Source organism: Aeromonas rivuli (genome assembly GCF_020149575.1).
GTDB lineage: Bacteria > Pseudomonadota > Gammaproteobacteria > Enterobacterales > Aeromonadaceae > Aeromonas > Aeromonas rivuli.
In genome coordinates, this window is sequence record NZ_CP079742.1 from 1,773,401 (window position 1) to 1,829,812 (window position 56,412).

53 protein-coding genes (2 of these 53 only partly in view) are annotated in these 56,412 nt (G+C 60.6%); 39 read left to right on the forward strand and 14 right to left on the reverse strand.

Features of this window, described 5'->3' with window-relative positions; translation table 11 throughout:
• The 4 genes from secD to nlpI form a co-directional block, all read left to right on the forward strand.
• Nucleotides 1-1,026, forward strand: the 3' portion of a protein-coding gene (secD, locus tag KYK33_RS08365; protein WP_224432682.1) for a protein translocase subunit SecD. It extends 828 nt beyond the left edge of the window; 1,026 of the gene's 1,854 nt are visible here — the last part of the coding sequence; its start codon lies off the left edge, out of view; the stop codon is at nucleotides 1,024-1,026.
• Between the two features lie 9 nt (nucleotides 1,027-1,035).
• Nucleotides 1,036-1,983, forward strand: a complete 948-nt coding sequence (gene secF, locus KYK33_RS08370) for a protein translocase subunit SecF (protein WP_042043734.1) — start codon at nucleotides 1,036-1,038, stop codon at nucleotides 1,981-1,983.
• Between the two features lie 187 nt (nucleotides 1,984-2,170).
• Nucleotides 2,171-2,539, forward strand: coding sequence for a rhodanese-like domain-containing protein (locus tag KYK33_RS08375; protein ID WP_224432683.1), 369 nt, complete (start codon nucleotides 2,171-2,173; stop codon nucleotides 2,537-2,539).
• Between the two features lie 90 nt (nucleotides 2,540-2,629).
• Nucleotides 2,630-3,580 (forward strand): lipoprotein NlpI, encoded by a 951-nt coding sequence (gene nlpI, locus KYK33_RS08380; protein WP_306382045.1) that lies wholly within the window; start codon nucleotides 2,630-2,632, stop codon nucleotides 3,578-3,580.
• An 80-nt stretch (nucleotides 3,581-3,660) separates the two neighbouring features.
• Here nlpI and KYK33_RS08385 read toward each other — a convergent pair whose 3' ends face one another.
• Together KYK33_RS08385 and ubiU are read right to left on the reverse strand one after the other, a co-directional pair.
• Nucleotides 3,661-4,533 carry a U32 family peptidase gene (locus KYK33_RS08385; protein ID WP_224432684.1) on the reverse strand — a complete coding sequence of 291 codons (873 nt, stop codon included), beginning with the start codon at nucleotides 4,531-4,533 and terminating at the stop codon, nucleotides 3,661-3,663.
• A gap of 79 nt (nucleotides 4,534-4,612) precedes the next feature.
• Entirely contained in the window at nucleotides 4,613-5,608 is a 996-nt protein-coding gene (gene ubiU, locus KYK33_RS08390; protein ID WP_224432685.1) for a ubiquinone anaerobic biosynthesis protein UbiU, read from the reverse strand.
• 185 nt (nucleotides 5,609-5,793) lie between these two features.
• Here ubiU and ubiT point away from each other — a divergent pair, with 185 nt between their 5' ends.
• Nucleotides 5,794-6,327: a ubiquinone anaerobic biosynthesis accessory factor UbiT gene (gene ubiT, locus KYK33_RS08395; protein ID WP_224432686.1), complete on the forward strand. Its 534-nt coding sequence runs from the start codon at nucleotides 5,794-5,796 to the stop codon at nucleotides 6,325-6,327.
• On the opposite strand, the gene KYK33_RS08400 is transcribed toward ubiT, so the two are convergent.
• Nucleotides 6,280-6,687 (reverse strand): hypothetical protein, encoded by a 408-nt coding sequence (locus KYK33_RS08400; RefSeq protein WP_224432687.1) that lies wholly within the window; start codon nucleotides 6,685-6,687, stop codon nucleotides 6,280-6,282. The two genes, ubiT and KYK33_RS08400, sit on opposite strands and share 48 nt — an antisense overlap.
• A gap of 157 nt (nucleotides 6,688-6,844) precedes the next feature.
• Here KYK33_RS08400 and trmJ point away from each other — a divergent pair, with 157 nt between their 5' ends.
• The 20 genes from trmJ (at nucleotide 6,845) to KYK33_RS08500 (ending at nucleotide 25,879) form a co-directional block, all read left to right on the forward strand.
• Nucleotides 6,845-7,573, forward strand: coding sequence for a tRNA (cytosine(32)/uridine(32)-2'-O)-methyltransferase TrmJ (trmJ, locus tag KYK33_RS08405; protein WP_224432688.1), 729 nt, complete (start codon nucleotides 6,845-6,847; stop codon nucleotides 7,571-7,573).
• A gap of 89 nt (nucleotides 7,574-7,662) precedes the next feature.
• Nucleotides 7,663-8,166, forward strand: coding sequence for a Fe-S cluster assembly transcriptional regulator IscR (gene iscR / locus KYK33_RS08410; RefSeq protein ID WP_042043744.1), 504 nt, complete (start codon nucleotides 7,663-7,665; stop codon nucleotides 8,164-8,166).
• A 52-nt stretch (nucleotides 8,167-8,218) separates the two neighbouring features.
• Entirely contained in the window at nucleotides 8,219-9,433 is a 1,215-nt protein-coding gene (locus KYK33_RS08415) for an IscS subfamily cysteine desulfurase (protein WP_042043745.1), read from the forward strand.
• 43 nt (nucleotides 9,434-9,476) lie between these two features.
• Nucleotides 9,477-9,863 (forward strand): Fe-S cluster assembly scaffold IscU, encoded by a 387-nt coding sequence (gene iscU / locus KYK33_RS08420; protein ID WP_005907033.1) that lies wholly within the window; start codon nucleotides 9,477-9,479, stop codon nucleotides 9,861-9,863.
• 15 nt (nucleotides 9,864-9,878) lie between these two features.
• Nucleotides 9,879-10,202 carry an iron-sulfur cluster assembly protein IscA gene (iscA, locus tag KYK33_RS08425; RefSeq protein WP_005907034.1) on the forward strand — a complete coding sequence of 108 codons (324 nt, stop codon included), beginning with the start codon at nucleotides 9,879-9,881 and terminating at the stop codon, nucleotides 10,200-10,202.
• Between the two features lie 9 nt (nucleotides 10,203-10,211).
• The gene (gene hscB, locus KYK33_RS08430; protein WP_224432689.1) at nucleotides 10,212-10,730 is read left to right on the forward strand and encodes a co-chaperone HscB; all 519 of its coding nucleotides are present in this window, start codon (nucleotides 10,212-10,214) and stop codon (nucleotides 10,728-10,730) included.
• Between the two features lie 28 nt (nucleotides 10,731-10,758).
• Entirely contained in the window at nucleotides 10,759-12,606 is a 1,848-nt protein-coding gene (gene hscA, locus KYK33_RS08435; RefSeq protein WP_224432690.1) for a Fe-S protein assembly chaperone HscA, read from the forward strand.
• Nucleotide 12,607: 1 nt separating this feature from the next.
• Nucleotides 12,608-12,946, forward strand: coding sequence for an ISC system 2Fe-2S type ferredoxin (fdx, locus tag KYK33_RS08440; protein ID WP_005907038.1), 339 nt, complete (start codon nucleotides 12,608-12,610; stop codon nucleotides 12,944-12,946).
• Nucleotides 12,947-13,131: 185 nt separating this feature from the next.
• The gene (pepB, locus tag KYK33_RS08445; protein WP_224432691.1) at nucleotides 13,132-14,421 is read left to right on the forward strand and encodes an aminopeptidase PepB; all 1,290 of its coding nucleotides are present in this window, start codon (nucleotides 13,132-13,134) and stop codon (nucleotides 14,419-14,421) included.
• On the forward strand, nucleotides 14,418-15,701 hold the full coding sequence (pepB, locus tag KYK33_RS08450; protein ID WP_224432692.1) for an aminopeptidase PepB: 1,284 nt from the start codon (nucleotides 14,418-14,420) through the stop codon (nucleotides 15,699-15,701). Before pepB (KYK33_RS08445) ends, pepB (KYK33_RS08450) begins: the two co-directional genes overlap by 4 nt.
• Nucleotides 15,702-16,081: 380 nt before the next feature.
• Nucleotides 16,082-16,510, forward strand: a complete 429-nt coding sequence (gene ndk, locus KYK33_RS08455) for a nucleoside-diphosphate kinase (protein WP_224432693.1) — start codon at nucleotides 16,082-16,084, stop codon at nucleotides 16,508-16,510.
• Nucleotides 16,511-16,681: 171 nt separating this feature from the next.
• Nucleotides 16,682-17,785 carry a bifunctional tRNA (adenosine(37)-C2)-methyltransferase TrmG/ribosomal RNA large subunit methyltransferase RlmN gene (locus KYK33_RS08460; protein ID WP_224432694.1) on the forward strand — a complete coding sequence of 368 codons (1,104 nt, stop codon included), beginning with the start codon at nucleotides 16,682-16,684 and terminating at the stop codon, nucleotides 17,783-17,785.
• Between the two features lie 51 nt (nucleotides 17,786-17,836).
• On the forward strand, nucleotides 17,837-18,589 hold the full coding sequence (pilW, locus tag KYK33_RS08465) for a type IV pilus biogenesis/stability protein PilW (protein ID WP_318010422.1): 753 nt from the start codon (nucleotides 17,837-17,839) through the stop codon (nucleotides 18,587-18,589).
• Nucleotides 18,579-19,505 (forward strand): RodZ domain-containing protein, encoded by a 927-nt coding sequence (locus KYK33_RS08470; RefSeq protein ID WP_224432695.1) that lies wholly within the window; start codon nucleotides 18,579-18,581, stop codon nucleotides 19,503-19,505. Before pilW ends, KYK33_RS08470 begins: the two co-directional genes overlap by 11 nt.
• Before the next feature lie 9 nt (nucleotides 19,506-19,514).
• Complete coding sequence (gene ispG / locus KYK33_RS08475; RefSeq protein ID WP_042043762.1) at nucleotides 19,515-20,630, forward strand: flavodoxin-dependent (E)-4-hydroxy-3-methylbut-2-enyl-diphosphate synthase; 1,116 nt, start codon at nucleotides 19,515-19,517, stop codon at nucleotides 20,628-20,630.
• A 162-nt stretch (nucleotides 20,631-20,792) separates the two neighbouring features.
• A complete protein-coding gene (hisS, locus tag KYK33_RS08480; protein ID WP_224432696.1) occupies nucleotides 20,793-22,070 on the forward strand; it encodes a histidine--tRNA ligase in 1,278 nt (425 codons plus the stop codon).
• Nucleotides 22,071-22,073: 3 nt separating this feature from the next.
• On the forward strand, nucleotides 22,074-22,724 hold the full coding sequence (locus KYK33_RS08485; protein WP_224432697.1) for a YfgM family protein: 651 nt from the start codon (nucleotides 22,074-22,076) through the stop codon (nucleotides 22,722-22,724).
• Nucleotides 22,717-23,910, forward strand: coding sequence for an outer membrane protein assembly factor BamB (gene bamB, locus KYK33_RS08490; RefSeq protein ID WP_042043765.1), 1,194 nt, complete (start codon nucleotides 22,717-22,719; stop codon nucleotides 23,908-23,910). The genes KYK33_RS08485 and bamB overlap by 8 nt, the downstream gene beginning before the upstream one ends.
• Before the next feature lie 74 nt (nucleotides 23,911-23,984).
• Entirely contained in the window at nucleotides 23,985-25,469 is a 1,485-nt protein-coding gene (der, locus tag KYK33_RS08495; RefSeq protein ID WP_042043766.1) for a ribosome biogenesis GTPase Der, read from the forward strand.
• Nucleotides 25,470-25,636: 167 nt separating this feature from the next.
• Nucleotides 25,637-25,879, forward strand: coding sequence for a zinc ribbon domain-containing protein (locus tag KYK33_RS08500; protein WP_042043767.1), 243 nt, complete (start codon nucleotides 25,637-25,639; stop codon nucleotides 25,877-25,879).
• Nucleotides 25,880-26,015: 136 nt separating this feature from the next.
• On the opposite strand, the gene KYK33_RS08505 is transcribed toward KYK33_RS08500, so the two are convergent.
• Nucleotides 26,016-27,392: an amino acid permease gene (locus tag KYK33_RS08505; protein ID WP_224432698.1), complete on the reverse strand. Its 1,377-nt coding sequence runs from the start codon at nucleotides 27,390-27,392 to the stop codon at nucleotides 26,016-26,018.
• A 427-nt stretch (nucleotides 27,393-27,819) separates the two neighbouring features.
• Between KYK33_RS08505 and KYK33_RS08510 the strand changes: the two genes are divergently transcribed.
• Nucleotides 27,820-28,086: a hypothetical protein gene (locus tag KYK33_RS08510; protein ID WP_042043769.1), complete on the forward strand. Its 267-nt coding sequence runs from the start codon at nucleotides 27,820-27,822 to the stop codon at nucleotides 28,084-28,086.
• 129 nt (nucleotides 28,087-28,215) lie between these two features.
• Here KYK33_RS08510 and ppsR read toward each other — a convergent pair whose 3' ends face one another.
• Complete coding sequence (gene ppsR / locus KYK33_RS08515; protein WP_042043770.1) at nucleotides 28,216-29,028, reverse strand: posphoenolpyruvate synthetase regulatory kinase/phosphorylase PpsR; 813 nt, start codon at nucleotides 29,026-29,028, stop codon at nucleotides 28,216-28,218.
• 304 nt (nucleotides 29,029-29,332) lie between these two features.
• Between ppsR and ppsA the strand changes: the two genes are divergently transcribed.
• Nucleotides 29,333-31,705, forward strand: a complete 2,373-nt coding sequence (gene ppsA / locus KYK33_RS08520; RefSeq protein WP_224432699.1) for a phosphoenolpyruvate synthase — start codon at nucleotides 29,333-29,335, stop codon at nucleotides 31,703-31,705.
• Nucleotides 31,706-31,775: 70 nt separating this feature from the next.
• On the opposite strand, the gene KYK33_RS08525 is transcribed toward ppsA, so the two are convergent.
• The 3 genes from KYK33_RS08525 to KYK33_RS08535 form a co-directional block, all read right to left on the reverse strand.
• The gene (locus KYK33_RS08525) at nucleotides 31,776-32,855 is read right to left on the reverse strand and encodes an SGNH/GDSL hydrolase family protein (RefSeq protein WP_224432700.1); all 1,080 of its coding nucleotides are present in this window, start codon (nucleotides 32,853-32,855) and stop codon (nucleotides 31,776-31,778) included.
• Between the two features lie 229 nt (nucleotides 32,856-33,084).
• Nucleotides 33,085-33,294 (reverse strand): hypothetical protein, encoded by a 210-nt coding sequence (locus KYK33_RS08530; RefSeq protein WP_224432701.1) that lies wholly within the window; start codon nucleotides 33,292-33,294, stop codon nucleotides 33,085-33,087.
• Nucleotides 33,295-33,299: 5 nt separating this feature from the next.
• Entirely contained in the window at nucleotides 33,300-33,839 is a 540-nt protein-coding gene (locus tag KYK33_RS08535; protein ID WP_224432702.1) for an isochorismatase family protein, read from the reverse strand.
• 301 nt (nucleotides 33,840-34,140) lie between these two features.
• Here KYK33_RS08535 and KYK33_RS08540 point away from each other — a divergent pair, with 301 nt between their 5' ends.
• Both KYK33_RS08540 and KYK33_RS08545 read left to right on the forward strand, forming a co-directional pair.
• On the forward strand, nucleotides 34,141-34,338 hold the full coding sequence (locus KYK33_RS08540; protein WP_042652500.1) for a hypothetical protein: 198 nt from the start codon (nucleotides 34,141-34,143) through the stop codon (nucleotides 34,336-34,338).
• Nucleotides 34,339-34,767: 429 nt separating this feature from the next.
• A complete protein-coding gene (locus KYK33_RS08545; protein WP_224432703.1) occupies nucleotides 34,768-35,595 on the forward strand; it encodes a MetQ/NlpA family ABC transporter substrate-binding protein in 828 nt (275 codons plus the stop codon).
• Between the two features lie 236 nt (nucleotides 35,596-35,831).
• Here KYK33_RS08545 and KYK33_RS08550 read toward each other — a convergent pair whose 3' ends face one another.
• The gene (locus KYK33_RS08550) at nucleotides 35,832-36,554 is read right to left on the reverse strand and encodes a phosphatase PAP2 family protein (protein WP_224432704.1); all 723 of its coding nucleotides are present in this window, start codon (nucleotides 36,552-36,554) and stop codon (nucleotides 35,832-35,834) included.
• Nucleotides 36,555-36,970: 416 nt separating this feature from the next.
• Here KYK33_RS08550 and KYK33_RS08555 point away from each other — a divergent pair, with 416 nt between their 5' ends.
• The 7 genes from KYK33_RS08555 to dedD all read left to right on the forward strand — a co-directional run bounded on the left by KYK33_RS08555 (nucleotide 36,971) and on the right by dedD (nucleotide 45,499).
• The gene (locus KYK33_RS08555; protein WP_224432705.1) at nucleotides 36,971-38,098 is read left to right on the forward strand and encodes a 4-phosphoerythronate dehydrogenase; all 1,128 of its coding nucleotides are present in this window, start codon (nucleotides 36,971-36,973) and stop codon (nucleotides 38,096-38,098) included.
• A 130-nt stretch (nucleotides 38,099-38,228) separates the two neighbouring features.
• Nucleotides 38,229-39,245, forward strand: coding sequence for an aspartate-semialdehyde dehydrogenase (locus tag KYK33_RS08560; protein WP_042043781.1), 1,017 nt, complete (start codon nucleotides 38,229-38,231; stop codon nucleotides 39,243-39,245).
• Nucleotides 39,246-39,490: 245 nt separating this feature from the next.
• Nucleotides 39,491-41,548: a FimV/HubP family polar landmark protein gene (locus tag KYK33_RS08565; protein ID WP_224432706.1), complete on the forward strand. Its 2,058-nt coding sequence runs from the start codon at nucleotides 39,491-39,493 to the stop codon at nucleotides 41,546-41,548.
• 109 nt (nucleotides 41,549-41,657) lie between these two features.
• Nucleotides 41,658-42,467 (forward strand): tRNA pseudouridine(38-40) synthase TruA, encoded by an 810-nt coding sequence (gene truA / locus KYK33_RS08570; protein ID WP_042043783.1) that lies wholly within the window; start codon nucleotides 41,658-41,660, stop codon nucleotides 42,465-42,467.
• Nucleotides 42,468-42,585: 118 nt separating this feature from the next.
• Nucleotides 42,586-43,449, forward strand: a complete 864-nt coding sequence (gene accD / locus KYK33_RS08575) for an acetyl-CoA carboxylase, carboxyltransferase subunit beta (protein WP_042043785.1) — start codon at nucleotides 42,586-42,588, stop codon at nucleotides 43,447-43,449.
• 2 nt (nucleotides 43,450-43,451) lie between these two features.
• Nucleotides 43,452-44,720, forward strand: coding sequence for a bifunctional tetrahydrofolate synthase/dihydrofolate synthase (folC, locus tag KYK33_RS08580; RefSeq protein WP_224432707.1), 1,269 nt, complete (start codon nucleotides 43,452-43,454; stop codon nucleotides 44,718-44,720).
• Nucleotides 44,721-44,770: 50 nt separating this feature from the next.
• Nucleotides 44,771-45,499, forward strand: coding sequence for a cell division protein DedD (gene dedD / locus KYK33_RS08585; protein ID WP_224432708.1), 729 nt, complete (start codon nucleotides 44,771-44,773; stop codon nucleotides 45,497-45,499).
• Nucleotides 45,500-45,581: 82 nt separating this feature from the next.
• On the opposite strand, the gene KYK33_RS08590 is transcribed toward dedD, so the two are convergent.
• From KYK33_RS08590 to KYK33_RS08605, 4 genes are all read right to left on the reverse strand, one after another.
• Nucleotides 45,582-45,926 (reverse strand): TusE/DsrC/DsvC family sulfur relay protein, encoded by a 345-nt coding sequence (locus tag KYK33_RS08590; protein WP_042043788.1) that lies wholly within the window; start codon nucleotides 45,924-45,926, stop codon nucleotides 45,582-45,584.
• Nucleotides 45,927-45,946: 20 nt separating this feature from the next.
• A complete protein-coding gene (yccS, locus tag KYK33_RS08595; protein ID WP_224432709.1) occupies nucleotides 45,947-48,103 on the reverse strand; it encodes a YccS family putative transporter in 2,157 nt (718 codons plus the stop codon).
• Nucleotides 48,104-48,232: 129 nt separating this feature from the next.
• A complete protein-coding gene (locus KYK33_RS08600) occupies nucleotides 48,233-48,889 on the reverse strand; it encodes a Bax inhibitor-1/YccA family protein (protein ID WP_005904184.1) in 657 nt (218 codons plus the stop codon).
• Between the two features lie 501 nt (nucleotides 48,890-49,390).
• Nucleotides 49,391-50,302 carry a LysR family transcriptional regulator gene (locus KYK33_RS08605; RefSeq protein ID WP_224432710.1) on the reverse strand — a complete coding sequence of 304 codons (912 nt, stop codon included), beginning with the start codon at nucleotides 50,300-50,302 and terminating at the stop codon, nucleotides 49,391-49,393.
• A 172-nt stretch (nucleotides 50,303-50,474) separates the two neighbouring features.
• Between KYK33_RS08605 and KYK33_RS08610 the strand changes: the two genes are divergently transcribed.
• From KYK33_RS08610 to KYK33_RS08620, 3 genes are read left to right on the forward strand one after another with little or no spacing between them, the layout of a single operon-like run.
• Complete coding sequence (locus KYK33_RS08610; protein ID WP_224432711.1) at nucleotides 50,475-52,259, forward strand: DUF1302 domain-containing protein; 1,785 nt, start codon at nucleotides 50,475-50,477, stop codon at nucleotides 52,257-52,259.
• Nucleotides 52,260-52,304: 45 nt separating this feature from the next.
• Nucleotides 52,305-53,714, forward strand: coding sequence for a hypothetical protein (locus KYK33_RS08615; RefSeq protein ID WP_042043793.1), 1,410 nt, complete (start codon nucleotides 52,305-52,307; stop codon nucleotides 53,712-53,714).
• Between the two features lie 19 nt (nucleotides 53,715-53,733).
• Nucleotides 53,734-55,137 carry a coniferyl aldehyde dehydrogenase gene (locus KYK33_RS08620; RefSeq protein WP_224432712.1) on the forward strand — a complete coding sequence of 468 codons (1,404 nt, stop codon included), beginning with the start codon at nucleotides 53,734-53,736 and terminating at the stop codon, nucleotides 55,135-55,137.
• Nucleotides 55,138-55,260: 123 nt separating this feature from the next.
• On the opposite strand, the gene KYK33_RS08625 is transcribed toward KYK33_RS08620, so the two are convergent.
• On the reverse strand, nucleotides 55,261-56,412 hold the 3' portion of the coding sequence (locus KYK33_RS08625) for a GGDEF domain-containing protein (protein WP_224432713.1). It continues 447 nt past the right edge of the window; 1,152 of the gene's 1,599 nt are visible here — the last part of the coding sequence; its start codon lies off the right edge, out of view; it ends in the stop codon at nucleotides 55,261-55,263.

Sequence of the window (56,412 nt, forward strand, 5' to 3'; positions counted from 1 at the left end):
GCCACCGCGACCCTGGAATTCCACATGGTGGATGAGACCGCCGATCCCCAGGCTGCCGCCGATGGCCGGGTACCGCCGAGCTCCAAGGTCTATACCGATCGCAATGGCCGCCCCGTGGTGCTGCAAAAACGCATCATCCTGACCGGTGACCATATTGTCGGTGCCCAGTCGGGCTTCGACGAGTACAGCCGTCCCCAGGTCAACATCAAGCTCGATGGCCAGGGTGGCAACAAGATGGCCAACTTTACCAAGGACAATGTGGGTAAAGGCATGGCCACCGTATTCATCGAATACAAGCCGGTGGGTCAACCCGGTCCGGACGGCAAGCGCAAGTTCCGCAAGCAGGAAGAGGTGATCAACGTCGCGACTATCCAGTCACGGCTGGGAAGCCAGTTCCGCATCACCGGCATAGACAACGCCAACGAAGCCCACAACCTGGCGCTGCTGCTGCGTGCCGGTGCCCTGATTGCGCCCATCCAGATAGTGGAAGAGCGCACTATAGGCCCGAGCCTCGGTCAGCAGAACATCGACAACGGTATGGAAGCCATCGGCTGGGCCATGCTGGTGATAGTGCTGTTCATGGGGATCTACTACCGTGCGTTCGGTTGGGTGGCCAACCTGGCCCTCACCATGAACCTGGTGCTGATCGTCGGCATCATGTCGATGATACCGGGGGCCACCATGACTCTGCCGGGTATCGCCGGTATCGTCTTGACGCTGGGGATGGCGGTGGATGCGAACGTGCTGATCTACGAGCGTATTCGTGAAGAGATCCGCAATGGTCGCGGGGTGCAGCAAGCCATTCACATGGGCTTCGACCGCGCCTTCTCGACTATCGCCGACTCGAACATCACCTCGCTCATCACCTGTGTGATCCTGTTTGGTATCGGCACCGGGGCCATCAAGGGCTTCGCCCTGACCCTGGGTATAGGTCTGACCGCCTCCATGTTTACGGCCATCACGGTATCCCGCGCCATTATCAACCTGGCCTGGGGTGGACGGCGCATCGACAAGCTGCCGATCTAAGGAAGAGACATGTTTCAGATTCTACATTTTGAAAAGCCCATCCCCTTCATGCGCTTTGCCAAGTCGGGAATGGTGTTCTCTGCCTTGCTGACGATACTCGCCCTGTTCTGCCTGTTCGATCGGGGTTTGAACTGGGGGCTGGACTTTACCGGTGGTACCACCATCGAGGTGGGGTTCCAGCAGTCGGTGAGCCTGGACAAGATGCACGAAGCACTGGCAGAGCGGAAGATTGAAGGGGCGACCCTGCAATTCTTCGGTTCCAGCCGTGACGTACTGGTGCGCATGACTCCGAAAGAGGGGGTCAAGGTGGAGCAACAGGGCAACGAAGTCTTGGCAGCTGCGAAGCTGGTTGATGAAGGCGCCATTCTCAAGCGAGTCGAATTCGTCGGCCCTTCGGTGGGTGATGAACTGGCGACAGACGGGGCCTTGGCCATGCTGGCTTCCATCCTCTGTATCCTGGCCTACGTGGCGGTGCGGTTTGAGTGGCGGCTGGCGATGGGGGGTATCCTCTCCCTGGCGCACGATGTCATCATCACCCTCGGCATCTTTGCCTACTTCCAGTACGAGTTCGACTTGACCGTATTGGCGGCCTTGATGACTCTGGTGGGTTACTCCCTGAACGACACCATAGTGGTGTTTGACCGGGTGCGGGAGAACTTCCGCAAGGTGCGCAAAGGAGATACCCCCTACATCATGGATCTCTCCATGACCGAAACCCTGAGCCGGACCATCATCACCTCGGGGCTGACCTTCGTGGTGGTGGTGGCGCTGCTGCTCAAGGGCGGACCCTTGATCCATGGTTTTGCCATCGCCATGGTGATCGGGGTGGCCTTCGGGACCTACTCCTCCATCTATGTGGCGAGTGCCTCCGCCATGTTCTTCGGCATCAAACGGGAGCACATGCTGCCGACCCAAGTCGATAAAGAAGGAGCCGATCTACCAGAGATCATGCCCTGATTGCTGGTCGACAGCCTTGATGAAAGAGAGCGCCTCCGGGCGCTCTCTTTTTTTGAGCGGCGCTATGGGTTGCACAAGGAGGGGGGTGACAAATGCGCCCATCCCCCGTATGGTCATGGCTTGCTATCTTCCGGGCGGGCTCCCATGCCAGCCGTGATCCGCCATTCCTGACCGCAAGGAGCCTTCCATGCAACACAGTCCCCGTTTCCTCGCTTTGGTTGAGGCCATTCGTGGCCAGATTACCGAAACCGATGTGCACCAGATAAAACGTTGGCAGGATGAGGGGCGCACCTTTCACCTGATTGATGTCCGCGAGGAGAGCGAGTGGGCCAAGGGTCATCTGCCGGGGGCCAGTTACCTCGGCAAAGGAGTGATCGAGCGCGATATTGAGGTCCGTTACCCGGATCCTGATACGGAACTCTTCCTTTACTGCGGTGGCGGCTTTCGCTCCATATTGGCGACCGATGCCCTGCAGAAGATGGGATATCGCCATGTGGTCAGCGTCGATGGAGGCTTTCGGGGCTGGTCCGAGGCTGGATACCCTGTCGAATCCTGATTTATTTGTCGAGAAGCAGGCCAGCCACATGACAAAGCCTTGCTTCCTCTTTACCATATGCCAGGTCAAGGGTCTGGGTCGGAGTGTTCATTGAGCGTCAGTAAAGGGATGGGATACCTGCTCGGTGTCCTGGTGTTGCTGCCCCTGTGGGGATGCAGCAGTAGTAGTCAGGTAGAGCCCCCTAAAGTTACCCAACCGCAGCCCACATCGCTGGTGCTGGCGACGCCGTTACAGGTTTCCTATCAGAGCGAACTGGCCCTGGCCCGTCTGGGACAGATGCTGGGTGAGATGGAGCTGACTCCTGAGCAACGTGCCGAGCTGTTCTACGAGCGCGCCGTGGTGTTCGATCGGGTGGGACTGCGTTCCCTGGCCCGGCTCGACTTCAACCGCGCCTTGCGGGAGAAGCCGGACTTTGCCGAGGCCTACAACTTTATCGGTGTCTATCTGGTTCAGCAGCAGAACTATGACGAGGCCTATGAGGCATTTGACTCGGCGCTGGAGCTGGCCCCGGATTATGACTATGCCTATTTGAATCGTGGCATCGCCCTCTATTACGGCAACAGAGCCGCCCTGTCCGTCTCGGACATGAAGCGTTTCTATGATGCCCAGCCCGAAGATCCCTATCGGGCCCTCTGGTTCTATCTGGCCGAGCGCAAACTCGACGAGTCGACGGCCATGAGCCATCTGCGGGATCACCTGAACAAGCAGGGTGATGATGCCTGGAACTGGGATCTGGTGCGCCTTTACACCGGCCAGATCAATGCGACCCAGCTGATGGGCAGCGTGGTGAAAGGGGTCAAGGACAACCGTGAACTGGCCGAGCGCCTGTGCGAGACCTACTTCTATCTCGGCAAGTTCGAGCTGTTCAAGGGTAACCGCAAGGAGGCGATCAGCTACTTCAAGCTGGCGCTGGCCAACAACGTCTATGACTTCATCGAGCACAGATATGCGTTGCTGGAGCTGGAGTTGATGGCGAGAAAGTCGCCGCCCCCGGGCAGTCAGCCCCAGGGCGAGCAAAGCGGCAAACCCGCCGCGCTCTAAGTTGCGCTGTTAACATTAAGTTGCGCTGTTAACATAAAGGCCTCATTGCGAGGCCTTTATTGTTGTTGTCGGTGCCGTGCTCATTGCGCCAGGCGGATGCCCGGGATCTGGTGCCAGTAGCCGTTGCATTCGCGATCCCCCGAGAGGGGCAGGGGAGCCAAGCCCTGCTGGTTGGCCCTGAACTGGGCCAAGGTATCCAGGGTGTCCATCCCTTGTGGGGAGAGGCGCACCACATCCACCAGACCCGCCATACTGCCAAGTTCATTGCCCAGGTTGTAGCAGTAGCCTGATTGGGTCTGGATCCCATTGAGGTTGAAGAGCGGTTGTCCCTCCCGGCTCAGGGCCTGGCGGCCGGTCGGATAGTGGATGCAGGCCAGCTCGCAGCCATCCTTGGGTTTATCCAGGGAGCGGGCCGTGAAGCAGCGGGCCGAATAGGCCAGCGGCAGATAGCCATGGCCGAACACTTCCACCTCGAAATGCTGGCGATCCGTTGCCAAGTCCTGGGTGAGAGTGACCAGCCAGTCGCGGGAGAGTTCCACCGGCATCACCCAGCGTGTCATGCCCTGTTTGAGCAGCATGCGCAGCACCTCGGCGTTATAGGCGTTGATGGCGGGGCCGCAGACGAAGGGCACGCCAGCCTCCCGGGCGAGCTGTACGGCGCCCAGATCGTTCGCCTCTATCATCAGTTCGCCATTGTCGACCAGCCGCTTGAGCTCTTTGAGCTCGGACGGAGCCGAAATGAGCGCCAGGGTGGAGAGTACCCCCTGTTTGCCGCTCGCCGCGACCTGCTTGGCGAGGGCTATCCACTCCTCGACCTTGAATTCACGGCGTTTGCTGCACACCGTCTCGCCCAGATAGATGATGTCGGCATCGCTGGCCATGGCGGCCTGATAGAAAGCCTGGGTATCGGTCTTGGGCCAGTAGAAGAGCAGGGGGCCGAGAGAAAATTGCATTAGTTGTGCTCCTTGCCGTCATGCTGGCAGTGGAAGATATTGCCGTCTTGTCTGAGAGAGCGGGACATGGGGCCTCTCCTTATTGCCATTTGCGGTGATAGGCGCCGAGGGTGGTTTGACTGCCCTCGGAGACGCGGGCGAGCTGAGCATCCCACTCGGGCTTGACGCTGTAGTGCTCGGGATCGCACAGGTAGCTGTCGATGGCCGCGCGCCATACCCGGGTGACCTGCTCGACGTAGGCCGGGCTGCGCTGGCGCCCCTCAATCTTGACTGACTGCACGCCGGCACCAAACAGCTCGGGCAACAACCCCAAGGTGTTGAGGCTGGTGGGTTCCTCCAGGGCATGATAAGTCTGGCCATCCACCTCGAAGCGCCCCTTGCACAGGGTCGGGTAGCCGGCGTTTTCACCGGGTCCGTAGCGATCGATCAGCACCTCGTTGAGCCTGGACTCGAGCCCTTTTGGGGTCTCTTCCCAGCGCACGTACTTGGCCGGTGAGCAGGCGCCGACGGTGTTGGGGCTCTCCCCGGTCAAGTAGGAGGAGAGGTAGCAGCGCCCCTCCGCCATGATGCAGAGGCTGCCAAAGGCGAAGACTTCCAGGCCGACGTCGGTCTCGCGGGACAACTGCCTGACCTGATGCATGGAGAGCACCCGGGGCAGCACAATGCGGGTCGCCTTGAACGCTTGCTGATAGAAGCGGATCGCGGCGGCATTGGTGGCGCTGGCCTGCACCGAGACATGGAGTTCCATCTCGGGGTAGCGGCGGCTGGCATAATCGAGCACGGCCAGATCGGCGATGATGAGCGCATCGGCGCCGAGTTCCACCCCTCTGTCTACCGCTTGTTGCCACCTGGCATGCTGGTTTGGGTGGGCGAAGGTGTTGATGGCGATATGCAGCTTGCGGCCATGTTGATGGACATAGTCGACCGCTTTTTCCAGCTTGCCGCCATCGAAATTGAGCCCCGCGAAATGGCGGGCATTGGTGTCATCCTTGAAGCCGATATAGACGGCATCTGCGCCGTTATCCACGGCACTTTTCAGGGCCGGCAGGCTGCCTGCCGGGCAGAGTAATTCCATCGGTTGTGCTCCGATCACGCAAAAGTGTCCCGATTGTATGCAGGGTTGTCGTCACGCTTTTTGACCTGAGGCAGTTTTCGGTGGCTTTACCCAGAGAGGGTTAACCGCGCACAAGTTTGATTTTCAACAGGATCCATCTCCTCGGCCTGTGTTTGAATGCCCGAAAACCTCATGAGGAGTGAATCGTGTTTCAACAACTGCAGCACCGTCTGGTCGAACGGGCCCCCCAACTGCTGCGCCGCCCTTTGGGGCTGGTGCCCTTTACCCTGCAGCGCAGGTTGATGGAACCCTTGCTGGCCCGGGTGTTTCGGGAGGCTATCGCGGACGGGGATCTCGACTTCCTGACGGACAAGTGGCTGAAGGTTGAGGTGACGGATCTGGCACTGTCCTGGTTCATCAGCCTGCGCGAAGGTCAGCTGGCGGTGGCCAAGGGGGCGCCTCGGGTGGATGTCAGCTTCAGCGGTGGCGCCGAGGATCTCATCCTCATCGCGGCGCGCAAGGAAGATCCGGACACGCTCTTCTTCCAGCGGCGCCTCAAGATTGAAGGGGATACCGAACTTGGCCTCGAGCTCAAGAACCTGATAGACAGCCTGGATCTGGCCTCCCTGCCTGCCTTGCTCAAGTACCCCTTGCTGGATCTGGCGCACCTCATCGAGCGCGGAAAGGGAGCCTCAGAACAAACGGTGGCGACGGCGCAGGGTGCAGCGCTTCAGTTGTGACACCAGCCCCGGGGTATGGTGGCGATGCAAGTGCCTTGCCCAGAGGCAGCGCAGGGCCCAGCAAGCGGCCAGCAGCGCCAGCCAACGCCCTTGCTCGTGCTGGCCCAGGGCAATGGCCAGCCCGAGCAGGAGAAAGGGCTGCGCTTCATAGAGCCACTCGGGGCGAAACCAGCGATGCCGCGGATAGACCACCAGATCGGTGCGCCTGTAGCTGGAGCGCATCATCCAGATCAGGGCGCCACAGCCAAACAACAGGGCACCAGCCCCCCATAGCAGGGGGTGATGACCAAGCAGTAGCAGCAGGCTCCCCCCGCCCAGATAAACGCTTGGCAAACTTTCGTATAACCTGCGTGGCAACATGCCGGCGTACCTCTGAACCGTCTCCCTATCTTGTTAGTCCCGACTCCCTGGGGGATTAGTTCCCGCTTACCGTGAAATGGATCGGTATTTACGATGCCAAAAGGGGGATTGGCTATGTTACAATTGCGCGCCATTTTTCACGAAAGATTGACCGGGAATGTTGGATAAGATTCGTATCGTCTTGGTAAACACCTCTCACACCGGCAACATGGGCTCGGCCGCTCGCGCCATGAAGACCATGGGCCTGAGCAATATGATACTGGTTGATCCCCAGGAGCTGCCCGATAGCCATGCTAACGCCCTGGCGGCGGGTGCCAGCGACATACTGGCCAATGCCCGTGTCGTTGCGACCCTGGATGAGGCGATCGCCGATTGCGCCCTGGTGATCGGAACCAGCGCGCGTTCGCGTACCCTGAGCTGGCCCATGTTGGATCCGCGCGAAGCGGGAGAGCAGCTGGTGAGGGAGGCGAACCAGCATCCGGTTGCCTTGGTCTTTGGCCGTGAGCGCACGGGTCTCACCAATGACGAACTGCAGAAGTGCCACTTCCATGTGGCCATTCCGGCCAATCCCGAGTACAGCTCCCTCAACCTCGCCATGGCGGTGCAGACCCTCTGCTACGAGATACGCATGCACTGGCTGGCGAGCCAGGAGCAGGTCCCAGAGCCCATGAATGAAGTCGCCTACCCGAGTGGTGAACAGCTTGATGGTTTTTATCGCCATCTGGAGCAGACACTGCTGCAGACCGGCTTCATTAGCGAAGAGCATCCGGGGCAGGTGATCAACAAATTGCGTCGCCTGTTCAATCGGGCCCGTCCCGAGGCGGCCGAACTCAACATCTTGCGCGGCATATTGACGTCGGTTCAGAAACCAAGACCGCAGGATTAATCCCGACTAAAACGGTCAACTATATACTTGACTGAATTAGTCGGGTATGTGACCATTATTGCCAATTGGTTCGCAAGACGGTAACGGATATGAGACTGACTTCCAAAGGACGTTATGCAGTAACCGCCATGCTCGACGTGGCGTTGCATGCTGATCAGGGGCCTGTGCCCCTGGCCGATATTTCCGAGCGCCAGGGCATCTCTCTCTCCTATCTGGAACAGTTGTTTGCCCGCCTGCGCAAGCATGGTCTGGTGAGCAGTGTGCGCGGCCCCGGCGGCGGATATCGACTCGGTCTGGATCCGGCGGCCATCTCGGTCGGCCAGGTGATCACCGCAGTCGATGAGTCGGTCGATGCCACCAAGTGCTTGGGGAAAGGTGGCTGCCACGGTGGCACCCAGTGTCTGACCCACTCCCTGTGGCGCGATCTCAGTGAGCGCATATCCAGTTTCCTTGGTGATATCTCCCTGGCCGAACTGGTCGGGCAGACAGATGTACGCCGCATTGCTGACAAGCAAGATGAACAGATGAAGACCGTGTTGTCCCTGGTTGATCGGGTAGAACGCGGCGATGTGAGCTTGAAAGTCCAACTATAAACGTGCTTTCCACAGCCAACCGATGTGTGGTGGGTCTGTAACGGAGAAAAAGATGAAACTGCCTATATACCTTGATTATTCGGCAACCTGCCCTGTTGACCCCAGAGTCGCAGAGAAGATGATGCAGTGCCTCACCATGGATGGCCTGTTCGGCAATCCAGCTTCCCGTTCTCACCGTTTCGGCTGGCAGGCTGAAGAGGCGGTCGACCTGGCCCGTAATCAAGTGGCAGAGCTCATTGGTGCCGATCCCCGCGAGATCGTGTTCACCTCTGGTGCGACTGAATCCAATAACTTGGCCATCAAGGGCATAGCACACTTCTATGCCAGCAAGGGCAAGCACATCATCACTTCCAAGACTGAACACAAAGCGGTGCTCGACACCTGCCGTCAGTTGGAGCGTGAAGGCTATGAGGTGACTTACCTCGAGCCGCTGCCCAACGGTCTGTTCACCCTTGAGCAGATTGAAGGCGCCATGCGCGACGACACTGTGCTGGTCAGCATCATGCACGTCAATAACGAGATCGGCGTGGTGCAAGACATCGCGGCCATCGGCAACCTGTGCCGTTCGCGCAAGATTTTCCTGCACGTCGATGCCGTTCAGAGCGCGGGCAAGATCCCGGTCGATGTCGAGGCCCTCAAGGTCGACCTGCTCTCCGTCTCAGCTCACAAGGTCTATGGCCCCAAAGGCATCGGTGCCCTCTATGTGCGCCGCAAGCCCCGCGTTCGTCTGGAAGCCCAGATGCACGGTGGCGGTCATGAGCGCGGCATGCGCTCCGGCACCCTGCCGACTCATCAGATAGTCGGCATGGGCGAGGCGTTCCGCATCGCCAAAGAAGAGATGGCCAGTGAAGCGCCGCGGATGATGGCCCTGCGCCAGCGTCTGTGGGACGGGGTGAAAGACATGGAAGCCGTTTACATCAACGGTGACCTCGAGCAGCGCGTGCCGGGCAACCTCAACGTCAGCTTTGCCTATGTGGAAGGGGAATCCCTCATCATGGCACTCAAGGATCTGGCGGTCTCTTCCGGCTCAGCCTGTACCTCCGCCAGCCTGGAACCCTCTTATGTATTGCGCGCCTTGGGTCTGAACGACGAGCTGGCACACAGCTCCATTCGTTTCACCATGGGTCGCTTCACGACAGAAGAAGAGATCGACTATGCAGTCGAGCTTATCCGTGGCTCCATCGGTCGTCTGCGCGAGATGTCTCCCCTGTGGGAGATGTACAAGGACGGCGTCGATCTGAACACGGTCGAATGGGCACACCACTGATCCTCAAGATCAGTGGCTACAACGGAATTAGCAGGAGTTAATCATGGCTTACAGTGAAAAAGTAATAGACCACTACGAAAACCCCCGTAACGTCGGTGGTTTCGACAAGAACGATCCCAGCATTGCCACCGGCATGGTCGGTGCCCCTGCGTGCGGCGACGTCATGAAGTTGCAACTGAAGATCAGTGATGCTGGCATCATCGAAGATGCCAAGTTCAAGACCTATGGTTGTGGCTCTGCCATTGCCTCCAGCTCCCTGGTGACCGAATGGGTCAAGGGCAAGACCCTGGACGAAGCGGCTGGCATCAAGAACACCGACATCGCCGAAGAACTGGCACTGCCACCGGTCAAGATCCACTGCTCCATCCTGGCTGAGGATGCCATCAAGGCAGCCATCGCCGACTACAAGCAGAAGAAAGGTCTCGTTTAAGGTCCGGAGAGCAGTATGGCCATTACCATGACAGCATCCGCGGCAGAGCGGGTATCCAGTTTTCTGATCAACCGGGGCAAGGGCTTGGGCCTGCGCCTCGGCGTCAAGACCACCGGCTGCTCTGGGCTCGCCTATGTGCTGGAATTCGTCGATGAGTTGAATGACGGGGACAAGGTGTTCGAGCAAGAGGGTGTCAAGATCATCGTCGACGCCAAGAGCCTTGCCCACCTGGATGGCACCGAACTGGACTTCGTCAAGGAGGGCCTCAACGAGGGCTTCCAGTTCAACAACCCCAACGCCAAGGGCGAGTGTGGTTGTGGCGAAAGTTTCAGTGTCTAAGGGTACCTCATGAACCATTTCGAGTTGTTCGGTCTGGCGCAGGGGTTCGAACTTGATATCCGCCAGCTGGGGGATACCTACCGCCAACTGCAAACTCAGTTCCATCCAGATCGTTTCGCCACCGCTCCCGAACGGGAGCGGCTGGCTTCAGTGCAGCAAGCCGCTCGCATCAATGATGCCTTCTCTACCCTCAAAGCCCCCTTGCGCCGTGCTGAGTATCTGCTCTCCCTGCGTGGCACTGACATTCGCGCCGAACAGCAAACCCTGCAAGATACGGGGTTTCTGATGCAGCAACTGGAGTGGCGTGAACGCCTCGCAGACCTCAAGTCCGAGGCGCAACCTGAGACGGCCATCGCGGATTTTCGCCGCGAAATCGACCAGGAGCATCACCACCTGATGCAACAGCTGACCGAGACGCTCGCCATGGGCGAGGATCTCAAGGCGGCCGATTGCGTGCGCAAACTCAAGTTCGTCGACAAGTTGCTCGAAGAGCTGGAGCGCTTCGAAGACTCGCTGTTCGAATATTGATCTTCTAACGCTGGAAATGTGATACCCCATGGCATTACTGCAAATCGCCGAGCCCGGCCAGAGCGCCGCGCCTCATCAGCATAAACGTGCCGTCGGCATCGATCTGGGCACCACCAATTCGCTGGTTGCCGCGGTGCGTAGCGGTCAGGCAGATACGCTCAATGACGCACAGGGTCGCGCCCTGCTGCCTTCTGCCGTCCACTATCAGGCTGACAGCATCCGGGTCGGTTTCGATGCGAAAGCCGAGGCCGCCCAGGATCCCCAGAACACCATCATTTCGGTCAAACGCATGATGGGCAAGGCGCTGGCGGATCTGGATACCCGTCAACAGCCCTACGAATTCGTGGCAAGCGACAAGGGATCACCGCAGATCCTCACTCGCCAGGGGCTGGTCAATCCGGTGCAGGTCTCGGCTGAAATTCTCAAAGCGCTGGCCGCCCGTGGCGCCGCGACCCTGGGCGGCGACCTCGACGGCGTCGTGATTACCGTACCCGCCTATTTCGATGACGCCCAGCGCCAGGGCACCAAGGATGCGGCTCGTCTTGCCGGTCTGCATGTGCTGCGTCTGCTCAATGAGCCCACCGCCGCCGCCATCGCCTATGGCCTGGATTCGGGGCAGGAGGGGGTGATTGCCGTGTACGATCTCGGCGGCGGTACCTTCGACATCTCCATACTGCGTCTGCATCGTGGCGTGTTTGAAGTGATGGCCACCGGCGGTGATTCCGCCCTGGGTGGCGATGACTTTGATCACCTGCTTGCCGACTGGCTCAAGGCCCGGGCCGGGCTGGAAGGGCAGCTGGATGCGCGCCTGCAACGGGAACTGCTCGATGCCGCAACCGCCATCAAGCATGGGCTGACCGATGCAGACACTGTCTCCTGTGCCTTCGCCGGCTGGCAGGGCGAATGCTCCCGCGGCCAGTTTGACGAACTGATTCTGCCCCTGGTCAAGCGGACCCTGCTGGCCTGTCGCCGGGCCCTGAAAGATGCCGGTCTCAGTGCCGATGAGGTGCTGGAAGTGGTCATGGTCGGCGGCTCAACTCGCGTGCCGCTGGTGCGTGAGCAAGTCGGGAGTTTCTTTGGCCGCACGCCGCTCACCAGCATAGATCCGGACAAGGTGGTGGCTATCGGCGCTGCCATTCAGGCCGATATTCTGGTGGGCAACAAACCCGATGCCGAGATGCTGCTGCTGGATGTGATCCCGCTCTCTCTGGGACTCGAGACCATGGGCGGCCTGGCCGAGAAGGTGATCCCGCGCAATACCACCATACCGGTGGCTCGCGCCCAGGAGTTCACTACCTTCAAGGATGGCCAGACTGCCATGGCAATCCATGTGGTGCAGGGTGAGCGGGAACTGGTGGCAGATTGCCGCTCCCTTGCCCGCTTCACCCTGACCGGGATCCCGCCGATGGCGGCAGGCGCGGCTCATATCAGAGTTACCTTCCAGGTGGATGCCGATGGCTTGCTTTCGGTCAGTGCCATGGAGAAATCCTCCGGGGTTCAGGCTGACATTCAGGTCAAACCCTCTTACGGACTGGCCGAGGATGACATCCTCAGCATGCTGACCGCCTCCTTCGAGCATGCGGAGCAGGATATGGCCGCCCGTATGCTGGCCGAGCAGCAAGTGGACGCGGACCGGGTGATCGAGAGCCTCAATGCCGCGCTGGCCGTGGATGGTGAGGCGCTGTTGAGCCCGGCCGAACGCAGCCAAATCGACGGGGCCATCGCCCACCTGCTGGCCATGCGTGCCACAGGAACAACCAATCAAATCAAAGATGCCATCGAGGCGGCGGATGCTGCCAGTGGCGAGTTTGCCTCCCGTCGCATGGATGCCTCCATCCGCAAGGTGCTGACTGGCCAAGACGTTAACAAGGTGTGATATGCCAAAACTGATCATTTTGCCCCATCCCGAACTCTGCCCGGAAGGGGCTGCCCTGGAAGGGGCAAGCGGTGAAACCATATTGGACATCGCCCTGCGCAATGGCATAGAGATAGAGCATGCCTGCGAAAAGTCCTGCGCCTGCACCACCTGTCACTGCGTGGTGCGTGAGGGGTTTGATTCCCTTGAGCCGAGCGATGAGCTGGAAGATGACATGCTGGACAAGGCCTGGGGTCTGGAGCCCGAGTCCCGTCTGAGCTGTCAGGCGCGTCTGGCGGATGAGGATCTGGTGGTGGAGCTGCCCAAGTACACCCTCAACCTCGCCTCCGAGCGGCACTGATTGCGCACTGGTTAATTGAGCATGCAGTCAGTCCTGACATAAAAGTGATATGGTGAAGGCCGTGACCCGAAAGGGGACGGCCTTTTTTATCGCCCGATTTTTCCGTGTTCCGCCAGTTCGGATTGCAGGGCGAGAAGCCGACAATTTGCCAAAAAGAGTATGCCAAAGAAAAGGAAGCAAGAGAGATGGCTGAGATGATGAATGTAGTGTTGTCCACCCAGGCCGCCGCCGCCCACTGGGGCGAGGGTGCCCTGTTGAGTTTTAATGGCGATGAGACCCTGGTGCATCTTGATAAAGAGCCGTTGCGCGCCATCCAGCGTGCCGGTCGTCGCCTGGAGTCCTCCGGCATCAAGCGGGTTCTCCTGGCTGGTGAAGCCTGGGATCTGGAGCGCCGTTTCGCCTTTGCCCAAGGTTTCTATGCCGCCAAGGGCGAGCGGGCGCTGGAGTTCGGCGAGCAGTCGGCCGAGGATGCCAAGGCCCTCGATGGCCTGCTCAAGGCGAGTGCCTGGGTGCGGGACGTGACCAACGGCTGCCCGGAAGAGATCTACCCCATGAGCCTGGCGGAATCAGCCCTGCTGCTCATTCGTGGTCTGGCCGGTGACAAGGTGACCGCGCGCATCACCAGCGGTGAAGCCTTGAAGGAGGCGGGTCACATCGGCATCTGGTCGGTGGGGCGGGGCAGTGAGCGCGAACCCGTGCTGCTGGAGCTCGATTACAACCCGACTGGCAACCCGGACGCGCCGGTGGCGGCGGCCTTGGTCGGCAAGGGGATCACCTTTGACTCCGGCGGCTACAGCATGAAGTCATCCGATGGCATGCTGCCGATGAAATCGGACATGGGTGGCGCCGCCATGGTAACCGGGGGCCTGGCACTGGCCATCGCCCGTGGCCTGGACAAGCGGGTCAAGCTCATCCTCTGCTGCGCCGAGAACCTGGTCTCCGGCCACGCCTTCAAGCTCGGCGACATCCTTACCTATCGCAACGGCATCAGTGTCGAGATCCAGAATACCGACGCCGAGGGCCGCTTGGTACTGGCCGATGGCCTGCTGACGGCGGGCGAAAGTGGCGCGCCTTATATCCTGGATGCCGCCACCCTGACCGGCGCCGCCAAGATGGCGCTGGGGCGTGATTACAATGCGTTGTTCGCCCTGGATGAGGCCGAACATGCCCGTGGCCTGGCTGCCGCCAAGGCGGAGCATGAGAAAGCCTGGGTGCTGCCGCTGGAGACCTGGCACCAGGGCCAGCTCGGCTCCTCGTTTGCCGACATGAGCAACGTGGCCACGGCCGAGGGCACAGCCGGTGCCACCACGGCCGCCGCCTTCCTGTCGCGCTTCGTCCGTGACGAAGGCAAGGGGTGGCTGCACATGGATTTGGCGGGCGCCTATCAGAAAGCGGGTAACGATCTGTGGGCCACCGGTGCCAAGGGTCATGGCCTGCGCACCATTGCACGTTGGCTCGAAGAGGTTTCTGCATGAACATCTGGTTAAGTCGTGAATTTGCCAGCGCCGAATGGGGTGAGGGCGCGCTGGTCTCTCACCGCGCCGATGGCGCCCAGATCCATCTGGTGAGTGCGAGCCCCCTGCAGGATATCCAGCAGGCGGCGCGTCGTCTCTGCAACCAGGGGATCTACAAGGTCAGCCTGGCTGGTCACTGGGACAGGGAGCAGCAGTGGGCTTTCGCCCAAGGGTTGCAGACCCCGAAACGGGAGGTGGAACTGCAATGGGCCACCTGCAGCGAGGAGGACAGGGCCGAACTGGAGGCTCGCTGGCTGTGCGGACGCTGGGTACGCGAGATGACCAACGCCACCCCCGAGCAGTTGGGGCCATTGGACTTGGCGGTCGAAGCAGCCGCTTTTATTACCGAACTGGCACCGGACAGAGTGAGCCATCGCATCCTCAAGGGAGAAGCCCTAGCTCAGGCGGGTTGGGTCGGTCTCTATCAGGTCGGGCGCGGCAGCGATCGCGAACCCGTCATGCTGGAGCTGGACTTCAACCCGAGCAAGGATCCCAAGGCCCCGGTCGCGGCGGCCCTGGTTGGCAAGGGCATCACCTTCGATTCGGGCGGCTACTCCATGAAGACCTCCCAGGGCATGCTGACCATGAAGCATGACATGGGGGGCGCCGCCATCGTCACTGGCGCCCTGGCGCTGGCCATGCTGCGCGGTCTGAACAAGCGGATAAAGCTGATCCTGTGCTGCGCCGAGAACCTGGTCTCGGGCCACGCCTACAAGCTGGGTGATATTCTGACCTACAAGAACGGCACCACGGTGGAGATAGTGAACACCGATGCCGAGGGGCGCCTGGTGCTGGCCGATGGCCTGCAGCTCGCCGGTGAATCCGGTGCGCCGCTTATCATCGATGGCGCCACCCTGACGGGGGCGGCGGTGATGGCGCTGGGGGGGCGTTACAATGCCCTGTTCGGCCTGGACAAGGGGCTGGTGAGCCGGGCCATGGTCTATGCGGAATCCGAGCAGGAAGCCGCCTGGCCGTTGCCGCTCGAACCCTGGCATAGCCAGCAGTGTCCGTCCCACTATGCCGATACTGCCAACAGTCGCCCGGTGCCGGGTGGCGGCCCGGGTGGCGCCTCCAACGCGGCCGGTTTCCTCTCCCGCTTCGTTGCCAACGAGGGGCAGGGCTGGCTGCACATCGATCTCGCCGCGTGCTTCAACGAGAACGGCGATGGCCTGTGGGCGCCGGGGGCCAATACCCTGGGGATGCGCACCATAGCCCGTGCCCTGCAGGAAGAGACCCGCTGAGGCACCGTCCAGTGCGGGATCCTGCAGCATTGTGATCAGAAGGCGCCATGATGGCGCCTTCTTGCCTTGCCAAGAGCCACACTACCCATTTTTGAGCCAATAGCCGTCTGCTAGCCGGAAGGAAGGGTGCAGTCGCCGCCGGATACCGGGCTGCGATTCCAGCAAGAGACGCTAGCTTTTACGGCCTTTACCAAGATATCGTGGGGAAGAGCACATTTTTTGTGCTTGAGCTGCGGCAAGATAGGCGGGCATGTTGTTTTAACGATGAATTTGTTTAACAAAAAGTTGCCTTTTTGTGTGTTATTCCGGTTTTTGTTTACGTATAATCGCCGCCGAACACGAATTCTCATCATAAATCTCTGTAGTTTAAGGAAGATCTAATGGCTATCGAACGTACCTTCTCTATCGTCAAGCCGGATGCTGTCAGCAAGAACTTGATCGGTGCCATCTACAACCGCTTTGAGAGCGCAGGCCTGCGTATCGTCGCAGCCAAGATGATCCACATGAGCGCTGAGCAGGCCGGTGGTTTCTATGCCGAGCACAAAGAGCGTCCCTTCTACAACGCACTGGTAGCCTTCATGACCTCCGGTCCTGTCATGGTGCAAGTGCTGGAAGGTGAAGACGCCATTCGTCGCAATCGCGAAATCATGGGCGCCACCAACCCGGCCGATGCCCTGGCGGGTACCCTGCGCGCCTGCTTCGCCGAGAGCATTGACCGCAATGCCGTGCACGGCTCCGATGCCCCGGCTTCTGCTGCCCGTGAAATCGCCTATTTCTTCAGCGATGACGAGATCTGCCCACGCGTCTGATGATTCCGGCAGTGACATTTAGCAAAGGGAGCTTCGGCTCCCTTTCGTTTTTTGGCGAAAAGGCTGATAACCCCGTATGCTGCGGGTGGAAAGGCGGACACATTATTTGTACAATGCCGCCCCCTGACGACTGTCAGCAATAATTTTGTAGTTTGTGGACTGAGGCCTTTGATGAGCGAAACAAAAATCAACCTGCTGGATCTCGATCGGGATGCCATGCGTGCCTTCTTCGTCGAGCTAGGCGAGAAGCCGTTCCGGGCAGATCAGATAATGAAGTGGATCTATCACTTTGGTTGTGATGATTTCGATCAGATGAACAACGTCAACAAGGCGCTGCGTGAACGCCTCAAGACCATCGCCGAGATCCGGGCCCCGGAGATCAGCCGTGAGCAACGCTCTTCCGATGGCACCATCAAGTGGGCACTGCAAGTCGGCGATCAAGAGGTCGAGACCGTCTATATCCCGGAAGGGGACAGGGCGACTCTGTGCGTCTCCTCTCAGGTCGGTTGTGCCCTGGCCTGTACCTTCTGCTCCACCGCCCAGCAAGGCTTCAACCGTAACCTCAAGGTCTCCGAGATCATCGGCCAGGTATGGCGCGCCGCCAAGGTGGTGGGAGGCAAACGACCCATCACCAACGTGGTGATGATGGGCATGGGTGAGCCGTTGCTCAACCTGGCCAACGTGGTGCCGGCCATGAAACTGATGATGGATGATTTTGGTTTCAGCATCTCCAAGCGCCGCGTCACGCTCTCAACCTCAGGGGTAGTCCCCGCGCTGGACATGCTGGGCGACCAGATTGATGTGGCGCTGGCTATCTCTTTGCATGCGCCGAATGACAAGCTGCGCTCCGAGATCATGCCGATCAACGACAAGTACAACATCGAGAACTTCCTGGCCGGGGTACGCCGCTATCTGGCCAAATCCAATGCCAACGGTGGCCGGGTCACGGTGGAATATGTGCTGCTCGATCATATCAATGACGACATGCAGCAGGCCCACGAGTTGGCCAAGGTGCTCAAAGACACCCCCTGCAAGATCAACCTGATCCCGTTCAATCCCTTCCCGGGCAACCCCTTTGGCAAGCCGAGCAACAGCCGCATCGACCGTTTCTCCAAGGTGCTGATGGAGTACGGTTTCACCGTGATAGTGCGCAAGACCCGGGGAGAGGACATTGATGCGGCCTGTGGCCAGCTGGTGGGGGAGGTGATCGATCGCACCAAACGCACCATGAAAAATCGGATGCAACAGGAAGGGATTTCCGTCAAAATGGTCTAACCGCTAAGCCATTGTATAGTCAGGGAAATGGATACACGTAAATTGATACTGGTGGCGGCGCTTTGTGCGCTGTCCGGCTGCGTGACCGAGACTAGCTACGTTGGCCCGAACTCGACACAACGCGAAGTTGGCCCCGACCTCAAGGCGGCAGCCCAGACCAGACTGGACCTGGGCCTCCAATATTTGCGTCAGGGCAATGCCGAACAGGCAAAATTCAATCTGGACAAGGCACTGCAGTACGATCCTGACAATGCCCAGATCCAGGTTGGCTTTGCCTATTTCTTCCAGCAGGTGCAGGATTACAAGTCGGCCGAGGCGAGTTATCGGAAAGCCTTGGCCATGGATCCGACCAATGCTGACGCGATGAACAACTATGGGGCCTTCCTCTGCAATCGCGGCCGTTTCGACGAGGCCGACAAGGCATTCAACCAGGCGATTGCGCAACCTGACTACGTCAAGGTGGCCAATACCTATGAGAATGCGGCGATTTGTGCATTGCAAAACAATCGAAAAGAGAAAGCGAGCGAGTACTATCATCTTGCCTTGGGGTATAATCCCCGGGATCCAAGGTTATTGCTGGACTTGGCCGAGCTTTCCATGAAAGATGACAAGCTGACCGATGTGCAGGACTATCTCGTTCGTTTTGCGGCCGTGGCCGATGAAAACGAAGAGAGTCTCTGGTTGAGACTGCGTCTCGCCCAGTCGATGGACAAACCGGCATTACTTCACCAATTCGGGACTGAGCTGGTACAGCGCTTTCCCTCTTCGCCACAAGCCAAGCGTTACTTAGCCAATGACTATTGAACAGCAACACGACTCTCAAGACGAATCTCAGGCAGCAGGCCCAGGCCAGCTGCTGCGCGCCGCTCGCGAACAGCTTGGCTGGACCCGTGAACAGGTTGCATCACGCCTTCATCTTCGTCTGACCCTGATTGCGGCTATCGAATCAGATACTTACGATAAGAACACGTCGCACACCTTTATCCGTGGCTACTTGCGCACTTATGCCAAGCTGGTCAGCGTTCCGGAAGAGACAGTCCTGGCTGCCTACACCAAGTTGGGACTGACGCCGCCGGACAACATTGATATGCAGAGCTTCTCGCGCCGCTCCCGTCAGCAGGCCAACGACAGTCGCCTCAAGCTGGTGACCTGGTTGGTGATCCTGGCGCTGATCGGCTTGTCTGTCGCCTGGTGGTGGCAGAGTACGGCCAAGCGCTCTGCAGGGGAGGACGCGCTTGCCGCCAGCGAGATCAGCGCCCCGGCCGAACCACAGGTTGCAACCGACGTGAATGAGGCGACTCAGGGCGAACTGCCTGTCGCAGAGACAGCGCCTGTTGCCGAGGTGGAGCCCGCTGCTCCCGCCGTTGACCAGAACACCACGGCGAGTGCCGCCGTCAACACGGCCCCGGTTGAAGAGACTGTGGTGAGCGATGCTGTGGCCACTGTGCCTGACTCTGCGACTGAACCTGCGACCAGCGTGCCGCAACTCAAGTTGAACTTTGCCGCCGATTGCTGGCTCGATGTGAAAGACAGCACGGGCAAGACCCTGTTCAGCGGTCTCAAGAAGGCCAATGATGAATTGACCCTCGCCGGGACCGCCCCCTTCAAGTTCATCATTGGTGCGCCCATGGCCGTCAAGATTGAATTTGAAGGCAAGTCCATCGACATGAGCCGTTACAACAACGGCCGGACCGCCAAGTTCGCGTTGCCGCAGGAGTAAGCTCTACCCATGTCCGCTCACCAATCCCCGATCATTCGTCGTAAATCCAAGCAGATCATGGTGGGTAATGTACCGGTTGGGGGCGATGCCCCCATCACGGTTCAGACCATGACCAACACCAAGACCACAGACGTGGCCGCCACCGTCGAGCAGATCCAGCGCATCGAGCGGGTGGGCGCCGACCTGGTCCGGGTCTCTGTGCCGACCATGGAGGCTGCGGAAGCCTTCAAGCTCATCAAGCAGCAGACCAATATCCCCATCATTGCCGACATCCACTTCGACTACCGTATCGCCTTGAAAGTGGCCGAATACGGCGCCGATTGCCTGCGTATCAACCCGGGCAATATCGGCAGTGAAGAGCGGGTGCGGGCCGTAGTGGCCTGTGCGCGGGACCTCAATATCCCGATCCGCATCGGCGTCAACGGGGGCTCTCTGGAGCGCGATATTCAGGAGAAATATGGCGAGCCGACCGCAGAGGCACTGCTCGAGTCGGCCATGCGCCACGTGGATTACCTGGATCGTCTCAACTTCGATAACTTCAAGGTGAGCGTCAAGGCATCCGATGTCTTCCTCGCCGTGGGGGCCTATCGCCTGCTGGCCAAGCAGATAGACCAGCCCCTGCATCTGGGTATTACCGAAGCGGGTGGCTTTCGGGCCGGCGCCGTCAAATCGGCCATCGGCCTGGGCATGTTGCTGGCCGATGGTATCGGCGACACCCTGCGCATCTCCCTGGCGGCCGATCCGGTGGAGGAGGTCAAGGTCGGCTTCGACATCCTCAAGTCCCTGCGCATTCGCTCCCGTGGCATCAACTTTATCGCCTGTCCCTCCTGCTCCCGTCAGGAGTTCGATGTGATAAGCACGGTCAATGCCCTGGAAGAGCGGCTCGAAGATATCATCACCCCCATGGATGTCTCCATCATCGGCTGCGTGGTCAATGGTCCGGGTGAAGCCCTGGTCTCCGACCTCGGTCTGGCGGGGGCGGCCAACAAGAGCGCCTTTTATGAGGGGGGCCTGCGGGTCGACCGTCTGGACAACAAGGATCTGATCCCCGTGCTGGAGCGCCGCATCCGTGCCCGTGCCGCCATGCTGGATCCCGCTAACCAGATCCGAATAGACAAGGCTTAACCACCCGGCTGATCCCGGTTGGCCAGATCCGATAGAGAAGGCCTGGGTGCCTCGCTGAGCCGGTTCAGCCATCATGCCGCACTGGAACTGCCCCGATTTTACCTCGGGGTCGAAAATCCCTATAATGCGGCCACATTTCACGTCTTTTTCTCGAGTAGCAACGTGGCAAAACAGATTCAAGCGATTCGCGGTATGAATGACTGCCTGCCGGAGCAGAGCCCGGTATGGCAGAAAGTGGAACAGACCCTGCGTCAGGTCGTCGCCAGCTATGGCTATAGCGAAGTGCGCATGCCCATCGTCGAACAGACTCATCTGTTCAAACGCGCCATCGGTGAAGTGACCGACGTGGTCGAAAAAGAGATGTATACCTTTGAGGATCGCAACGGTGACAGCCTCACCCTGCGCCCGGAAGGGACGGCCAGCTGCGTCCGTGCCGGTATCGAGCATGGCTTGCTCTACAACCAGGAACGCCGCATGTGGTATATGGGCCCCATGTTCCGCCACGAGCGTCCCCAGAAGGGTCGCTATCGCCAGTTCCATCAATTCGGTGTCGAGCTGTTTGGGATCAATGGCCCGGACATCGATGTCGAACTCATCATGCTCACTCACCGTCTGTGGCGCCTGTTTGGCATCCAGGATCATGTCTGCCTGCAGCTCAATACTCTGGGTCAGAGCGAAGAGCGTGCCGCCTATCGCGATGCCCTGGTTGCTTATCTGGAGCAGTACAAGGATGAGCTGGATGAAGATAGCCAGCGCCGCATGTACAGCAACCCGCTGCGGGTGCTCGACTCCAAGAGTGAGCGCGTTCAGGAAATTCTGGTGGGTGCCCCGCGTCTGTTCGATCACCTGGGCGAAGCCAGCCTGGCCCACTTCGAGGGGCTCAAAGCGCTGCTCGATACCGCCGGCATTCAATATGAAGTGAATGAGCGGCTGGTGCGTGGTCTCGACTACTACAACCTCACCGTATTCGAGTGGGTCACCAGCAGTCTGGGCGCCCAGGGCACAGTGCTGGCCGGTGGCCGCTACGACGGTCTGGTCGAGCAGCTCGGCGGTCAAGCCACCCCGGCGGTCGGTTTTGCCATGGGCATAGAGCGTCTGGTGCTGATGCTCGAGACCCTCGAGCTCAATGCCGACATCCGCCCTGGGGTGGACGTGTATCTGGCCATGGTCGGCGAGGGGATAGCGTCCGCTGGTTTCCAGTTGGCCGAGCGACTGCGCGATGCGTTGCCCGACCTTCGTTTGATGAGCCACTGCGGTGGTGGCAATTTCAAGAAACAGCTCAAACGTGCCGACAAGAGCGGCGCGTCCATTGCCCTGATCCTCGGCGAGTCCGAGGCACAAAACGGGGAAGTGACCATCAAATATCTGCGTGGCCAGGGGGAACAACAGACCCTGAAGGTCGACGCCGTCATTGCCCTGCTGGCAGTCAAAGGAGAGTAAGCCGTGGAAGTTTATACCACCGAAGATCAACAGGTTGAAGTTATCAAGAGCTGGTGGAAAGAGAACGGTACCTCGGTGATTGCCGGGACCGTCATCGGCTTGGTCGGCCTGTTTGGCTGGCGCTATTACAACGAATATCAGCAGACGAGCAAGGAGGCAGCTTCCCAGGCTTACAACCAGCTGACCCAGGCCCTGGCCAAGGGTGACGATGCCGCCTTTACCCAGGCGCAGAGCTTCATCGGCGAGCACAAGGGGGAATCCTACAGTGAGCTGGCGGCCCTGCAGCTGGCCGCTGCCGCCGTCAAGGCAGGCAAGCTGGACTTGGCCGAGCAGCAGCTTAGCCAGGTGGCTGCGCAAGGTGACGAGAGCGTACAGCCCATCGCTGGCCTGCGTCTGGCCCGGGTGCTGGGCGATCAGGGCAAGTTTGACGAGGCCCTGGCTCAGCTCGACAAGATCAAGAGCGAGGCCTTCAAGGCGCAGCTTGCCGAAGTGCGCGGCGATCTGCTGCTCAAGCAGGGCAAGCCGGAAGAGGCCCGCGATGCCTATCAGGCCGCAGCCGATGCCGGTGGTCTGCAAGCCAGCCCCGAGCTCAAGCTGAAGATGGACGATCTGGCGCTGCCAGCCAACGTCAATGCAGGAGCGCCGGATGCGTGATCTGAAACGTGACCTCAAACGGGTAGCGCTGGGTACCGCCATCGCCGTGGCGCTGCAAGGTTGTTCCCTGTTCAGCAAGGATGAAGATCTCAACCCCATGGCAGCTTTGCCCCAGGTTGAGTCCAGCTTCCAGGCCGATACCCTGTGGAGCAGCTCGGTAGGCGATGGCATTGGCAACTTCTACTCCCAGCTGCGCCCGGCGGTCGAGGATGATGTCATCTATGCCGCCGCCCGTGGCGGTGACGTGACCGCCTTCGAGCGTGCGAGCGGCAAGGAGTTGTGGAGCGTGGACTTGGCGGATCTGCCGGTCAACGCAGACAAGCGCAGCGCCCGCCTCTCCGGCGGTCTGGTGTCTCGTTATGGCAAGCTGTTCCTCGGCTCCGAAAACGGCCAGGTCTATGCCCTGGACGAAAAAGACGGTGCCGTGCTCTGGCAGACCACAGTGCCGGGTGAAGTGGTTGCCAGCCCGGCGGTCGAAGATGGCCGGGTCGTGGTACTGACGACCTCGGGTCGTCTGGTCGCGCTGGATAGCGATGAAGGCAAGCTGCAATGGACACTGTCCGAAGAGCAGCCGCCGCTGACTCTGCGCAGCACGGGTTCCCCCGTCATCACCAATGGTGCCGTCTTGTACGGCCGCGCCGATGGCAAGGTGGGTATCGCCCTGCTCAGCAACGGTCAACCGGTGCGCCAGTCCAAGGTTGCCGACCCGCGCGGTGCCACCGAACTGGATCGCATGGTGGACGTGGATGCCGCTCCGCTCATCGCCGGTGATGAACTCTATGCCATCGCTTACAACGGCCAGTTGATGGCCCGCAAGCTGATGACAGGTGACGAGGTGTGGAAGCGCAAATATTCCGGTTATCGCGACATGGCGGTGAGCGGTGATGCCATCGTGCTGACCGACAGCCGCAGTCACCTGTTTGCCATCGACCGTCGCAACGGTCTGGAGCTGTGGTCCAACACCCAGCTGGAAAATCGCAGCGTCACCGCCCCCGTCGTCTTTGGCGACTATGTGGTGGTGGGCGATGTGGAAGGTTACCTGTATTGGCTGGATCGTACCGATGGGTCCATCAAGGCGATGCAGCAGCTCGATAGCAGTGGTCTCTATGCCGCCCCTCTGGTGGATGAAGATGTACTCTATGTACAGAGCCGTGACGGTAAGTTGTACGCCCTTAAGCGTCCCTAACTGTCCGATATTTTGATTATCCGGCTCCTGGTCTTCGGACCCGGAGCCTTTGTCGTCTTGAGAATGAGGCTTTTATGACTCCTGTAGTAGCCCTGGTGGGCCGCCCCAACGTGGGGAAATCCACCCTGTTCAACCGCCTGACCCGTACCCGGGATGCCCTGGTGGCAGATTTCCCCGGCCTGACCCGGGATCGTAAATACGGCCAGGCGAAGCTGGGCGAGCTGGAATTTATCGTGGTCGATACCGGTGGTATCGATGGCACTGAAGAGGGTATCGAGCTGAAGATGGCCGAGCAATCCCTGCAGGCCATCGAAGAAGCCGATGTGGTGCTGTTCATGGTCGATGCCCGTGCCGGTCTGACCGCCGCGGATCAGGCGATCGCCGAGCACCTGCGCAAGGCCCAGAAGAAGGTGTTCCTGGTCGCCAACAAGACCGATGGCATCGATGGTGATTCCGCCGTCTCCGAGTTCTACTCCCTGGCGCTGGGTGAGGTCTATCAGATAGCCGCCGCCCATGGTCGCGGCGTGCTGAGCCTGCTGGAGCTCTCTTTGGCCCCGCACCTGGAAACCCTGGTCGGTGAAGACGATGTGCAGGAAGAGGAAGAAGAGGACTTCGATGAAGAAGCCCTGCTGCGCATGGTAGCCGCCGGTGATCTGGACACCCGGGAAGACACCAAGGAGACCCCCTTTGCCGACTTGCCTATCAAGTTCGCCATCGTCGGTCGCCCCAACGTCGGTAAATCCACCCTGACCAACCGCATGTTGGGTGAAGACAGGGTCATCGTCTATGACATGCCGGGTACCACTCGCGACTCCATCTACATCCCCATGGAGCGTGATGAGCAGAAGTACGTCATCATCGACACCGCCGGTGTGCGTCGTCGTGGCAAGGTGCATGAGACGGTGGAGAAGTTCTCCGTCATCAAGACCCTCAAGGCCATCGAAGATGCCAACGTCTGCCTGCTGGTGATCGATGCCCGCGAGACCATCACCGATCAGGACTTGAGTATCCTGGGCTTCGTGCTCAACACCGGTCGCTCCGTGGTGCTGGTGGTGAACAAGTGGGATGGTCTGGATACCGAAGTGAAGACCAGCATCAAGAATGAGCTGGATCGTCGTCTGGGCTTCATCGATTTCGCCCGGGTGCACTTCATCTCTGCCCTGCACGGTAGCGGGGTCGGCCACCTGTTCGAATCCATCCAGGAGGCGTACCAGTCCGCCACCCGCCGGACCAGCACCGCCATGCTGACCCGCATCATGCAGATGGCCCAGGAAGATCACCAGCCGCCCATGGTCAATGGTCGCCGGGTCAAGCTGAAGTATGCTCATGCCGGTGGTTACAACCCGCCGCGCATCGTCATCCACGGCAACCAGCTCAATGACTTGCCGGATTCCTACAAGCGCTATCTGATCAACTATTTCCGCAAGTCCCTGAAGATCATGGGCACCCCGATCCGGGTCGAGTTCCAGGAGTCGGTCAACCCCTTCGAGGGCAGGAAGAACACCATGACCCTGAGTCAGGAGCGGCAACGCAAGCGCCTGCTCAAGATGAAGAAGTAAGACAACGCGGCTGCCTCAGGGCAGCCGTTTTACATTGATGCAGTGCAATTCCCGCAGGCGCTCCCCATGTTATCTTGACCCTGACAATCGGCAGCAGCCATGCTGATAAGAGAGGGAGCGGGTCTGCGGCAGGCTCAAGCCAGACTCATATTATCAGGAGCATCACCATGAATGATTCCACGCCCAGTTGTCCCGCGTGTGCGGCGGCCCTGGATCCTCGCCATAGCGAACAGCGCTGCCCGGTCTGTCACGCCGAGTTGTGCTTTGAGGCCAGCTGTCCCGATTGTGGCGCCCCGCTGGAGCGGCTGCAGGCATGCGGTGCGGTCGACTATTTCTGTCAGGGGTGCAGCAGCCTCATCTCCAAGCGTCGGGTGATCTATGAGGTCAGGCGGGTAGGGGATGGCGAGTAGAGGAGAGGCCATGCAGCCGTTACAGCTCGTCCTTTCAATCGCTCGCCGACCAGCCAAATGAGATAGGAAAGAGGCGCCCACCGGGCGCCTCTTTTATGCAAGTTTGACTCGGCCTCTTGTCGGGCTTGTGTTGGCCTCAGGCCGGATTCACGGCGGCAGCGGCCAGGCGTTTGCGTTTGAACTGGTAACCGATGGCGAGCACCAGTATCCAGACCGGGATCAGCATGACGGAGATCTGGATGCCGGGGGTCAGATACATGATGACCAGGATACCCGCCATGAAGGCGAGGCAGAGGTAGTTGCCAAAGGGGTACCAGAACGCCTTGAACTTAGGCTCGATCCCCTGGGCCTGCTTGGCCTTGCGGAATTTGAGATGAGCCAGGCTGATCATGGCCCAGTTGATGACCAGGGCCGACACCACCAGCGCCATCAGCAGCTCGAAGGCCTTGCCCGGGATCAGGTAGTTGATCAGCACGCACAGCAAGGTGGCACCCGCCGAGATGGAGATGGCGACCATGGGAACACCGCTCTTGCTGGTCTTGAGCAGCGCCTTGGGACCATTGCCCTGCTTGGCCAGACCAAACAACATCCGGCTGTTGCAGTAGACGCAGCTGTTGTAGACCGAGAGCGCCGCGGTCAGTACCACCATATTGAGCACAGTCGCCACCAGATCGCTGTCCAGGGCATGGAAGATCATCACGAAGGGACTGCCGCCCTCGACGACTTTGCCCCAGGGGTAGAGGGACATCAGTACTGCCAGGGCGCCGATATAGAAGATGAGGATGCGGTAGATCACCTGGTTGGTGGCCTTGGGAATACTCTTTTGCGGATCGTCGGCTTCGGCGGCCGTGATACCGACCAGCTCCAGACCCCCGAAGGAGAACATGATGACCGCCATGGCCATCACCAGGCCGCTGATACCGTTGGGGAAGAAACCGCCCTGATCCCAGAGGTTGGTCACGCTCGCCTCGGGGCCGCCGCTGCCGCTGGCCAGCAGGTAACCACCAAAGCCAATCATGCCGACGATGGCGACCACCTTGATGATGGCGAACCAGAACTCCATCTCGCCAAATGCCTTGACGTTGGTGAGGTTGATGGCGTTGATCAGCACGAAGAAGAGGGCCGCCGACATCCAGGTCGGGATCTCGGGCCACCAGTACTGGACATAGATGCCGACTGCGGTGAGCTCGGCCATGCTGACCAGCACATAGAGTACCCAGTAGTTCCAACCAGACGCGAAGCCCGCGAAGTCACCCCAGTATTTATAGGCAAAGTGGCTGAAGGAGCCTGCCACCGGCTCTTCCACCACCATCTCGCCGAGCTGGCGCATGATGAGGAAGGCGATGAAGCCGCCGATGGCATAGCCGAGCAGCACTGAGGGGCCGGCCATCTTGATGGTCTGGGCTATCCCCAGAAACAGGCCGGTGCCGATGGCGCCGCCCAGGGCGATGAGCTGGATATGGCGGTTCTTGAGGCCGCGCTTGAGCTCATCGCCTTGTGGTTGAAGATCCATACTGAGTCCTTTTGATTCGTCAGTCCGTCGCTTTCGTCATTTCGTAGCCAAAAGCTGACGCAACCTGTATTTATTTCGTTACATGGTGCCATTTGTTGTTTTTCATGGTGGCTACCAACCGCAGCAGAATAGTGATAAACGACCCGTGTTGCACCTGTTTTTGCTATCATTCGCTGGCTTTTTCGCCTCTTATCAGTCTTTTCTTGAGGTTCTTCTCACTTTTTCTGGTCATTGCTCACTATCTGGTCGACTGATTATGCCGATCTTGATCTTCTTCACTATCCGTGATTAATGGTGTAGAGATTCATTGGAGGCTTCTTGCATTCGCTTCCGCCTTGCTTGCCCATGTCAGTGGCAGGTGGGGCAGGACAATCAGTGGCAAGAGCGGTATCCATCACTGTTATGACGAGGAGAGGCGGGTTCTGGGATGATGAAGATGGTGGGCTGGGTCATGATGGCCCTGTTGTGGGGAGTGCTGTGTCTGGCGCCGCTGCTGCTGTTGCTGGCCCTGGGTGTCTTGTTGTGCCTCGGGTTCCTGGCCCAGGCCAGCTGGCCCTGGGTGATGGCGGGGGCTGGCCTGCTCGGCCTTGGACTGGGGATCTGGCTGGCGGAGCGGGTGCGCGGTGGTTATGGTTTGATCTCCTTCTACGGCAAGCTGATGAGTAACCGTGAGCTGAACCTGCCAAAGAGCTGACAACGGGAGGGGAACCCGGGGTGTTTCCCCGGCCAGCCCTATGACAAAGAGCCCTGAACCCGCGTTGGCGGGAACAGGGCTCTTTGCATGGCAAGCTGGGCTGACTTTTGTTGCGGATGAGCGCCGCTCTCAATAGAGCTGGCGGCGCATGCCGGTGCCCTCGAGGATCTTGGCGCTGATCTCCTCCACCGAGTGGGCGCTGGTATCGAGGAAGCGGATCGCCTCTTGGCGATAGAGGCGCTCGACGCTCGCCAGCTCCTGCTGGCACTGCTCCAGGGAGGAGTAACGACTGTTGGCCCGGCGCTGGTTGCGGATCTCATGGAGCCTGTCCGGGGTGATGGTCAGCCCGAACAACTTGTGGCGATTGGCTTTGAGGGCGGCGGGCAGCTCCAGAGCCTGCATGTCCTGTTCGATGAAGGGGTAGTTGGCGGCCCGCACGCCAAATTGCAGCGCCAGATAGAGGCTGGTCGGTGTCTTGCCGCAACGGGAGACGCCGATGAGGATGATGTCCGCCTCGTCATACTCCTTGGTGGTGATGCCATCGTCGTTCGCCAGGGCAAAGTTGACCGCCTCGATGCGGTCGTCATAGAGCTTGCGGTTCTCCATGCCGTGGGTGCGATGCAGACGCGGGGTGGCCTTGATGCCAAGCTCTTGCTCCAGGGGACTGACGAAGGTGTTGAGAAAGTCATGGCTGCTGGCGTGGGCTTTGAGCACCTCTTCACGCACCTGCGGGTCGACGATGGTGTGGAACAGTATGGGGCGAACCCCGGTTTGGCGGAACTGCTCGTCGATGCGCATGCGGACCAGACGCGCCTTCTCCAGGGTCTCCACGAAAGGGATGGTGACCTGCTCGAAGATCATGGGAAATTGGCTGAGTACCGCGTGGCCAAACACCTCGGCGGTGATGGCAGTGCCATCTGAAACATAAAAAACGGTGTGCACTGGCCGCTCCCTTTTTACTTGCTGCGAAGAAAGTATCTCTCGATACCAAACGACTATTGTCAACCGATCTGCCGTTTCCAAGTTGTGAACTCGGTTGCAAACCTGAATCGTTACCTTTTTGTGTTCGCATTGTAGAATGTCTGTGTCATTCGGCCTATCCCCAAATCTTGCGTGGGGATTTTTTTGACCGGGAGAAGAAAACGTTTTCTCGGCGGGCGGCGACAGCACAAACTAACAAAAAAAGCACACAACAAGGCACAGATGGTGCACCGGCACCCTGGCCCACCAACCTGGAGACATGCAAATGCAACAGTACGTACTTTGGTACGAACAACTCGGAATGCAAGATGTAGAACGAGTCGGCGGCAAGAATGCATCCCTTGGCGAGATGATCAGCAACCTGTCTGGTGCCGGTGTGTCCGTGCCGGGTGGGTTTGCTACCACGGCGTTTGCTTTTAATGAGTTTCTGGAGCGCAGCGGGCTCAATGATCAGATCCATGACTTGCTCGACCGTCTGAATGTGGATGACATCGCGGCCCTCGGCGCCGCCGGTAACCAGATCCGTCAGTGGGTGATCGATGCCCCCTTCCAGCCGGAGCTGGAAGAGGCCATCCGCAGCGCCTATGACAAGCTCAGTGCCGGGCTGGAGGCCTCCTTTGCGGTGCGCTCCTCCGCCACCGCCGAAGACATGCCGGATGCTTCCTTCGCGGGCCAGCAGGAGACCTTCCTCAACGTGCGCGGCATCGATGCCGTCATGACCGCCGTCAAGCATGTGTTTGCCTCCCTGTTCAACGATCGCGCCATCTCCTACCGGGTGCACCAGGGCTATGACCACAAGGGCGTGGCCCTCTCCGCCGGCATCCAGCGCATGGTGCGCTCAGACTTGGCCGCCTCCGGTGTCATGTTCACCCTGGATACCGAATCGGGTTTCAACGATGTGGTCTTCATCACCGGTAGCCAGGGGTTGGGGGAGATGGTGGTGCAGGGTGCGGTCAATCCGGACGAGTTCTATGTCCATAAGCCGACCCTGAAAGCGGGTCGCCCCGCCGTGGTGCGCAAGACCTTGGGATCCAAGCTGCTCAAGATGACCTACTCCAGCGATGCGGGTCATGGCCGTCAGGTCAAGATTGAAGATACCCAGGATGCGGAGCGCAACCAGTTCTGCATCAACAATGACGAGGTGATGGAGCTGGCCAAGCAGGCGCTCATCATCGAGCAACACTATGGCCGTCCCATGGACATCGAGTGGGCCAAAGATGGTCAGGATGGCAGGCTCTACATCGTCCAGGCTCGTCCCGAGACGGTACGCAGTCGCCAGGAGGCCAACACCCTCGAGCGTTTTGCCCTCAAGCAAGCGGGCAAGGTGTTGATTGAAGGGCGTGCCATCGGTCACAAGATAGGGGCGGGCCCGGCCCGGGTCATCAGCTCCATCAGCCAGATGGACGAAGTGCAACCCGGTGACGTGCTGGTCACCGACATGACGGATCCGGACTGGGAGCCCATCATGAAGCGGGCCTCCGCCATCGTCACCAACCGCGGTGGTCGCACCTGCCACGCCGCCATCATCGCCCGCGAGCTGGGTATCCCCGCCGTGGTCGGCTGTGGCGATGCCACGGATCACATTGCGCCGGGCCAGCTCATCACCGTCTCCTGCGCCGAGGGCGATACCGGCTTCATCTATGATGGCCAGCTCGACTTCGAGGTGGCGGTGACACAAGTGGGCAACATGCCGCGCCTGCCCATCAAAGTGATGATGAACGTCGGCAACCCGGACAGAGCCTTCGACTTTGCCCAGTTGCCCAACGCCGGTGTGGGTCTGGCGCGCCTCGAGTTCATCATCAACCGCATGATAGGGGTGCACCCCAAGGCCCTGCTGGAATTTGACAAGCAGAGCCCGGCGCTGCAGGCCACCATCACCAAGATGATCGCCGGCTACGAGAGCCCCCGCGAGTACTACATCGCCAAATTGACCGAAGGCATCGCCACCCTGGCCGCCGCCTTCTGGCCGGAGCGGGTGATAGTGCGGATGTCGGACTTCAAGTCCAACGAGTACGCCAATCTGGTGGGGGGCCGTGGCTACGAGCCCCATGAAGAGAACCCCATGATAGGCTTCCGCGGTGCCTCCCGTTACATCGCCGACAGCTTCCGTCCCTGTTTCGCCCTCGAATGCGAGGCGATGAAGCGGGTGCGCGATGTGATGGGGCTGACCAACGTCGAGGTGATGATCCCCTTCGTGCGCACCGTGGGTGAAGCCGAGCAGGTGATCGAGATCCTGGCCGAGAACGGTCTGCGCCGTGGCGAACGGGGCCTGAAAGTCATCATGATGTGTGAACTGCCCTCCAACGCCCTGTTGGCAGATCAGTTCCTGCAGCACTTCGATGGCTTCTCCATCGGCTCCAACGACATGACCCAGCTCACCCTGGGACTGGACAGGGATTCCGGCCTCATCGCCCACCTGTTCGACGAGCGTAATGATGCGGTCAAGGCGCTGCTGGCCATGGCCATCCAGGCCGCGCGCAAGGCGGGCAAGTATGTCGGCATCTGCGGCCAGGGCCCGTCCGATCACCCGGACTTCGCCGCCTGGCTGGTGGAGCAGGGCATCGACTCGGTGTCGCTCAACCCCGATACGGTCGTCGATACCTGGCTCTATCTGGCCGAGCAGCACAAGGCCGGCTAAGTCAGCCAATCCGCTCTCGATACAACGGCGCCGCAAGGGCGCCGTTTTTTATGGGTTGCCAGCCGGATCTCTATTCAGGCAAGAGCCCTTGCTGACGGATAAGCCCGACCAGGCTCGCCGCTATGCCGTCATGCTCGGCGGCGGTCGGGTGCCAGAGGCAGCCTGAGTTGTCGGAGCGCATCTGTTCGATCAGCACGGGAGGCTCCCCCAGCAGGGCGAGCTGTTGCTGCAACCGGGTCAGGGTCTGGTTCAGCCGGTCGTGGGGCCAGAGATACTGGCCCATCAGGATGATGGGGGGGCTGTCGTAGCGCTGGCGCAGATCCCGCAGCAGCTCGACATAGCCATCGATCCAGGCCTGCTGGAAGCTCTCCTGATCCGGCCAGGGTTCGTGGGGTTGCAGCTCGGAGCTGAAGTCATTGGTGCCGAGTTCGACGACGATCAGCACCGGGTGTTGACTCTCGAAATCCGTGCCCCCCTGATAGACGGCGCCCGCCTTGTCCAGATAGTGGGGCAGGGCATGGTGGGGCTGGTTGCCGTCCCAGTTGCGCAAGAGTCCGAGCCCCGAGTAAGAAACCTGGCTATGGGTGGCTCCGAGCAGCGCCGCCGTTTTGGCCGGGAAGGCAAGCCTGGCGTTGGAGCTATTGAGGTTCTCCTCCCAACTGCATTCGCGCTTGTTCGACTCGCTGCCCATGCCGGCGCTGATGGAGTCACCGACAAACAGCAGGTGGGGCTTTTGCTGCCAGAGGCCGCTCACTACTCCGTCGGTGACCAGGGCGTCCAGGGTCAGCATGGCGTCATAGGTTTCGGTGCGTTTGACCAGCTCGACCTTGACCGAGCGAGGCGTCGGCCACTGCAGCAGGGGATAGGTGTGCATGCCCTGGCCGGTCTTGATGACGCCTTGCAATTGGTCATCGATCAGCAGATCGAACTGGCTCTGCTGGCCGTCCATGGCGATGGCGAGCTCCCGTCCCTCGAAGCGAAAGGTGAGCCGGGTCGCCGGCCAGTTGAGCCGCACGTCCTGTTTGACCCAGTCGCGTACGATGCGTCCCTCGTAATTGAGGCGATGATCCGTGGCTTCAATGCGGGCGCCCTGTGCCTCGGCGGCCAGTCCCATGGCGGCGAGCAGGAGGAGTCCTTTCACTGTCTTCATGCTGATCCCTGTGCTGTTTCATTGAGTGGGGGCAGGGAAGGCCATGACGCCGGCGCCGATCCCGTGCACGATGGGAACCGATCAGGCATACGCCACCATCGCTGCCATTTGACGCCCAGCAAATGGGCGCCGAATGAAGATAGATGGAGAGGTGCTGTGCATAAAAGCAGCATCGTCAGGATCTGTGGGGGCCATCAAACTTTTTACTCAAAGATTAATAAGTGTCCCCTCAGCCCGCTGTCCCATCAGGGCCAGGCCATTCGTGAGGAAGGAATGCGGGGCAGCCGAGCAGGATCCACCAGAGGAAGTAGCAGATCACGACGCCTGCCCAGAGCCAAGCCAAATAGCGACGAGTGAGCGCCATGCCGAGCATGCTCACCGCCAGTGCGACCTGGAAAGCGATCAGCCCAAATATAAAGGGCGCCATGCTCTCCATCATGGCGCTTATCTCACCAGGGCCAGGATCTGGCGAAACGCCGGATGGCGGCAATCCCCCAGCAACTCATAGAGGCACATCTCCACCGAGCTGAGCCGTGCCCCCAATGCCGCCAATTGATCGACGGCCACCGCCTTGTTGGCGGCAGTGCGCGACGACACCGCATCTACCACCAATGATACCTGGGCGCCCTCGTCCAACAGCCCCTGCACCGTCTGGTAGACGCAGATATGGGCCTCGATGCCGCACACCAGCCAGTGGGTCACCCCGGTTTCGCTGATCGCCGCCGCCACCTGCGGCTCCCCCAGGGCGCCGAAGCTGAACTTGGGCAGCACCTGTGTCCCGGCTTGCAGCGGCTGCAGCTCGGGCACCGTGGCCCCGAGCTTGTCCGGGTTCTGCTCCAGCCAGATCACCGGCAAGCCCAGCGCCCGGGCGCCTTGCACCAGCCGGGCGGTGTTGGCGATGAGGGACTCGCTCCCCTCGACGAGGCGGGCCAGCTTGCCCTGAATATCGACGACCAGCAGGCCTGTGGTGGAGGTGATCAACATGGTGACTCCTTAGCAAGGGATCGCGTGCTAGGTGGCCCGCGAACGGCATGGGGAGCGGCGAGCAGGCTCGGCGCGATACCCCTTTTTATATAGAGAGAAACAAATTGTTACCAGAGCGCCAGTGACGCACCGGGCGGACGGCGCTAGAGTCGGGCCATGAAAAAGCACCTGACAGTGCTAAGACCAGTGTCGCCAAATTTGGCAACGAATCCGGCCGAACGAGTGGGAAGATCTTGTTATTAAAGCAGTTCCAGCCCTTGTTCAAGAGTGCGCCGCGATTAACTTAACGATGGGAATCACCATGAAGAAAATCATTCTGCTTATGTCCGTCGCTGGTCTGATGGCTGGTTGTTCCAGCCCTGCCCAGCGCATGGCGGACTGCCAGGCGCAGGGGATCAGCAAGGATACCTGCTACCTGGCAGAGCAAAATCGCCAGACTGCCATCCTCGGCGCCGCCGAGAAGCAGGCGATGGAGAACGCCAGCAAGGCGGTCAAGTAAGGCGTTGTCGGTTCAATCCGTCGGTGTATTCCCAAAGCCCTGGTGTCGATGACGCCGGGGCTTTTTGCTATGGAGGGCATGGCGCCCGCACGGTCGGACTGCGCTACTCGTCGCCCAGACGGAAGGGCACCAAATGACCATCCTATGCCGGATGAGGCCGGGATGGCGAGATCCTGCTCATCATTATTATGTGGCTTATCAAAGATTTTCGCGCGAGGAGCGGTGACGGACCGCGCCTCGGCATCGGCACTGGTGCTCGCCATCTTTGCGCAAGCTCAGCCGATTTTGTCGCTTGGCGAAGGGCGGAGGCTCTGTTATGGTGATCTTAATTAGCCATTTGGATGGCTAGATGGTTGTGGTGATTCTGCTCGCAGGGCAGACGTCGCAACCCGGCCACCGTTTCGATGATCATTTTGACAAGGAGTCCCCATGCAGCGCCGTTCCCTCTTCAAGCTCTCCGCCCTCGCTCTGCTCGCCAGCAGCTTGCCATTGTCAGCCTTTGCCATTGATGAGGCGAAGAAAGAGATAGTGATCGGCACCACTGTCGGGGACTTTGCCGACATGGTGACCGACTCCATCAAGCCGCAGCTTGAGGCCAAGGGCTACCAGGTGAAGCTGGTGGAGTTCACCGACTATGTGACCCCCAATATCGCCCTGGCCGATGGCTCCCTCGATGTGAACTGCTTCCAGCACAAGCCCTATCTGGAGAGCTTCGCCAAGGATAGAGGACTGTCGCTGGCTCCCATCACCCAGGTGCCGACCGGTCCCATGGGGCTCTACTCGGGCAAGCTGAGCGATCTGAAAGCGCTGAAAGAGGGGAGCACAGTAGCCATCCCCAATGATCCCACCAACCAGGCGCGGGCGTTGCTGATGCTGCAGGATCTGGGCTGGCTGACCCTGAAGGAGGGCATCAACCCGCTCAAGGCGAGCGAGTTCGACGTGGTGAAGAATCCGCACGACATCAAGCTGGTGCTGTTGGAGGCGGCGCAACTGCCGCGCTCACGGGAGGATGTGGACTTCTCTGTCATCAATGGCAACTTCGCCGCCTCCAGCGGCATCCCGTTCAGCGAGGGGCTCTTCCTCGAGCGCAGCTACGACTTCATCAATTGGGTGGTGGTGAAGAGCGCCGATGCCGACAAGCCGTTCGCCAAGGATGTGATCGCCGCCTACAACTCCCCCGAGTTCAAGGCCTATGCCGCCAAGCGCTTCGCTGGCTACAAATACCCCGAAGGCTGGCAGGGGCAGAACAAGGGGTGAGCCGACCCCCCATGACGGATGGTTTGATATGAGCACGGGCACCCAGGGGTGCCCGTGCTCATATTCGCCGCAGTGTGGGCCGCCGATGGCGACGGGCAATCAGTGGTGGCGTAGCCACCCGCAGACGGTGCGGCAAACAGCGTGTCAGGTTGCCGAGCAGAGTGCTCGTCAACCCATGCAGGGTGAGGTCTGTGACAGGGCATGCGCCGCGCCCTGGTGCAGCATCTGGAGAGGGATCAGTGGTGGCGTAGCCACCAGCGGGCGGCAAACAGGGCGGTCAGGCTGCCGAGCAGGGCGCTGGCCAGCACATCCAGCGGCCAGTGCATGCCGATCAGGGTGCGTGACAGGCCGATGGCGAGGGCCCACAGCGGCAGCAGCCAGACTCCGCGGGGCGCGCGGGCCAGCCAGATCAGACCGAAGAACTGGGCGAGGCTCATGGCGGCGATGCTGTGGCCGGAGGGGAAGGCGTAATTCACTTCCGCCTGCCAGTGGTTGCCTAGCCACTGGGGCAGGGCCAGCAGCTGGCTCGCCGCATGTACCTGTTCGCTGCGCACCTCAACCTGACTGGCATAGAACTGCTCGATGGCGGGGATCAGCTGCTGGCTCTCCAGCCAGAGCAGATAGGGGCGCGGCTCCTGGGTCAGGTGCTTGATCAGGCTCTTGATGACCCAGTCGCCCGCGAGCACGGCAAAGAGGGCGCCACTCAAGGCCAGCAGGGCGGGCAGGCTCAGGGCCAGCTTGTAGCGGGTCAGCAGCAGCAGGGCCAGGATACTGATGGCGAGGCCGGGAAAATCCACCATGCGGGTGAGGGCGTAGGGCCACCACAACCACTCCGATTGCAGGGCATTGAGCCTAAAAGGCTGCCAGGGCAGGCAGACCAGCAGCACCAGCGGCAGGATCAGGGCGGCACTGAATGCAAGCGCCTGGCTGCGCGGCAGTGAAGAGGAGTGCGTCGACATAACAAGGCTCGTAACGGTGCCGTGGCGCGGCAGATAAAAAGAGGTGACATTGTGCCAGCCCCGGCTTGGCGGTCAAGTCGCGAGAGGCGGCCAACAACATGGTGTTACAAATCAGGGGCGCCATCAGTCAGTTGCCCTGTGTGGGTCAGGGCGGCGAAGCGACTGTGGCGGCAGCAGAGGCATGAATCTGAGTGCCTGACCAGTTGCTCTGTGTGGGCCAGGGCGGCGAAGCGGCTGTGGCGGCAGCAGAGGCATGAATATAAGTGTCTGACCCGTTGTCCTGTGCGGATTAGGGGGGAAGCGTCCGTGGCGGCAGAAGAGAGACGAATAAGTGTCTGACCACTTGGCCTGTATGGGCTAGAATGGCGCGCCCCTGGCCGATTGCGCACATCAGTCTTGAACATGAAGAGAGCCCAATGAAGATCGTCGTCGATGAAAATATGCCCCATGCCTGCGAGTTGTTTGCCGAATTTGGCGAGGTGGTCCCCTTGCCCGGGCGGCATATCAGCGCGGCGGATCTGCAGGATGCCGACGTGCTGCTGGTGCGATCCGTGACTCGGGTGGATGCCAGCCTGCTCGCCGACTGCCCGCGGCTGAGCTTCATTGGCACCGCGACCATAGGCACGGATCATATCGACAAAGCCTTGCTGGCGACGCGCAATATCCCCTTCTTCAGTGCCCCCGGTTGCAACAAGCAGTCGGTGGGGGATTATGTGCTCTCCGCCCTGCTGGTGCTGGCCGAGCGTTATGAGCTGACCCTGGCGGGCATGAGCCTGGCCGTGATAGGGGCGGGCAACACGGGGGAGTGCGTGGCGGGCAAGGCCGAAGCGCTCGGCATGAAGGTGCTGCGCTGCGATCCCCCCCGGGCGAGGGCGCAGACGGAGGAGGGGCACGAGTTTGTCGACTACCAGACAGCCCTGTCGGCCGACATCGTCAGCTTCCATGTGCCCATCACCTCTGAGGGCCCCGATGCGACCTACCATCTGCTCGATGCCGCCCACATAGCCGCTTGTCCAGCCGGGCAGATCCTCATCAATGCGTCACGGGGTGAGGTGTGGGACAATCAGGCCCTGCTCACCCGCCAGCGCGGCGAACGCCCGCTGCGGCTGGTGATGGATGTGTGGGAAAACGAGCCCCATATTCTGGCGGCGCTGGTGGCGCATACCGAGCTTGCCACGCCCCATATTGCCGGCTACAGCCTGGAGGGCAAGGCGCGCGGTACCTGGATGCTCTATCAGGCTCTCTGTCAGCAGACGGGACGCAATCCGCGCGGGGATCTGCACAAGTTGCTGCCCGCCCCGGAGGTGAGTGCACTCAGCCCTGGACGAGGGGTGGATCAGGGGCTGATCAAGCAGTTGGTCCATCTGATTTACGATGTGCGCCGCGATGATGCCCGCTTTCGGAACCGACTCGGCATTCAGGGCAGCTTCGATGGCCAGCGCAAGGACTACCCGGAGCGGCGTGAGCTGTCGGCCCTGCGTCTGACCGGTCCCTTTGCCGCGCCCCCAGCCCTGGCGGCACTGGGATTTGACTGCCAACCCTGACCCCATGCCGGGCGTTTGGCTTTTGCCAGCGCGAATGACAAGTACCACCGATTTACAGTCATAGATAAGCAGGACTCGTCCTGCCGCAGGAGGGCTCAGAGCCCTCCTGATCATTTGAGAGGAGAGAATGATGAGCCAGCAGTTTAACGTAGCGGTATTGGGCGCAAGTGGCGCCGTGGGTCAAGCCATGATCGAGATCCTGGCAGAGCGAAACTTCCCGGTCGCCACCCTCTATCCCCTGGCCTCCAGCCGCAGCGCCGGTGACACAGTGCGTTTTGGTGGCAAGCACCTCGATATTCTGGATGTGGAAGAGTTCGACTGGAGCAAGGTCGAGCTAGCACTCTTCTCCGCAGGATCCGAGGTGTCCGCCAAGTGGGCGCCTATCGCCGCCGAACAGGGGTGTATCGTCATCGATAACACCTCCTGTTTCCGTTATGAAGACGATGTGCCTCTGGTTATTCCGGAAGTGAACCCGGATGCCCTGGCCGATTTTCGCAATCGCAACATCATCGCCAACCCGAACTGCTCCACCATACAGATGCTGATGGCGCTCAAGCCCCTGCATGACGAGGTGGGCATTGCCCGCATCAATGTGGCGACCTATCAGTCGGTCTCGGGTTCGGGCAAGGAGGGGGTGAGCGAACTGGCTGGCCAGACCGCCAAGTTGCTCAACGGCCTGCCGGTAGAGCCCAGCCTCTACCCTCAGCAGATCGCCTTCAACCTGATCCCGCAGATCGATGAGTTCACCGACAACGGCTACACCCGTGAAGAGATGAAGATGGTGTGGGAGACCCAGAAGATCCTGGGGGATGCCAGTATCGCCGTGAACCCCACCTGTGTGCGGGTGCCCGTGTTCTACTGCCACGCCGAGGTGCTGCACGTCGAGCTGCATCAGCCCCTGGATGCCGAGCAGGTTAAAGCGCTGCTGCGCGAGGCCCCCGGTATCAGCCTGTTTGACGAGGATGCCAGCTATCCGACCCCGGTTGGCGACGCCACCGGTCAGGATGACGTCATGGTTGGTCGTATCCGTCAGGATATTTCTCACCCTTGCGGTATTAATATGTGGATCGTGGCCGATAACGTTCGTAAGGGCGCGGCAACCAATAGTGTGCAAATTGCCGAATTGCTGATCCGCGACTACCTGTAAGTTCCTGTCGACACTCGGCCTCTCGTCCAAGGGAGGCCGAGTGTGATCGAAGTTGCAGGAAGCGGCCTCGACATTCCCCCTTAATATCAATTAATTAACTTTGCCCCTACACTCGGGCACGAATTGGGTGCTATTTGCGTCGGATGACTGGCTTGAGACTCGAGCCTGATTTATATTGAACCGACTGTTTTGGGGCAACTATCCAGATTTTTCAATGTGATAGGCCGTCATACGAAGGAACGAACATGGGACAATCCCGCATAACACTGGCGACGCTTCTCGCGTTAAGTCTGCTCAATACCACTTCTGCTTCTGCCGAAGAGGCCAGCCGGGATCCCTTCTTCGTGGAGTTGAAGGGACCGGATGAACCTGCCAGTCAGGTGATCCAGCCGACTCAGCCCGCGACGCCGGTGCAGCGTCAGGCCCAGCCTGTGCGCCAGCCACAAGCAGCCCCTCAGAGCGGCCGCCGCTATGGCCCGGTTCGTCCCACCGATACGCTCTGGAGTCTCGCGAGCAAGCATCGCCCCTCCAATCGGGTGAGCGTCTATCAGACCATGGTTGCCATCTATGACAAGAACCCCGGCAGCTTCGCCGATGGCAACATCAATCATATTTTGGTGGGGTCCAGCATCACCCTGCCAAGCGAAGCCGAAGCGCGCCGCCATACGGACGCCCAGGCTCGCCAACGTTTCAACAGCGATAACGCCAGCTGGAAAGGCTTGAGTCCCAAGTATCTCGCCAGCAAGCAGAGTGCCCAGCCCCAGGCCAGGCAGCCTGTCAAGCCAGCCCCCAAGCAGACCACCAAGCCCGCCGCCCCATCGGCTGCCCCCATTCCTGCCCCGGTTGTGGCCCCGGTGTTGGCGGTGACCGCCGCCAAGGCCGCCGGTGAGGTCAACACCCTCGCCAGCGGCGCACAGGCAACGGTACCGGTATTGGCCAATGCCGCCAGCGGTGCCCCTGCGCCCTTGCCGGTCGCCACTGAAACCGTTCAGGCCAAGCCGGGTACCGAGATGGCCCTGGCGCTGGAAGATGCCAATGCCCAGCTAGGTCAAGTGACCGAGATGAACCACAGGCTCAAGCTGCGGTTGCAGTCCCTGACCGAAGAGGTCGAGACCCTCAAGGCGCAGCTGCAAGATCAGCTTGTCTTGCAAAAAGAGGTGGCCGAGCTCAGGGCCAATCCCGTGCCACCTGTGGCCGTTGCCCCCCCGCCCCAGAATTGGCTGACGGACTTGCTCGCATCCCCTCTGAACCTGGCCATGGTCATCCTGTTGCCCGTGCTGCTGGTATTGGCGCTGGTGACCCTCTGGCTGCGGGCCCGTGCTCGCCGCGAGCTGGAAGAGCAGGAGAAGAACCTCTCCGAGACCACCTCCGTGGTGATGGGGCAGGAGATGAGCGAGTTCGATCAGCTCATCGGCGCCGACATTGATGAAGAGCCGGTCGCCCGTGCCGCGCCCTACCTCAATGAAGCCGCGGCTCATGAGCCTGAGGATCTGGATCTGGTCTTTAGCGACGAAGGGGAGCAGGTGCGGGAGTCCGAGATGCGGGATCCTGAGCTGGTGCCCGAGCTTGATCTCGCCGCCGCCGAGCAGTTTGAGCGACCCGAGCGGCCCGAGATGGATCTCGCCAGCGAGTTCAACCCGGCTGCCGATGAGGCGCTGATGAGCGAGGAGGAGCTGCAGGCCGCCCTGTTTGCGGATCTCAATGCCGAGCTTGATGCCGAAGAGGATCGCTTCGCCGCCCAATCCCCCGCTGGCCGTGGGGCCCGTGACGAGGATGATCTGCCGGAGCTGGACTTCAGCGACCTCGACACCAGCCTGGACGACGAGCCGGCGCCCAGTGTCCATCAAGCATCCCAGACCGCCGACGAATTGCTGGCTGAGTGGGGCATGAGCCCTGAGCCTGTCAAGGATCCCAATGAACTGGCCCTTGCCGATTTCGAGGATGCCTTCGCACAAGTCGAGCCTAGCGAGGAGCTCAAACCCAGGGCCCAGGCCGCGGCCGATGATTTTGTCGAGATAGACAGCCTGCTGGCCGATGCCAATGCCAACCAGAACGAGCAGGAGCCGTACCAGGGCTTCTCCCTGAATGTGGGGCTGGATGGTTTCCCCGAGGTATTGCCAGAGTCTGGCGGCTTCGACGTGGATGCCGATGATGGCGGCGTGGGTGCCAAGCTGGATCTAGCCCGGGCTTACCTCGAGATAGATGACAAGGAGAGCGCCCGCGAGCTGCTGGTCGAGGCGTCCGAGCAGGGCAACGACAAGCAACGCAGCGAGGCCGAGAAGCTGCTCAAGCGGTTGGCCTGATGGCCGGATGCAAGCAGGGCGACCCCAGGGTCGCCCTTCTTTTTGGGATATTGGCGGCGGTGTGGGTATAATTCGCCGCGTTTTCTCTCACAGAGTGATAATCAGACTCATGCGAATTGCCTTAGGTATTGAATATGACGGCAGCCGGTATTTTGGCTGGCAGCGTCAACGGGAAGTGATCAGCGTCCAGCAGGAGCTGGAGAAGGCCCTCAGCCGCATCGCCAACCACGAGGTGAGCATACAGTGCGCCGGGCGCACCGACGCCGGGGTGCATGCCACCGGTCAGGTGATCCACTTCGATACCCAGGCCATCCGCAGCGAGAGCGCCTGGACGCTCGGGGTGAACTCCAACCTGCCCCCCGACATCGGGGTGCGCTGGGTGAAGGAGGTGGATGAGGGCTTCCATGCCCGCTTCAGCGCCACCGCCCGTCGCTACCGCTATGTCATCTATAACCACAACTTCCGCCCCGCCATCCTCGGCAGCGGCGTCAGCCACTACCACGAGACTCTGGACGCGGCCCTGATGCATCAGGCGGGCCAGAGCCTGCTCGGCGAGCGGGATTTCACCTCGTTTCGCGCCGCGGGTTGCCAATCCAAGAGCCCCTGGCGCAATGTGACCCATCTGTGCGTCAGTCGCAGCGGCCCCTACATAGTGCTGGATATCCGTGCCAATGCCTTCTTGCACCACATGGTACGCAACGTCACCGGCTCCTTGCTGCTGGTGGGGCAGGGGCTCAAACCCGTGGAGTGGATAGCCGAGGTGCTGGCCGCCAAGGATCGCGACATGGCAGGCCCCACCGCCAAAGCCGGTGGTCTCTATCTGGTCGACGTCGATTATCCCGCCGAACAGGGGCTGCCCAGGCTGCCGCTCGGCCCGCTCTGGCTGCCGGACTCGGCACCGGGTACGACCAGTTTTTAGTAACTGCGCCCGAAAAATTGTGGTTTAATGATCCGTCGTTTATTGCCATCGAGCCGTAAGTCATTGAACTATCAAGGCTCGATGCGTATTGTCAGGCACAAAAGCATTAAGGAATTCCATGAGCTGGCTTGAGAAGATCCTTCCCAAGAGCAAGATCACTACCCCCCGTCGTCATAACATCCCGGAAGGGGTGTGGACCAAGTGCGGATCTTGTGAACAGGTGCTCTACCGGGCAGAGCTGGAGCGCAACCTCGAGGTTTGCCCCAAATGTAACCATCACATGCGCATTACCGCCCGTGCCCGCCTCGAGTGTTTCCTCGACGCTGATGGTCGCAGTGAAATCGGCGCCGAGTTGGAGCCGCAGGATATTTTGAAATTCAAGGATTCCAAGCGCTACAAGGATCGTTTGTCCACCGCCCAGAAAGAGACGGGGGAGAAAGATGCGCTGGTGGTAATGAAAGGAACCCTCAAAGGGGTGCCTGTCGTCGCCTGTTCATTCGAGTTCTCCTTCATCGGGGGTTCCATGTCCTCCGTGGTCGGTGCCCGCTTCGTGCGCGCCGTCGAGGAGAGCATCAAGGAGGGCCGCGGCCTGGTCTGCTTCTCCACTTCCGGTGGGGCGCGGATGCAGGAAGCCCTGTTCTCCCTGATGCAGATGGCCAAGACCAGTGCGGCGCTGGACAGGCTCACCAAGGCGGGTCTGCCCTATATCTCGGTGCTGACCGATCCGACCATGGGTGGCGTCTCTGCCAGTCTGGCGATGCTGGGTGACATCAACGTGGGTGAGCCCAAGGCGCTGATCGGCTTTGCCGGCCCCCGTGTCATCGAGCAGACGGTGCGCGAGAAGCTGCCAGAAGGCTTCCAGCGCTCCGAGTTCCTGCTGGAGAAGGGTGCCATCGACATGATCATCGACCGCCGCGAGATGCGCGATCGTCTGGCCAGCTTGCTCGCCAAGCTGATGAATACCCAGGTCGTCGAAGACTGAACATGAGTTCAAACATGCAACAATCTCAAAGCCGGTCGCTGGTCGACTGGCTTTCTTATTTGGAGCAGATCCATCCGGTCAACATCGACATGGGTCTGACACGGGTCGGCATCGTTGCACGGCGCATGGGGCTGACCACCTTGCCCGGCAAGGTGCTCACCGTCGCCGGTACCAATGGCAAGGGCTCTTCTTGTGCCATGGCGGCCAGTATCCTGATGGCCGCCGGTTACCGGGTCGGGGTCTACTCATCCCCCCATCTGCTGCGTTTTACCGAGCGAGTGCGCCTCGATGGCCAGGAGCTGGGCGAGCAGGAGCACTGCGCCGCCTTCACCGAGGTGGAAGCGGCTCGCGCCGAGATAGCGCTCACCTTCTTCGAGTTTGCCACCCTGGCCGCGCTCTGGCTGTTTCGCCGCCATGCCCCGGATGTGGTATTGCTGGAGGTAGGCTTGGGGGGCCGGCTCGATGCCACCAATGTAGTGGAGTCCGATGTGGCCATGATCACCAGCATCGCCCTGGATCATTGCGACTGGCTCGGCGATACCCGCGAGGCAGTGGCGGTGGAGAAGGCGGGGGTCTACCGCAAGGGGCGAGCCGCCATCAGCGGTGAGCCCAATCCCCCCGCCACCATTGCCAGCGAAGCGGCGCGCCTGGGCGCTCATCTCTATCAGGTAGGCCGTGATTTCAGCGGTCAAGCCCATGACGATGCCGCGGCTGGCTGGGATTATCGAGGGCTGCAATGCTACCAAGGCCTGCCAATTCCCGCCTTGCCGCTGATGAATGCGGTGACAGTGCTGGCCGCCCTGGAGCGGCTCGGACTGACGTTGCCCGAGTCGGCCATTCGCCAGGGCTTGAGTGAGGCGCGTCTTGCGGGCCGGATGCAGCGCTTGCAGACGGATCCGCTGGTCATCGTCGATGTGGCCCACAATCCCCACTCTGCGGCCTATCTGGCCAGTCAGTTGAGCGCCATCCCGTGCCGCGGGGTACGCCGCGCCGTGGTCGGTATGCTCAAGGACAAAGATATGGCGGGGTCCCTTGCCGAGCTCGATGGCCTGGTTGATTGCTGGTATCTGGCGAGCCTCACCGGGCCGCGCGCCGCGACCGCAGGCCAGCTGGCGGATGCCCTGGGGCAGGGGAAGGGGAGCGCGACCCAATATGATGCCGTGTCCGAGGCTTATCAGCAGGCACTGGCTGACTCGAGTCCCGCTGATGTGGTCATTGTCTTTGGATCGTTTTACACTGTCGCCGATATTCTGGCGACACAACCGGCCTGAATGCGCCACGGGCGCCGGGCTGGATAGCAACACAAGGGTAGGAGTAAGGTTTGGCTTCTAAGTTCCAAAACAGATTGGTGGGCACGGTTATCCTGGTGGCTCTGGTGGTCATCTTCTTGCCGGATATGCTCGATGGCCAGAAAATTGCGCAAAAGGATGAGGCGTTCGCGACTATCCCGCTGCGCCCCGAGCTCGAGCCCGCCAAGCCCGCGCTTCAGGTCTCCGCCGCCAGTACCCTGCCCAGCGACCATGAGGCGAGCAAGCAGCAGGCCAGGGCCGCTGAACAGTGGCAGGTCGAGGAGGTCTCGTCCCCTGTGACCTTGGGCCAGCAAGGTGGCGCGCCGCAAGTGGTCAGCCCGCCGGTTGTCAAGCCGGAGCCCGTGGTGGCCAAGCAGCCAGAGCCGGTCAAGGTGCAACCCAAGCCCGTACCAAAGCCCAAGCCTCAGGTCAAGCCGGAGCCCGTCAAGCCACAGATCAAGAGCATGGACGACCTGCTGCAGAGCAAGCAGCTGGTGGCTCAGGCCGCGCCGGCACCGGCTCAGGGCAGCTGGATCCTCCAGCTTGGCGCCTTCCGCAACAAGGACAGCGTCAATGCGCTGGTGAGCAAGTTGCGAGCCTCGGGTTACTCGGCCCATACGGTGCCCCGTACTCCGGTACAGGGTCAGATCAACCGGGTCTTCATCGGCCCGGATGTCTCCAAGGCCAAGCTGCAGAGCATCCAGGCCAAGGTGAGCCAGCAGACCGGCCTGAGCGGCTCAGTGGTGGCGTATAACCCCTGATGAGAGGGGATAGCCACCGACATCTGTGCACAGAGCTCAAATAAAAAGACCGCGCCTTGGCGCGGTCTTTTTATTGGCTGTCTTAGATGCATTTCACCGGCTTGGGCAGACCCGCTATCTTGGTCGCCTGCTTGGCGGGTCCCAGGGGGAACAGCTTGTAGAGATAGCGGCTGTTGCCCTTCTGGGGGCCGAACTGCTTCTCCATCGCCTTGACCAGGGCGCGAATGGCGGGGGAGGTATTGAACTCCAGATAGAAGGCCCGCACGAAGCGCACCACTTCCCAATGGGATTCGCCCAGCTCGATACTCTCCTGGGCGGCCAGCACCACGGCCAGCTCCTCACTCCAGTCATTCACATTGAGCAGATAGCCCTTGGTATCGGTCTCGATAGTGCGCCCGTTGAATGTCAGCACCGGATTATCAGACATGCGTGCCTCCTTGGGGCAAGTCAGGATGGGGTCGGCATGGTAGCGTCTTGGGACGCCGCGAGCAACCGGCTCTGGTTGGCCAGCGCCAGCAGCTCATCGGCAAGCTGGTTGATGAGATTCAACTGCTGGCTCAGCATCAGTTGCTCCTCCGTGCTCTCCTGGGTGGGCAGAGGACAGCTGGCTTGCTCCGCCAGGGGGTCATCACCGGCCAGCTGGCCAGCGGCCAGGGCCAGGGTATGACTCAGGTGGCGGCTGATCTGGCTGAGCCCTGGGATGGGTTCGAGTTGATCCCGGTGGGCACCCAGCGCCGAGATGTAGGAGAGCAGGGCATGGTTGCGCCAGGTCAGGGTGAAACAGAGATCCAGGAAGCGGCGCCGGCGCTGGGGTTCGACCAGCATGCTCTGCCAGGCCATGGCCAGTTCGCTGTCGGCCAGGTGGGCATTCTTGCGGGCGATGCGGTAGTCGAGGGATTCATCGCGGCGCAGGTGCAAGCTGGCGAGCACTGCTTCCAGATAGCGGGCATTGGCCGACAGCGAGTTGGCGATGAGCTGCGGCAGGCGCTTGTACTGCCAGTCAGGCCAGAGCCAGGCGACCAGAGCATAGGAGAGCAGGCAGCCGAGCAGGGTGTCGAGCAGGCGGGGGCCCAGGATGGCGAAGCCGATGCCATCGAGCAGGTTGAAGGCCATCAACACATAGAGGGTGATGAAGCAGACGGCGGCGCTGTAGTTGCTGCGCACCTGAGTGAAGAACAAGAAGGCGGCCAGCCCCATCACCACCAGCTGACCATGGAGGGTTGGCAGCAGCCAGAGAATGGGCACGCCGACCAGCAGGCCTGCGAAGGTGCCGAGCATGCGCTGCATCAGGCGGCGACGGGTCGCGCTGTAGCTGGGTTGGCAGACAAAGAGCACTGTCAGCAAGATCCAGTAACCCTTGTCCAGGTGGAAGGCCTGCAAGATGCCATAACCCACCACCAGTCCGAGCGACAGCCGCAAGGCATGGCGAAATACCATGGAGTCGAGGCTCAGGTGCTGGCGTAACTGGGTCAGCAGGGGGATGTGCGGCGGCCTGGCCAGGGGGGGCAGGCTTCCTTGCGTCGCCGACGGGTTCTGCAGCTCCTCGGCGCTGGTCAGCAGCTGATTGATGCTGGCCAGATTGCGGCGCAGGAACTTCATCGGTGTCAGCAGGCTCTTGGGATAGTGCTGCTTGAGATGGGTGAACTCGAGCTGATCACCAAGGGCCTCCAAAGCCCAGCGAATGCGTTTGGGATGGCGGTAGGGGCTGTGCACCAGGATGGCGTAGCCGAGCTGCTGGCAGGCTTCCGCCAGTTGCAGCAGCACCTCCTGGAAGCCATCGATGACCAGCCCCTGCTTCAGCTCGGCCTCGAGCTGGCTGTAGGGGTAGTGGCTCGAGGTGGCACGCTCGTGCATCTCAAGGGCCAGCAGATAGAGGCGCAACAGTCCCGCGAGTTCGGGGGCGGGTTGGCGGCGCTGACTGTGCAGCCTGGCATTGAGGGCCGTCTTGGTGAGATTGAGGGAGCCGACCAGCTGAATATTGAGCTGGGCCAGGTTGTGGCGAATGGCCTGGGCGCCATGTTCATCGGCGGGGAAGAAGCGGGATTTCTCCCGCAGGTAGCGGGAGAGGGCAAAGTAACTCTGGGCAAGCTGTTCGTGCAGTGTCTTGTAGGGCAAGAGCCAGAGCCAGATGAGCGACACCACCCCGTACCAGAGGGCGCCAGCAGTCAGCACCAGCGGTTGGTAGAAGAGATCCGGCGCCTTGGCGGCCCCCAGCATGGTGTAGATGGCGATCAAGAGCGAGCCGAAGCTGATGGTGGCGTAACGTTGCCCCAGGGCGCCGACCATGACGAACAGGAAGGTGGAGCCCGCCAGCCCGAGGGCAAACAGCCAGGGTGTCGGAAACAGATACTGGACGCAGAGGGAGGCGAATAAGAAGCAAGCCAGCGTCATGGTCAGGTTCTTGACCCGTCCCCAGAGGCTGTCATCGGTTTCGGCGATGGCCCCGGCGACCACCCCGAGGGAGAGCAGCACGGTGAGTTGGATGTCGCCCACGACGAGGGCGATGGCGAGCAGACCCAGTATGGCGATGAGTACCTTGAGGGCAAAGTAGACATGGCTGTCGGTGAGCAGGCGGCGCAGCAGGCCGGAGTATTCAACAGGCATGGGGGCAGAGAGTCTCTTGCGATACGAGGTCAGCAGTGTAACGCGAACGCCATCAAATGACCCTGATTTGGATCAGGCTGGCCGGGGAGCATGCAATAAAAAACCCCGCCGAAGCGGGGTTGGTGGTCATCAGTTGCGGTTGCCGCCGAGCAGGCTGAGCAAACTCAGGAAGATGTTGTAGATGGACACATAGAGCGTCACGGTCGCAGAGATGTAGTTGGTCTCGCCGCCGCGCACTATCTGCTGGGTGGTCAGCAGGATGGCACCGGACGAGAACAGCATGAACATGGCTGACAGGGCCAGGCTCAGGGCGCTCATCTGCAGGAAGATGTTGGCGACCATGGCCACCAGCAGCACCCAGAAACCGACGAACAGCATGCCGCCGATGAAGGAGAGATCCCGCTTGGTGGTCAGGGCATAGGCAGACAGACCGAAGAAGGTCAGCGCCGTGCCGCCCAGCGCCGTCATCACTATCTCGCCGCCGCCATTGTTCATGTACATGTTGATGATGGGGCCAAGGCTGTAACCGAGCAGGCCGGTCAGGGCGAAGGTGAATACCAGGCCCATGCCATTGTCGCGGTTCTTTTCGGTCAGGAACATCAGACCATAGACGCCAACCAGGAAGATGGCCCAGTGCAGGGGCGGCATGTTCATCACAGTGGCTACCCCGGCGACGATGGCAGAGAAGCCCAGGGTCAGGGAGAGCAGCATGTAGGTATTGCGCAGCACCTTGTTGGTATCACGCACGGCACCCTGGGTGCCGGTATAGACAGAACGGGTATCCATCTTGTTTTCCTCGTTGGTACTGGGGAGGACGAAACCAGTCGTCCCTTCAACCTATTGTATGGAGAACAAATGGGGATGACGAGCAGCAATTTCAAGTCGCCCCCCAGATGCCTGGCAACACTATTCCAGAGCCATTATGTATTGTATCTGAACAAGGGCTGGTTGACTCCCCGACCAACCCGCGTCGGTTTCACCCTCTGGCGAAGGTCGGCCTCTCACTCATACCGACCAGCCTGTGTCGGTTTCACCTTCTGGCGAAGGTCGGCCTCTCACTCATACCGACCTGCCTGTGTCGGTTTCACCTTCTGGCGAAGGTCGGCCTCTCACTCATACCGACCTGCCTGTGTCGGTTTCACTCTCTGGCGAAGGTCGGTCTCTCACTCATACCGACCTGCCTGTGTCGGTTTCACCTCTGGCGAAGGTCGGCCTCTCCCTCATACCGACCAGCCTGCGGGTGCCAGCTACCGGGATCCTCATATCCTTCGACCACACACCAGGGCATCACTGCTCGGGAGGCAGCGACCATTCGCCACTCATGAGCAGCGCCATCGCCCGCTCGGCCAGAGACGAGACATAGGCATCCTGGCGCTGCACCAGGCCTATGGTCTGCTGGCGGGTCAGCTCGGGGATATCGATGCGCTGCAATCGGCCTGCCCACTGTTGCTCAAAGTCGTGATACCAGGGCGCCAGGGTGAACAGATCCGTGCTTGAGACCGTCTCGAGCATGGTCTCCCAGGAGTTGGATTCGAGCATGACATGGTGCAGGTCCGAGCCATGGCTCGCCAGGATCTGTTCGGCCACTCGGCGGGCATGTACATCCTGGCGCGGTGCGGCGCTCCGGTAGGGGAGCAAGTCGCTGATACCGGGCGCCGCTATCTTGGTGAGCGGGTGGCCGCTGCGCACGACGACACACATCTCTATCTGCGTCAGAGGGCGGGCCAGCAGATTGGCGGGCAGGACATCCGGCAGACCGGTCACGGCAAAATCGAGCGCGCCGGCCTCGACCAGCTCGAACAATTCGGCGCTAAAGGCCACCTGGATCTGGATCCGGGCGCCGGGTCTGTCATGGATCAATCGCGACAGCAGGCGCTGGCTGATATGGCGGGCGAGGGTCTGACCGACACCTATCCGGATCCGGCCCCGCAAGCCTGCGGTCATTTGGGTAATTTCGTGCTCGGCATCTTGCATGGCTACCCGGGCATGCTCGCTGTGTTTGCGCAATACCTCACCGACAGGGGTCGGCTCGACACCCCGGGAGGTGCGCACGAAGAGGGTGGTGCCAAGCTGTGACTCGAGCCGCTGAATGGCCCGGGTCAGTGCCGACTGGCTCATGCCCAGCTCGTCTGCGGCTTTGGCGATGTTGCGGTAATCGCATACCAGCAAGAAGTAGTCAATTTCGCGGGATAACATCATCGATATGCATACCGTGCATGGTTATGGGCGTATTGATCATTGAAACACAGAGTGCAGGTTGTTCACAATGATTTAACAACTTCGTCAGCCTAGGCACTAGGGCGCGATTGTAGGCAGACCAGCCGGGCAAACCGGGTCCGGTCAGACACAAATGGATTTGTGGAGCAACAAGATGCGTAACACCATGCTATGTGTGATCCCGCTACTGAACGTGGCGAGTTTCCTCGCCCTGCCGGGCACGGCTCAGGGGGTTGAGTTTGAGGGGGCTGGCGGCAACGTTGTGATTAACGGTGCCATGACCATGGGGACCTCCATTCGTACCGACAATCGCGATCCCTCTCTGGTATACGGTGCCAATGCCACGGCAGTGGGGATCCATGACGGGGCGAGCAGTGGTCGCAATCAGGATGATGGTGACCTTAACTACGACCGTGGTGATTCCGTCTATAAGGTGGCCAAGGGCTGGCTCCATCTTACCTATACCAGGGATAATTATGGCGTCGAACTCAGTGGCAAGGCCTGGTATGACGTAGGCCTGGAGAAGGGTCCCGTGGCCTGGGGCAACTCTCCTGGTGGTTATCAGGGGGGGGAGCCGCTCTCGGACGAGGGCGCCGCCACCCGATCCAAATTTGCTGGGGCTGTGTTCAACGATGCCAACGTCTTCGGTCGCAATCTGATAGCCGAGATCCCGGTGAGCTGGAAGCTTGGCTGGCAGCGCATCGACTGGGGCAATCAGTATTATGCCTTCGGTGGCCTGCGGGATCTGATGCCGGTGGACTTCCCGGCTGAGCTGCGCCCGGGCGTCAAGCGGGACGAAGAGACACGGATCCCCATTCCGGCGATCTTTATCCGCGCCGAGCTGACGCCGAGCACGGCCCTGGAGGCATTCTGGCAGTTCGCATTCACGCCGAACTCCCCCAATCAGTGCGGTACCTTCTATTCCCAGGTTGACTTCGTGGCGCAGGGCTGTGATGTCATCACCATAGGCAACGCCTCGGATCCGCAGGCCATCAACAATGGCGTCGTGGTCAACCGGGCCGATACGCAGGACCCCTCCAACAGTGGCCAGTTCGGCGTTGCCCTCAAGCACAGGGTCGATGCACTCAATACCGAGTTTGGTCTCTATGCGGCCCAGTTTCACTCCCGCTCCAGCTACTACAGTGCGGTCAAGTCAGAGCGCCCCGCGGGTCCGCCGCTGCTCCCGGGGGATCCCGGCGGCAAGAACCCCCAGTACTTCACCGAGTATCCGGAAGATATCCGCATGTATGCCCTCTCATTTGACAGCAAGTTGGAAGATACCAGCCTGTTTGGCGAGCTGGCTTACCGACCCAATCAGCCATTTCAGTACAACGCGGTCGATATCCTGAGCGGTTTTACCAGCAAGGGAGGGGCGACGCCGCTGCGCCCTCAGATCGACAGTCTGGCTCCGGGCGAGAGCTTCCATGGCTACGAGCGCCACAAGTCGATGCAGCTGCAACTAGGCAGCAGCATGCCATTCAACGCAGTACTTGGCGCGGCAAAGGGTCAGTTCGGGATCCAGGGGATCTACCGGCTGGTGCCCGATCTGCCCGATGTGGATAGCGTGCGTTTTCGTCGTTCCGATGTGTTCGGGCAAGGGCCGGTCAACGGCGACTGCACCGGTTCAAGCGTGCAGTGCTCGAGTGATGGCTATGTCTCGAAGCAAGCCTATGGCTACAGGGTGCAGGCCAATCTCGTCTATCAGAATGTGGTCAGCGGCGTGAATCTTATTCCCTCTCTGTTCTTCGGCCACGATCTCTCTGGCTGGAGTGAAGACGGCACCATACTCGAGGATCGCAAGTTCGCCATCCTCTCCCTCAAGGCCGTGCTGAACAGGGCCTATACCGCCGAGATAGCCTGGCTACCCATCTGGGGTGGTGACTACAACAACTTGCGCGACCGCAGTGTCGCCCAGGCCACCCTTGGCATGCAGTTCTGATCTGTCAAAAGAAGCCGTATTTTAATTTAATCAACGAGGTAAACGATGAATCTCACTCCTACTCTCCGCCATCTGACCGCGCTGGCCCTGCTGGCTGGTCTGTGCAACAACGCCTTCGCCTGGGATCAGGCCAAGGCCGTCGAGGAGGGCATCAAGGCCATCTCGGCCGGTAAAGATCCTATCCCGGGACCGCGTAGCTGTTTCTGGGCCCGGGGCCCGGCCAGCGCCGATCCCTACATCAACATCGCCTACCCGGATGCGGCTACCTTCTACTGGGCCGCGGTGTTTACCATCCCCGAAGGGGCCAAGCTCTCTCTCGAAGGGCAGTACCCCCACTCACGCTATATGTCGTTGATCAGCTATGACGAAGCCGGCCGCCCCCTAGAATCGGTGGCCGACTATCTGATCAAACCGAAAGAGGGGGCGATCAACCCCTTCCTGACCGGGGCCGATCGTACTGGCAGTGCCCGTTCTTATAGCCTGAACGTCATCGATGCCAAGCCGGATCCCAAGCAGAAGACGGGCATGAACCTGGTGGGTGAAAGTCGCGACAGCCTGCACGCCCCCAAGTACGGCAAAGGCCCGGGTCAGCAAACTGTCCTGTATCGCATCTATGCCGCCGATCGGGGGCAGGATGAGACGGGAGGCGTGGGCCTGCCGACCCCCGTACTGACCCTGGCCGATGGCAAGGTGCTCAAGGGGGCCGAAGCCTGCCCGGCACTGCGAACCCGCCAGCCGCTGCAGCTGGACCCTGCCGCCATGGCGGTGCCGATGGAGAAGTATCAGGCGCTGCTCAACGCCGCCGCCAAGCGTGGCCCCGCAGCCCCGGCGACCAACCCGCCGACCTGGTACCAGCAACTGGATCGGGAGGCGCTCTACGCCATCTATACCGGTGAACCGCTCAAGGCGGATGCCAGGCGCAGCGAGGGTGGCTTCTACCCCAACCTCGATAACCAGTACATCCGCACCATTCTTAATCGCAAGTTGGGCAAGGTGTTCGTGGTGCGCGGCAAGGCGCCGACTACGCCGAAAACCCTGGCCGGTGAGAGCAAGATGGGGGAGGGGGATCTGCGCTACTGGTCCTTCTGCTCGAATCAAGGCTTTGCCAATACTCGCGTCAACGACTGCGTTCAGGATGAGAATATTCCAGTGGGGCCGGATGGTTATTACACCATAGTGGTCAGCCGTGCCGAAGACAGGCCGCGCAATGCCACTCCCCAGTGCGGTGTCGCCTGGCTGCCGATGGCCGATGATGGTGATGGTGCCGGTGATGCCGATGTGACTGTGCTGCAACTGCGTCATATGCTCGGCACCGGCCAGTTCCAGCATGCGGTGCAGAATGTCGGCAAGCCCGGGGATGAAGCCAAGGACATGGGTGAGTACTACCCCCGTGGCCGTTATCTGTCGACTTCGGCCTTCGAGACAGCGCTGCCTTGCCTGATCGAGCAACGCTAGCGATGGCTGAGGAGCAAATATGATGACAACACAGTTGGCATCGGCATTGGCAATGCAGCGCGCCGCCCGTCAAGGGCGGCCTGGGCCAGATTATGCACAGCGCCGCGCCGATCTGCTCAGCCTGCTGCGCTTCGTGCGTGACCATAAGGAGGCGATTGCCGAGGCCATCAGTGCCGACTATGGCCATCGCTCCTATCACGAGACGATGTTGCTGGAGGTCTTTCCGGTCATCGATGGCATCAGCCACGCCTTGAAACATCTGCGCCGCTGGATGCGTCCCCAGCGGCGCGGCATCGATCGCCTGGTGTTTCTCGGTGCGCGCAACCGGGTGATCCCGCAGCCCCTTGGGGTGGTTGGGGTGATAGTGCCGTGGAACTTCCCGCTCAATCTCAGTCTGTTGCCGTTGACCTATATATTCGCCGCCGGTAACAGCGCCATGGTGAAGATGAGCGAGCACTCCCGCCATCTCGCCCAGTTGCTGATCGCGCGGATGCCGGATTACTTCCCGCCCCAGAAGCTGCAATTTTTCGAAGAGAGCGGCGAGGTGGGCATCGCCTTCTCCCGCCTTCCATTCGATCATCTGCTGTTTACCGGATCTGGCCAGACGGGGCGCGCGGTGATGGCCGCCGCGGCCCAGAACCTGTGCCCTGTCACTCTGGAATTGGGGGGCAAGGCGCCGGCCATTGTCTGCGATGATTTTCCCCTGCACACTGCCGCCGAGCGCATCTTGTATGCCAAGTTTGTCAATGCAGGTCAGGTGTGTACCACGGTCGATCATGCTTATCTGCCGCAGGATAGTATCGATGAGTTCGTGTCATTGGCGCGGCGCATCGTGGCGGCTCGCTACCCGCGCCTCGATTCGCCGGACTACACCAGCATCATCGACCAAGGCGCCTTCGAGCGGCTGTTGCACACATTGGAGGAGGCGCGGGCTCGGGGGGCCATCCTCATTCCTCTGTTGGAGGGGCCTTCGTGGGATCCTGTCAGCCGCAAACTGGCTCCCCATCTGGTGCTCAATGCGCCGGATGATTGCCTGTTGATGCAAAGGGAGATCTTCGGCCCCATCTTGCCGCTCATCGGCTATCAACGTCTCGACGAGGTGATCGAGCGGGTTAACACCGGGCCTCGACCCTTGGCGGTTTACCCGTTCAGCTATCAGGCCCCTCGGGTTGAACGGGTACTTGAGCGGATAATGTCCGGGGGCGTCTCGGTCAATGACGCCCTGTTCCATGTCGGTCAGCATGACCTGCCCTTCGGGGGCGTCGGTGAGTCCGGCATGGGCCATTACCATGGCAAGGAGGGGTTCGAGACCTTCTCCAAACTGCGCCCTGTGTTCTACCAGGCCCGCTTTTCGGGATTGAGGCTGCTGGCTCCCCCGTATGGCAAGCTCATCGATCGCGTGCTCGCGTTTTTGCTGCGCTAAGGGGCAAAAGAGAGGCGCCATCTCGCATTGATCGGCCAGCACCTCTGCATCTTGAAAACAGCAGGCCCACAGTGATGCGGGCCTGCTGTGCTGTGCTGTGCTGTTCTGGGTGGGAGTCGGGGCTCAGCCCGACTGTTCCGCCAGGGCGGTGAGGGCCACGCCTTTGTCGCAGTACATGGCCTTGTCAGCCTGGATCAACCACTGCTCCGCGCTCCAGCCACTTTGATAGTGACTGACGCCTATGCTGATCCCCACCTGCATGGCCTGGCCGTCTATCTCGAAGGGGGCGGCCATGGCGAGGCGGATCACCTCGGCGACATCGTGAGCCTGTTTGAGGCTGTAACCGGGCAGCAGCAGGATAAACTCGTCCCCCGCCAACCGGGCAAAGAAGCAGTGATGGCCGATGGCGCGGGTAATGCGCTGAGCGAGCTGGCAGAGGATGGCGTCCCCCTGGCTGTGGCCGAAGTTGTCATTGATGCGTTTGAAATCATCGAGATCGCAAAACAGCAGGCAGCCTGGTGCGGGTTGGGCTATTTGCTGGCGCAGCCGGTTCATCAGGCTGAGGCGATTGGGCAGGCCGGTGAGGGGATCGCGCTGGGCGAGCTGCATGATCTCCGCTTCACGCCGCTTGCGCAGGGCCACCTCCTTGCTCAATCGATCGTTGCATAGCCACAGATAGAGGGCCAGCACCAGGATCAGGGCTGTGGCGGCCAGACTCAGCATGAACCAGGGGCGCCAGAAGACCCATTGGGCTGAGGGCGCATGGTAGAGAAAGTCGGTCAGGGGCACCTTGTGTTTGAGGAGGCCTATCTCCACCAGCTGGTCGAGAATATGTTCGAAACGCGCCGGGTTCATGTAGCCCATTTCCACATAGAGCGGCTGGATCATCTCCTTGCTGACCTGCAGCTCGTACTCCATGTGTGCCTGGGAGCGAGCCACCCCATATTGATCACGCAGCAGTGCGATGGCTTCCTGAGGGTGGGCCAGGGCGTACTGCCAACCGCGCAGGCTGGCAGCGCGAAAACGCTCGACCCTCTCGGGGTGCTCTGCCTGGTTCGCCTGGGTGGTAAAGAGGATGTCGCTATAAAAATCCACGCCGTAGTTGCGTGGACTGATGACGGAGACAGGGATGCCTCGCTCCTCCAGATAGAAGGGCTCGTTGCTCAGATAGGCATTGAAGATGTCGACTCGCCGCTCCACCAGATCATCGATGTTGACCGAGGTCTGCAACGGGATCAGCTCATCTTCGCGGATCCCCTGATAGAAGAGGGTGGC

Excerpts from the sequence above, each read along its gene's own strand:
- KYK33_RS08620 (WP_224432712.1), top strand. The coding sequence starts at position 53,734 with ATGATGACAACACAGTTGGCATCGGCATTGGCAATGCAGCGCGCCGCC.
- KYK33_RS08565 (WP_224432706.1), top strand. The coding sequence starts at position 39,491 with ATGGGACAATCCCGCATAACACTGGCGACGCTTCTCGCGTTAAGTCTG.
- ppsA (WP_224432699.1), top strand. The coding sequence starts at position 29,333 with ATGCAACAGTACGTACTTTGGTACGAACAACTCGGAATGCAAGATGTA.
- KYK33_RS08560 (WP_042043781.1), top strand. The coding sequence starts at position 38,229 with ATGAGCCAGCAGTTTAACGTAGCGGTATTGGGCGCAAGTGGCGCCGTG.
- KYK33_RS08590 (WP_042043788.1), bottom strand. The coding sequence starts at position 45,926 with ATGTCTGATAATCCGGTGCTGACATTCAACGGGCGCACTATCGAGACC.
- KYK33_RS08375 (WP_224432683.1), top strand. The coding sequence starts at position 2,171 with ATGCAACACAGTCCCCGTTTCCTCGCTTTGGTTGAGGCCATTCGTGGC.
- KYK33_RS08510 (WP_042043769.1), top strand. The coding sequence starts at position 27,820 with ATGATGAAGATGGTGGGCTGGGTCATGATGGCCCTGTTGTGGGGAGTG.
- iscR (WP_042043744.1), top strand. The coding sequence starts at position 7,663 with ATGAGACTGACTTCCAAAGGACGTTATGCAGTAACCGCCATGCTCGAC.
- KYK33_RS08530 (WP_224432701.1), bottom strand. The coding sequence starts at position 33,294 with ATGATGGAGAGCATGGCGCCCTTTATATTTGGGCTGATCGCTTTCCAG.
- bamB (WP_042043765.1), top strand. The coding sequence starts at position 22,717 with ATGCGTGATCTGAAACGTGACCTCAAACGGGTAGCGCTGGGTACCGCC.
- KYK33_RS08540 (WP_042652500.1), top strand. The coding sequence starts at position 34,141 with ATGAAGAAAATCATTCTGCTTATGTCCGTCGCTGGTCTGATGGCTGGT.
- KYK33_RS08525 (WP_224432700.1), bottom strand. The coding sequence starts at position 32,855 with ATGAAGACAGTGAAAGGACTCCTCCTGCTCGCCGCCATGGGACTGGCC.
- KYK33_RS08460 (WP_224432694.1), top strand. The coding sequence starts at position 16,682 with ATGAGCGAAACAAAAATCAACCTGCTGGATCTCGATCGGGATGCCATG.
- KYK33_RS08505 (WP_224432698.1), bottom strand. The coding sequence starts at position 27,392 with ATGGATCTTCAACCACAAGGCGATGAGCTCAAGCGCGGCCTCAAGAAC.
- iscU (WP_005907033.1), top strand. The coding sequence starts at position 9,477 with ATGGCTTACAGTGAAAAAGTAATAGACCACTACGAAAACCCCCGTAAC.
- KYK33_RS08400 (WP_224432687.1), bottom strand. The coding sequence starts at position 6,687 with ATGTTGCCACGCAGGTTATACGAAAGTTTGCCAAGCGTTTATCTGGGC.
- ndk (WP_224432693.1), top strand. The coding sequence starts at position 16,082 with ATGGCTATCGAACGTACCTTCTCTATCGTCAAGCCGGATGCTGTCAGC.
- ubiU (WP_224432685.1), bottom strand. The coding sequence starts at position 5,608 with ATGGAATTACTCTGCCCGGCAGGCAGCCTGCCGGCCCTGAAAAGTGCC.
- KYK33_RS08615 (WP_042043793.1), top strand. The coding sequence starts at position 52,305 with ATGAATCTCACTCCTACTCTCCGCCATCTGACCGCGCTGGCCCTGCTG.
- hscB (WP_224432689.1), top strand. The coding sequence starts at position 10,212 with ATGAACCATTTCGAGTTGTTCGGTCTGGCGCAGGGGTTCGAACTTGAT.
- KYK33_RS08600 (WP_005904184.1), bottom strand. The coding sequence starts at position 48,889 with ATGGATACCCGTTCTGTCTATACCGGCACCCAGGGTGCCGTGCGTGAT.
- hscA (WP_224432690.1), top strand. The coding sequence starts at position 10,759 with ATGGCATTACTGCAAATCGCCGAGCCCGGCCAGAGCGCCGCGCCTCAT.
- pepB (WP_224432692.1), top strand. The coding sequence starts at position 14,418 with ATGAACATCTGGTTAAGTCGTGAATTTGCCAGCGCCGAATGGGGTGAG.
- KYK33_RS08385 (WP_224432684.1), bottom strand. The coding sequence starts at position 4,533 with ATGCAATTTTCTCTCGGCCCCCTGCTCTTCTACTGGCCCAAGACCGAT.
- KYK33_RS08545 (WP_224432703.1), top strand. The coding sequence starts at position 34,768 with ATGCAGCGCCGTTCCCTCTTCAAGCTCTCCGCCCTCGCTCTGCTCGCC.
- secF (WP_042043734.1), top strand. The coding sequence starts at position 1,036 with ATGTTTCAGATTCTACATTTTGAAAAGCCCATCCCCTTCATGCGCTTT.
- KYK33_RS08550 (WP_224432704.1), bottom strand. The coding sequence starts at position 36,554 with ATGTCGACGCACTCCTCTTCACTGCCGCGCAGCCAGGCGCTTGCATTC.
- KYK33_RS08500 (WP_042043767.1), top strand. The coding sequence starts at position 25,637 with ATGAATGATTCCACGCCCAGTTGTCCCGCGTGTGCGGCGGCCCTGGAT.
- ispG (WP_042043762.1), top strand. The coding sequence starts at position 19,515 with ATGTCCGCTCACCAATCCCCGATCATTCGTCGTAAATCCAAGCAGATC.
- truA (WP_042043783.1), top strand. The coding sequence starts at position 41,658 with ATGCGAATTGCCTTAGGTATTGAATATGACGGCAGCCGGTATTTTGGC.
- fdx (WP_005907038.1), top strand. The coding sequence starts at position 12,608 with ATGCCAAAACTGATCATTTTGCCCCATCCCGAACTCTGCCCGGAAGGG.
- KYK33_RS08415 (WP_042043745.1), top strand. The coding sequence starts at position 8,219 with ATGAAACTGCCTATATACCTTGATTATTCGGCAACCTGCCCTGTTGAC.
- KYK33_RS08605 (WP_224432710.1), bottom strand. The coding sequence starts at position 50,302 with ATGATGTTATCCCGCGAAATTGACTACTTCTTGCTGGTATGCGATTAC.
- KYK33_RS08535 (WP_224432702.1), bottom strand. The coding sequence starts at position 33,839 with ATGTTGATCACCTCCACCACAGGCCTGCTGGTCGTCGATATTCAGGGC.
- der (WP_042043766.1), top strand. The coding sequence starts at position 23,985 with ATGACTCCTGTAGTAGCCCTGGTGGGCCGCCCCAACGTGGGGAAATCC.
- KYK33_RS08610 (WP_224432711.1), top strand. The coding sequence starts at position 50,475 with ATGCGTAACACCATGCTATGTGTGATCCCGCTACTGAACGTGGCGAGT.
- KYK33_RS08555 (WP_224432705.1), top strand. The coding sequence starts at position 36,971 with ATGAAGATCGTCGTCGATGAAAATATGCCCCATGCCTGCGAGTTGTTT.
- folC (WP_224432707.1), top strand. The coding sequence starts at position 43,452 with ATGAGTTCAAACATGCAACAATCTCAAAGCCGGTCGCTGGTCGACTGG.
- accD (WP_042043785.1), top strand. The coding sequence starts at position 42,586 with ATGAGCTGGCTTGAGAAGATCCTTCCCAAGAGCAAGATCACTACCCCC.
- KYK33_RS08470 (WP_224432695.1), top strand. The coding sequence starts at position 18,579 with ATGACTATTGAACAGCAACACGACTCTCAAGACGAATCTCAGGCAGCA.
- iscA (WP_005907034.1), top strand. The coding sequence starts at position 9,879 with ATGGCCATTACCATGACAGCATCCGCGGCAGAGCGGGTATCCAGTTTT.
- pepB (WP_224432691.1), top strand. The coding sequence starts at position 13,132 with ATGGCTGAGATGATGAATGTAGTGTTGTCCACCCAGGCCGCCGCCGCC.
- yccS (WP_224432709.1), bottom strand. The coding sequence starts at position 48,103 with ATGCCTGTTGAATACTCCGGCCTGCTGCGCCGCCTGCTCACCGACAGC.
- trmJ (WP_224432688.1), top strand. The coding sequence starts at position 6,845 with ATGTTGGATAAGATTCGTATCGTCTTGGTAAACACCTCTCACACCGGC.